At 64.1% G+C, this 52,909-nt stretch carries 61 protein-coding genes and 2 pseudogenes (2 of these 63 running past the window's edge); 29 read left to right on the forward strand and 34 right to left on the reverse strand.

The features are described from left to right. Nucleotides 1-1,048 carry the 3' portion of an MFS transporter gene (locus tag NKI19_RS05470; protein ID WP_352490033.1) on the forward strand. 176 nt of this gene lie to the left of the window's left edge, so only the last 1,048 of its 1,224 coding nucleotides appear in the window; its start codon lies off the left edge, out of view; the stop codon is at nt 1,046-1,048. 24 nt (nt 1,049-1,072) lie between these two features. Here NKI19_RS05470 and NKI19_RS05475 read toward each other — a convergent pair whose 3' ends face one another. Both NKI19_RS05475 and NKI19_RS05480 read right to left on the reverse strand, forming a co-directional pair. Next, nucleotides 1,073-1,297: a hypothetical protein gene (locus tag NKI19_RS05475; protein WP_352490035.1), complete on the reverse strand. Its 225-nt coding sequence runs from the start codon at nt 1,295-1,297 to the stop codon at nt 1,073-1,075. Nucleotides 1,298-1,528: 231 nt separating this feature from the next. After that, nucleotides 1,529-1,894 (reverse strand): VOC family protein, encoded by a 366-nt coding sequence (locus tag NKI19_RS05480; protein WP_352490037.1) that lies wholly within the window; start codon nt 1,892-1,894, stop codon nt 1,529-1,531. Here NKI19_RS05480 and NKI19_RS05485 point away from each other — a divergent pair. After that, nucleotides 1,889-2,350 carry a hypothetical protein gene (locus NKI19_RS05485; protein WP_352564198.1) on the forward strand — a complete coding sequence of 154 codons (462 nt, stop codon included), beginning with the start codon at nt 1,889-1,891 and terminating at the stop codon, nt 2,348-2,350. The two genes, NKI19_RS05480 and NKI19_RS05485, sit on opposite strands and share 6 nt — an antisense overlap. 8 nt (nt 2,351-2,358) lie before the next feature. Then, entirely contained in the window at nt 2,359-3,270 is a 912-nt protein-coding gene (locus NKI19_RS05490) for a sigma-70 family RNA polymerase sigma factor (RefSeq protein ID WP_352490041.1), read from the forward strand. Between the two features lie 13 nt (nt 3,271-3,283). On the opposite strand, the gene dinB is transcribed toward NKI19_RS05490, so the two are convergent. From dinB to NKI19_RS05515, 5 genes are all read right to left on the reverse strand, one after another. Then, entirely contained in the window at nt 3,284-4,525 is a 1,242-nt protein-coding gene (gene dinB, locus NKI19_RS05495) for a DNA polymerase IV (RefSeq protein ID WP_352490043.1), read from the reverse strand. Between the two features lie 127 nt (nt 4,526-4,652). Continuing rightward, on the reverse strand, nt 4,653-5,345 hold the full coding sequence (gene ybiA / locus NKI19_RS05500) for a riboflavin biosynthesis intermediates N-glycosidase (RefSeq protein WP_352564200.1): 693 nt from the start codon (nt 5,343-5,345) through the stop codon (nt 4,653-4,655). Further along, entirely contained in the window at nt 5,320-5,820 is a 501-nt protein-coding gene (locus NKI19_RS05505) for a hypothetical protein (RefSeq protein WP_352490047.1), read from the reverse strand. Before NKI19_RS05505 ends, ybiA begins: the two co-directional genes overlap by 26 nt. A 123-nt stretch (nt 5,821-5,943) precedes the next feature. Continuing rightward, complete coding sequence (locus tag NKI19_RS05510; RefSeq protein WP_352490049.1) at nt 5,944-6,402, reverse strand: GNAT family N-acetyltransferase; 459 nt, start codon at nt 6,400-6,402, stop codon at nt 5,944-5,946. Between the two features lie 67 nt (nt 6,403-6,469). Further along, complete coding sequence (locus NKI19_RS05515) at nt 6,470-6,826, reverse strand: hypothetical protein (protein WP_352490051.1); 357 nt, start codon at nt 6,824-6,826, stop codon at nt 6,470-6,472. A 181-nt stretch (nt 6,827-7,007) separates the two neighbouring features. Here NKI19_RS05515 and NKI19_RS05520 point away from each other — a divergent pair, with 181 nt between their 5' ends. Further along, nucleotides 7,008-7,304, forward strand: a complete 297-nt coding sequence (locus NKI19_RS05520; RefSeq protein WP_352490052.1) for a hypothetical protein — start codon at nt 7,008-7,010, stop codon at nt 7,302-7,304. A 219-nt stretch (nt 7,305-7,523) separates the two neighbouring features. On the opposite strand, the gene NKI19_RS05525 is transcribed toward NKI19_RS05520, so the two are convergent. Beyond that, nucleotides 7,524-8,219, reverse strand: coding sequence for an XRE family transcriptional regulator (locus NKI19_RS05525; protein ID WP_292663302.1), 696 nt, complete (start codon nt 8,217-8,219; stop codon nt 7,524-7,526). A gap of 82 nt (nt 8,220-8,301) precedes the next feature. On the opposite strand from NKI19_RS05525, the gene NKI19_RS05530 reads away from it, so the two are divergent. The 3 genes from NKI19_RS05530 (at nt 8,302) to NKI19_RS05540 (ending at nt 10,072) form a co-directional block, all read left to right on the forward strand. After that, complete coding sequence (locus NKI19_RS05530) at nt 8,302-8,700, forward strand: hypothetical protein (RefSeq protein ID WP_352490054.1); 399 nt, start codon at nt 8,302-8,304, stop codon at nt 8,698-8,700. Between the two features lie 69 nt (nt 8,701-8,769). Beyond that, a complete protein-coding gene (locus NKI19_RS05535) occupies nt 8,770-9,405 on the forward strand; it encodes a GcrA cell cycle regulator (RefSeq protein ID WP_352490056.1) in 636 nt (211 codons plus the stop codon). Between the two features lie 61 nt (nt 9,406-9,466). Then, the gene (locus tag NKI19_RS05540) at nt 9,467-10,072 is read left to right on the forward strand and encodes a DUF6456 domain-containing protein (RefSeq protein ID WP_352564202.1); all 606 of its coding nucleotides are present in this window, start codon (nt 9,467-9,469) and stop codon (nt 10,070-10,072) included. 43 nt (nt 10,073-10,115) lie between these two features. Here the strand turns inward: NKI19_RS05540 and NKI19_RS05545 are convergent, their stop codons facing one another. Together NKI19_RS05545 and NKI19_RS05550 are read right to left on the reverse strand one after the other, a co-directional pair. Then, nucleotides 10,116-10,424 carry a hypothetical protein gene (locus NKI19_RS05545; RefSeq protein ID WP_292664589.1) on the reverse strand — a complete coding sequence of 103 codons (309 nt, stop codon included), beginning with the start codon at nt 10,422-10,424 and terminating at the stop codon, nt 10,116-10,118. 223 nt (nt 10,425-10,647) lie between these two features. Then, nucleotides 10,648-10,911 (reverse strand): hypothetical protein, encoded by a 264-nt coding sequence (locus NKI19_RS05550; protein WP_352490059.1) that lies wholly within the window; start codon nt 10,909-10,911, stop codon nt 10,648-10,650. A gap of 271 nt (nt 10,912-11,182) precedes the next feature. Here NKI19_RS05550 and NKI19_RS05555 point away from each other — a divergent pair, with 271 nt between their 5' ends. Next, complete coding sequence (locus tag NKI19_RS05555; protein WP_352490061.1) at nt 11,183-11,461, forward strand: DUF2285 domain-containing protein; 279 nt, start codon at nt 11,183-11,185, stop codon at nt 11,459-11,461. Between the two features lie 243 nt (nt 11,462-11,704). Here the strand turns inward: NKI19_RS05555 and NKI19_RS05560 are convergent, their stop codons facing one another. The 3 genes and pseudogenes from NKI19_RS05560 to NKI19_RS05570 form a co-directional block, all read right to left on the reverse strand. After that, a complete protein-coding gene (locus NKI19_RS05560; protein ID WP_352564204.1) occupies nt 11,705-13,672 on the reverse strand; it encodes an acyltransferase family protein in 1,968 nt (655 codons plus the stop codon). Between the two features lie 200 nt (nt 13,673-13,872). After that, a pseudogene (locus tag NKI19_RS05565) lies at nt 13,873-14,093 on the reverse strand (alkylphosphonate utilization protein). 276 nt (nt 14,094-14,369) lie between these two features. Continuing rightward, nucleotides 14,370-14,657, reverse strand: coding sequence for a hypothetical protein (locus NKI19_RS05570; protein WP_352490065.1), 288 nt, complete (start codon nt 14,655-14,657; stop codon nt 14,370-14,372). A 232-nt stretch (nt 14,658-14,889) separates the two neighbouring features. Between NKI19_RS05570 and NKI19_RS05575 the strand changes: the two genes are divergently transcribed. Then, nucleotides 14,890-16,914 carry an AI-2E family transporter gene (locus NKI19_RS05575; protein WP_352709854.1) on the forward strand — a complete coding sequence of 675 codons (2,025 nt, stop codon included), beginning with the start codon at nt 14,890-14,892 and terminating at the stop codon, nt 16,912-16,914. Nucleotides 16,915-17,046: 132 nt separating this feature from the next. Here NKI19_RS05575 and NKI19_RS05580 read toward each other — a convergent pair whose 3' ends face one another. From NKI19_RS05580 to NKI19_RS05620, 9 genes are all read right to left on the reverse strand, one after another. Next, the gene (locus NKI19_RS05580; protein ID WP_352490113.1) at nt 17,047-17,982 is read right to left on the reverse strand and encodes a phosphatidate cytidylyltransferase; all 936 of its coding nucleotides are present in this window, start codon (nt 17,980-17,982) and stop codon (nt 17,047-17,049) included. A 21-nt stretch (nt 17,983-18,003) separates the two neighbouring features. Then, a complete protein-coding gene (locus NKI19_RS05585) occupies nt 18,004-18,666 on the reverse strand; it encodes a lysophospholipid acyltransferase family protein (protein WP_352564206.1) in 663 nt (220 codons plus the stop codon). Nucleotides 18,667-18,674: 8 nt separating this feature from the next. After that, complete coding sequence (locus tag NKI19_RS05590; RefSeq protein WP_352490069.1) at nt 18,675-19,091, reverse strand: hypothetical protein; 417 nt, start codon at nt 19,089-19,091, stop codon at nt 18,675-18,677. Beyond that, entirely contained in the window at nt 19,088-20,431 is a 1,344-nt protein-coding gene (locus tag NKI19_RS05595; RefSeq protein WP_352490071.1) for a phosphatase PAP2/dual specificity phosphatase family protein, read from the reverse strand. The genes NKI19_RS05590 and NKI19_RS05595 overlap by 4 nt, the downstream gene beginning before the upstream one ends. Before the next feature lie 2 nt (nt 20,432-20,433). Then, complete coding sequence (locus tag NKI19_RS05600; protein ID WP_352490073.1) at nt 20,434-22,221, reverse strand: bifunctional alpha/beta hydrolase/class I SAM-dependent methyltransferase; 1,788 nt, start codon at nt 22,219-22,221, stop codon at nt 20,434-20,436. A 26-nt stretch (nt 22,222-22,247) separates the two neighbouring features. Then, nucleotides 22,248-22,850: a CDP-alcohol phosphatidyltransferase family protein gene (locus NKI19_RS05605; protein WP_352490075.1), complete on the reverse strand. Its 603-nt coding sequence runs from the start codon at nt 22,848-22,850 to the stop codon at nt 22,248-22,250. Between the two features lie 109 nt (nt 22,851-22,959). Continuing rightward, complete coding sequence (locus tag NKI19_RS05610) at nt 22,960-23,283, reverse strand: hypothetical protein (protein WP_352490076.1); 324 nt, start codon at nt 23,281-23,283, stop codon at nt 22,960-22,962. 64 nt (nt 23,284-23,347) lie between these two features. Continuing rightward, a complete protein-coding gene (locus NKI19_RS05615) occupies nt 23,348-23,869 on the reverse strand; it encodes an Hsp20/alpha crystallin family protein (RefSeq protein WP_352951097.1) in 522 nt (173 codons plus the stop codon). Nucleotides 23,870-23,898: 29 nt separating this feature from the next. Further along, nucleotides 23,899-24,366, reverse strand: coding sequence for an Hsp20 family protein (locus tag NKI19_RS05620; RefSeq protein WP_352490079.1), 468 nt, complete (start codon nt 24,364-24,366; stop codon nt 23,899-23,901). A 351-nt stretch (nt 24,367-24,717) separates the two neighbouring features. Between NKI19_RS05620 and NKI19_RS05625 the strand changes: the two genes are divergently transcribed. Together NKI19_RS05625 and NKI19_RS05630 are read left to right on the forward strand one after the other, a co-directional pair. Beyond that, a complete protein-coding gene (locus tag NKI19_RS05625; protein WP_352490081.1) occupies nt 24,718-24,930 on the forward strand; it encodes a hypothetical protein in 213 nt (70 codons plus the stop codon). Nucleotides 24,931-25,087: 157 nt separating this feature from the next. Beyond that, complete coding sequence (locus NKI19_RS05630) at nt 25,088-25,357, forward strand: DUF982 domain-containing protein (protein ID WP_352490083.1); 270 nt, start codon at nt 25,088-25,090, stop codon at nt 25,355-25,357. A 108-nt stretch (nt 25,358-25,465) separates the two neighbouring features. Here the strand turns inward: NKI19_RS05630 and NKI19_RS05635 are convergent, their stop codons facing one another. Beyond that, on the reverse strand, nt 25,466-25,735 hold the full coding sequence (locus NKI19_RS05635; RefSeq protein WP_023718102.1) for an usg protein: 270 nt from the start codon (nt 25,733-25,735) through the stop codon (nt 25,466-25,468). Between the two features lie 363 nt (nt 25,736-26,098). Here NKI19_RS05635 and NKI19_RS05640 point away from each other — a divergent pair, with 363 nt between their 5' ends. The 4 genes from NKI19_RS05640 (at nt 26,099) to NKI19_RS05655 (ending at nt 29,051) form a co-directional block, all read left to right on the forward strand. Next, nucleotides 26,099-26,413, forward strand: coding sequence for a co-chaperone GroES (locus tag NKI19_RS05640; RefSeq protein WP_023718103.1), 315 nt, complete (start codon nt 26,099-26,101; stop codon nt 26,411-26,413). Between the two features lie 58 nt (nt 26,414-26,471). Beyond that, nucleotides 26,472-28,103, forward strand: coding sequence for a chaperonin GroEL (gene groL / locus NKI19_RS05645; RefSeq protein ID WP_352564210.1), 1,632 nt, complete (start codon nt 26,472-26,474; stop codon nt 28,101-28,103). Between the two features lie 103 nt (nt 28,104-28,206). Then, on the forward strand, nt 28,207-28,422 hold the full coding sequence (locus NKI19_RS05650; protein WP_352564212.1) for a hypothetical protein: 216 nt from the start codon (nt 28,207-28,209) through the stop codon (nt 28,420-28,422). Beyond that, nucleotides 28,419-29,051, forward strand: a complete 633-nt coding sequence (locus NKI19_RS05655; protein ID WP_352564214.1) for a DUF982 domain-containing protein — start codon at nt 28,419-28,421, stop codon at nt 29,049-29,051. Before NKI19_RS05650 ends, NKI19_RS05655 begins: the two co-directional genes overlap by 4 nt. A 202-nt stretch (nt 29,052-29,253) precedes the next feature. Here the strand turns inward: NKI19_RS05655 and NKI19_RS05660 are convergent, their stop codons facing one another. The 5 genes from NKI19_RS05660 to NKI19_RS05680 all read right to left on the reverse strand — a co-directional run bounded on the left by NKI19_RS05660 (nt 29,254) and on the right by NKI19_RS05680 (nt 34,837). Beyond that, the gene (locus tag NKI19_RS05660; protein ID WP_352564216.1) at nt 29,254-29,733 is read right to left on the reverse strand and encodes a GNAT family N-acetyltransferase; all 480 of its coding nucleotides are present in this window, start codon (nt 29,731-29,733) and stop codon (nt 29,254-29,256) included. 115 nt (nt 29,734-29,848) lie between these two features. Next, a complete protein-coding gene (locus NKI19_RS05665) occupies nt 29,849-30,865 on the reverse strand; it encodes an ABC transporter permease (RefSeq protein ID WP_352564218.1) in 1,017 nt (338 codons plus the stop codon). Next, nucleotides 30,862-32,433 (reverse strand): sugar ABC transporter ATP-binding protein, encoded by a 1,572-nt coding sequence (locus tag NKI19_RS05670; protein ID WP_352564220.1) that lies wholly within the window; start codon nt 32,431-32,433, stop codon nt 30,862-30,864. Before NKI19_RS05670 ends, NKI19_RS05665 begins: the two co-directional genes overlap by 4 nt. 216 nt (nt 32,434-32,649) lie before the next feature. Next, nucleotides 32,650-33,600: a substrate-binding domain-containing protein gene (locus NKI19_RS05675; protein ID WP_352564525.1), complete on the reverse strand. Its 951-nt coding sequence runs from the start codon at nt 33,598-33,600 to the stop codon at nt 32,650-32,652. Nucleotides 33,601-33,829: 229 nt separating this feature from the next. Then, nucleotides 33,830-34,837, reverse strand: a complete 1,008-nt coding sequence (locus NKI19_RS05680; RefSeq protein ID WP_352564222.1) for an aldo/keto reductase — start codon at nt 34,835-34,837, stop codon at nt 33,830-33,832. 186 nt (nt 34,838-35,023) lie between these two features. Here NKI19_RS05680 and NKI19_RS05685 point away from each other — a divergent pair, with 186 nt between their 5' ends. From NKI19_RS05685 to NKI19_RS05715, 7 genes are all read left to right on the forward strand, one after another. Further along, on the forward strand, nt 35,024-35,248 hold the full coding sequence (locus NKI19_RS05685; RefSeq protein ID WP_023675682.1) for a hypothetical protein: 225 nt from the start codon (nt 35,024-35,026) through the stop codon (nt 35,246-35,248). A gap of 155 nt (nt 35,249-35,403) precedes the next feature. Further along, complete coding sequence (gene ligD, locus NKI19_RS05690; RefSeq protein ID WP_352564223.1) at nt 35,404-37,902, forward strand: DNA ligase D; 2,499 nt, start codon at nt 35,404-35,406, stop codon at nt 37,900-37,902. Nucleotides 37,903-38,135: 233 nt separating this feature from the next. Beyond that, a complete protein-coding gene (gene ku, locus NKI19_RS05695) occupies nt 38,136-39,050 on the forward strand; it encodes a non-homologous end joining protein Ku (RefSeq protein WP_352564225.1) in 915 nt (304 codons plus the stop codon). Beyond that, a complete protein-coding gene (locus NKI19_RS05700) occupies nt 39,047-40,153 on the forward strand; it encodes a tetratricopeptide repeat protein (RefSeq protein ID WP_352564227.1) in 1,107 nt (368 codons plus the stop codon). The genes ku and NKI19_RS05700 overlap by 4 nt, the downstream gene beginning before the upstream one ends. A gap of 5 nt (nt 40,154-40,158) precedes the next feature. Continuing rightward, complete coding sequence (locus tag NKI19_RS05705; protein ID WP_352564229.1) at nt 40,159-40,839, forward strand: hypothetical protein; 681 nt, start codon at nt 40,159-40,161, stop codon at nt 40,837-40,839. Nucleotides 40,840-40,875: 36 nt separating this feature from the next. Then, a complete protein-coding gene (locus NKI19_RS05710; protein WP_352564230.1) occupies nt 40,876-41,523 on the forward strand; it encodes an alpha/beta hydrolase family protein in 648 nt (215 codons plus the stop codon). Nucleotides 41,524-41,532: 9 nt separating this feature from the next. Beyond that, nucleotides 41,533-42,303, forward strand: coding sequence for an exodeoxyribonuclease III (locus tag NKI19_RS05715; protein ID WP_352564232.1), 771 nt, complete (start codon nt 41,533-41,535; stop codon nt 42,301-42,303). A 37-nt stretch (nt 42,304-42,340) separates the two neighbouring features. Here the strand turns inward: NKI19_RS05715 and NKI19_RS05720 are convergent, their stop codons facing one another. From NKI19_RS05720 to NKI19_RS05730, 3 genes are all read right to left on the reverse strand, one after another. Then, nucleotides 42,341-42,805 carry a GFA family protein gene (locus NKI19_RS05720; protein WP_352564233.1) on the reverse strand — a complete coding sequence of 155 codons (465 nt, stop codon included), beginning with the start codon at nt 42,803-42,805 and terminating at the stop codon, nt 42,341-42,343. Between the two features lie 93 nt (nt 42,806-42,898). After that, the gene (locus NKI19_RS05725) at nt 42,899-43,102 is read right to left on the reverse strand and encodes a tautomerase family protein (protein ID WP_352564235.1); all 204 of its coding nucleotides are present in this window, start codon (nt 43,100-43,102) and stop codon (nt 42,899-42,901) included. A gap of 34 nt (nt 43,103-43,136) precedes the next feature. Then, a complete protein-coding gene (locus tag NKI19_RS05730) occupies nt 43,137-43,877 on the reverse strand; it encodes an SDR family oxidoreductase (protein WP_352564236.1) in 741 nt (246 codons plus the stop codon). 100 nt (nt 43,878-43,977) lie between these two features. Between NKI19_RS05730 and NKI19_RS05735 the strand changes: the two are divergent. From NKI19_RS05735 to NKI19_RS05745, 3 genes and pseudogenes are all read left to right on the forward strand, one after another. Beyond that, nucleotides 43,978-44,882, forward strand: a pseudogene (locus NKI19_RS05735) (LysR family transcriptional regulator). 210 nt (nt 44,883-45,092) lie between these two features. Then, nucleotides 45,093-45,515 (forward strand): hypothetical protein, encoded by a 423-nt coding sequence (locus NKI19_RS05740; protein WP_352564238.1) that lies wholly within the window; start codon nt 45,093-45,095, stop codon nt 45,513-45,515. Between the two features lie 105 nt (nt 45,516-45,620). Continuing rightward, nucleotides 45,621-47,243: an ABC-F family ATP-binding cassette domain-containing protein gene (locus tag NKI19_RS05745; protein ID WP_352564240.1), complete on the forward strand. Its 1,623-nt coding sequence runs from the start codon at nt 45,621-45,623 to the stop codon at nt 47,241-47,243. 61 nt (nt 47,244-47,304) lie between these two features. On the opposite strand, the gene NKI19_RS05750 is transcribed toward NKI19_RS05745, so the two are convergent. Further along, nucleotides 47,305-47,736 carry an SAM-dependent methyltransferase gene (locus tag NKI19_RS05750; RefSeq protein ID WP_352564242.1) on the reverse strand — a complete coding sequence of 144 codons (432 nt, stop codon included), beginning with the start codon at nt 47,734-47,736 and terminating at the stop codon, nt 47,305-47,307. 126 nt (nt 47,737-47,862) lie between these two features. Between NKI19_RS05750 and NKI19_RS05755 the strand changes: the two genes are divergently transcribed. From NKI19_RS05755 to NKI19_RS05765, 3 genes are all read left to right on the forward strand, one after another. Then, nucleotides 47,863-48,033 carry a hypothetical protein gene (locus tag NKI19_RS05755; protein ID WP_352564244.1) on the forward strand — a complete coding sequence of 57 codons (171 nt, stop codon included), beginning with the start codon at nt 47,863-47,865 and terminating at the stop codon, nt 48,031-48,033. Between the two features lie 213 nt (nt 48,034-48,246). Then, nucleotides 48,247-49,347 carry a KamA family radical SAM protein gene (locus NKI19_RS05760; RefSeq protein ID WP_352564527.1) on the forward strand — a complete coding sequence of 367 codons (1,101 nt, stop codon included), beginning with the start codon at nt 48,247-48,249 and terminating at the stop codon, nt 49,345-49,347. A 356-nt stretch (nt 49,348-49,703) separates the two neighbouring features. Then, nucleotides 49,704-50,528 carry a hypothetical protein gene (locus NKI19_RS05765; RefSeq protein ID WP_352564246.1) on the forward strand — a complete coding sequence of 275 codons (825 nt, stop codon included), beginning with the start codon at nt 49,704-49,706 and terminating at the stop codon, nt 50,526-50,528. Here the strand turns inward: NKI19_RS05765 and yghU are convergent. After that, nucleotides 50,525-51,412: a glutathione-dependent disulfide-bond oxidoreductase gene (gene yghU, locus NKI19_RS05770; RefSeq protein WP_352564248.1), complete on the reverse strand. Its 888-nt coding sequence runs from the start codon at nt 51,410-51,412 to the stop codon at nt 50,525-50,527. The two genes, NKI19_RS05765 and yghU, sit on opposite strands and share 4 nt — an antisense overlap. A 229-nt stretch (nt 51,413-51,641) precedes the next feature. Between yghU and NKI19_RS05775 the strand changes: the two genes are divergently transcribed. After that, the gene (locus tag NKI19_RS05775) at nt 51,642-52,547 is read left to right on the forward strand and encodes a S1C family serine protease (protein ID WP_352564250.1); all 906 of its coding nucleotides are present in this window, start codon (nt 51,642-51,644) and stop codon (nt 52,545-52,547) included. 15 nt (nt 52,548-52,562) lie between these two features. Here the strand turns inward: NKI19_RS05775 and NKI19_RS05780 are convergent, their stop codons facing one another. Then, on the reverse strand, nt 52,563-52,909 hold the 3' portion of the coding sequence (locus tag NKI19_RS05780) for a hypothetical protein (RefSeq protein ID WP_352490957.1). Its footprint extends 265 nt past the window's final position; only the last 347 of its 612 coding nucleotides appear in the window; the start codon falls outside the window, past its right edge; the stop codon is at nt 52,563-52,565.

Below are 52,909 nucleotides of genomic sequence, written 5' to 3' on the forward strand. Positions count from 1 at the left end.
TCTCGGCTTGCTCGTGGCGGGATTGATCTCTCCGCGAGTCGGGTCGTCGATCGAGCGGCATGGCGGCCGCAATGTCCTGGCGTTCAGCGCCGGATGCATCGGGGTCGGCCAGGTTGGGCTGGCCGTTGCCCCCAACCTTGCGGCCTATATCGCTGCCTGGCTGGTCATCGGCCTGGGCATGGGGGCAGGGCTCTACGATGCCGCGTTTGCAACGCTTGGCCGCCGCTACGGCCATGGCGCGCGCTCCGCCATCACCGCGCTGACGCTGTTCGGCGGTTTTGCCAGCACGATCTGCTGGCCGATCTCGGCCTTGCTGCTACAGGAGGTCGGCTGGCGCGGCACCTGCCTGGTGTACGCGGCTGTTCAGTTGGTGATTGCGCTGCCGCTCTATCTCGTGATCCTGCCCCGCGAGGCGCCGAAACCGGCAATCAAACCGGGATTGAACCAGGTGACGCCGATCCTCGAAAACAATATCGATCCGTCGATCGTGATCGTGTTAGCCGCGACACTTACGCTTGCGGCGGTGATCTCCTCGACGCTGTCGGTGCATCTGCTCACAATCCTGCAAGGCAGCGGCATGGCGCTTGCTGCAGCCGTCGGGCTCGGCGCGCTGGTCGGCCCGTCCCAGGTGGCGGCGCGTGCGATCGAGATGACCATCGCACGCTACCACCATCCGATCCTGACCAAGTTCGCCTCGGTTACCTTCGTCGCGATCGGCGTTTCGGCGCTCTGGGCCGGTATGCCGATCATCCCGCTGGCGCTCGGCTTCTATGGCGCGGGCATCGGCCTGGAATCCATCGCGCGGGGGACGTTGCCGCTCGCGCTGTTCGGCTCGAACGGCTACGCGAAGCTGATGGGCCGCCTCGCCATGCCGAGCCTGATTGCCCAGGCGGCGGCACCCTCGGCCGGCGCATTGCTGCTGGAGCGCTTCGGCGCGCACGGGACGTTGGCCGCGCTTTCCGGCCTTGCGCTGGCCAACGTCATCCTCGCATGCGGCCTGGGGTGGCGGATGCTCCGCTGGCGGCAATCGCAGGTTCAAACTCGGTAGGATTTCGACCTGCGTTCAGCGCCGTCAACTGGAGAGCGGGAGATCGTCCAACGGATCGACAAGGAAGGACGCGGCAATCAGATCGTCCGCGTCGAGGCGCAGTGAACCTTTGGCGCCGCCCATGATGGCGGCAACCTTTTGAAACGTCTTGATCTCGTGCTCGGTAATCTGGGCACTCTGCATTCTGGATTTGAGGTCGGCAACGCGCAGCCCCAAACTGTGGGACATTCCGATTTTACGGTTCGACATGGTAAGATGCTCCTCCCCGGCCCATGTTTGTTTTGCCACCCGCCCTTATTCGCATTTCCTCCGCCTGCCTAAATATGAGGCATCGCGAATACAGCGCCCGAACGCCCGATGCAAGGGAAGGTTCCGGCGCGCAGAGGTCACGAAATAATAACAAGAAGGAAGCACGGCCGATGGTCCGGCCGGGGATAGGACTTAGGTACGACGCCCCGCCAGACAGAGGGCTCCGGTGGCTTATCGGCTGGCCAGGACCATGCGGTTGCCTTCGCTGTCGCGAAACTCCGCCACCGTGCGCCCCGGCTGCCACGTCGCCTCATGCGGTTCGGTGACGATCTCGACGCCGCCCGCCTTCAGCGCCGCGATCATTGCTGCGACATTTTCGTCGACCAGCACCAATACGAGCTCCGCGCCGGGGGTTTCGTCGGCGCGCCTGATGAAATGCAGGTTCGTCACGGCATGCGGAAACGCCAGCTCGATCCAGCGCCAGCCGTCATCGCCCATCTTCTGGTCGGCCATGACCTGACAGGCGAGATGCCTGGTGTAGAACGCCTTGGCGCGGTCCTGGTCGAACACCGGTAGCTCGGCAAACTGGATATGCATGATCGTCGCTCCTGCTTGATGGCTGCCGCGCAGCCGCCCACGCGCGAAAGACGATGCGGGCAACCGAAAAGATTCTTCGGCAAGGAGAATCTTTTCAGCGCAGCCGGTCGTCCTTCGTTCATGCCAACCAGTCGGGAGACGACGATGAACTACGCGCTCATTCGATACGGTGTGAACCAAGCCGACCTGGAAGATAACCGCGCGCTGGTCGAAAAGGTGTTCGAGGCGCTTGGCGATGCGGCACCGCCGACGGTGCGCTACCTGGTGCTCGAGCTGGACGACGGCTCGTTCGTCCATATCGTCGGCCAGGACGGCGATTCGTCGGCGCTGACCGGGCTTGCCGCCTTCAAGGCATTTGCGGAAAACCACGCCGAACGCCGTTCGACCCCGGCAATGCGATCGCCTGTCAAAGTCATCGGCAACTACCGTATGCTGGCGGATCAGAAAGCCGGGTAGAGCCTGCCATGCCGCTCGCGCAGAAATGGGATGCTACGCCGAAAATGAACAGGGCGACTTTGGAGGCGATGCTCGTCGGGTTGCGGCCAAGGCTGCATCGCTACTGCGCGCGCATGGCCGGCTCGGTGATCGACGGCGAGGATATCGTCCAGGAGGTGCTGATCAAGGCGCTACAGGCGATCGATGGCGGCGCCATGGTCGAACGGCCGGAGCAATGGCTGTTTCGCATTGCCCACAATGCCGCGCAGGATCACCTGCGGCGGCGCAATCGGGAAAGGTCGCGCATGACCGAGGCCGACATGAGCGTGATCGAAGATCCCTCCGGCAGCGCCGACAGCCGGCTCGCCGCCCAGACCGGCCTGCGCTCCTTCATGCAGCTTTCGGTGTCGCAGCGCAGCGCCGTGATCCTGGTCGACGTGCTCGGCCTCAGCCTGCATGAGACCTGCGAAGTGACCGGCGCGACGCTCGCCGCCACCAAGGCCGCGCTGCATCGCGGGCGGGCGCAGCTCAAGCTGCTGGCGCTGCAGCCCGAGCAGGCGCTCGCCCCGAGACTCGATGCCGACGACGAGCGCCGGCTGCGGCACTATGTCGACCTGTTCAACGCGCGCGACTTCGACGCGGTCAGGGCACTGATCGCCGAGGACGTCCGGCTCGATGTCGTCAACCGCGTCCGCCTGCGCGGCAAGGCCCAGGCGTCGACCTATTTCGGCAATTACGACCGTTTCAGCGACTGGACATTGTCGCTCGGCTTCGTCGACGGCAGGCCGGCGATCCTCATCCGCGACCCGCAAGCGGCCGACGGCGCCGTGCGCGGCTTCATGCTGGTCGAATGGGCGGGCGATGAGGTCATCCAGATCCGCGACTTCCGCTATGCACCGTGGTGCCTGGTCGATGCGGAGATTGAAACGGTCGAAGGGTGAAAACCCGGCCCATTCACAACTCCTTTTCGGCCAGCTCGCGAAAGGCGTCGGGAACCGACCGCTGTAGTCCGAGCGCGACCGAGGCATAGCCGACCGCCTCCCAGCCGAAGCGGTCGCGGATCTTGTCGATGGCGCGATCCGCGGTCCAGCGCGCCGCGCCCTTCCGGGTACCGGGGCGGCGGCGGTCATCGTCGAGCCCGAGCGGCAGTTCCAGTTGCAGGCCGGCATGCTGCTCCAGATGCGATACGGCGATCGCCAGCAGCGAGATGGTCTTTTCGTGCGGATGGTCGATGAGCACCTTGCGCACCAGCGCCTCGGCGATCTCGGCCAGCATGGCGGTTGCCGATATCGGCTGATCGAGCGTGATCGAGCGCGTCACCGAGCGCAAATCGGCAAAGCGGACGCGAACCGTGACGGTGCGGCCGGGCCGGGATTTTGCCCGCAACCTCGTGGCGACCCTGTCGGCCAGATGCAGCAAAGCGGGTACGAAGACGTCCTCGTCGGCCGGTTTTCGGCCAAGCGCCGATTGCGCGCCGGCCGATCGCGCGCGGCGCTGCGTCTCGAGCTTGCGCGGATCGCGGTTCCACGCCAGCGCGTTGAGTTTTTCTCCGGCCGCCGGCCCGAGCAGGCGCTCAAGCGCGCCACTGTTGGTCTTGGCCAGCTCGCCGATGGTGTTGACGCCGATGCCGGCCAGCCGTTCCCTGGTGACCGGGCCGACACCCCACATCAGCTCGACCGGCAGGTGGTGCAGGAACTCCAGCTCGTGGCGCGGATCGACCACCACCAGCCCGTCGGGCTTTGCGACCTGTGACGCGATCTTGGCCAGATGCTTGGTGCGGGCTACGCCGACCGAGATCGGCAAGCCGAGTTCGGCCCGCACGCGGCGGCGGATCTTGCCGGCGATCTCGGCCGGCGAGCCGAACAAATGGGTGCAGCCGGCGACGTCGGCAAAGGCCTCGTCGATCGAAATCCGCTCGACCACCGGCGTGAAATCGCCGAGCACCTTGATCGCCGCATCGCCCAGCCGCTGATAATCCTTGAAATGGCCGCCGACGAAGATGAGTTGCGGGCAGAGTTCCCGCGCCCGCCGTCCCGGCATGCCGCCGCGCACGCCGAACGCCTTGGCTTCATAGGATGCGGCAAGCACGACCCCGCCGCCGACGGCAATCGGCTTGCCGCGCAAGGCCGGGTCGAGCAATTGTTCGACCGAAGCATAGAAGGCATCCAGATCCGCGTGGAGGATGTTGGCTTCCATCCGGCCCGTTCGCCCGCGGCGGCTCGAACGCCGCATTGTCTCGAGTTGTGATAGGAACATAAAGAGAACATTGCCGGCGGATTGTCAAGCAGCGGAAGCTGCCGCAGAGACGGGCGGTCGGCAAAGTTCAGCCGCGCAGCCGATCGCGGGCCTGCATCAGCGCGAATCCCAACAGGTTCTCGCCGCGCCACAGCAGCGGGTTCACCGCCCTCTCGTCATCCGCCGCAAGACCGATACCCCACACCCGGTCGACAGGGCTCGCCTCGACCAGCACCTGGTCATGGGTCGACAGCAGATATTCGCGCAGCGCCGCGTTCTGACGGAACTTCTGAAAGCTTCCCTCAGTCACGATGCGATATTTGTCGGCATCCCATTTGGTGCCATCGAAGCCGCTCACCTGCCGGCCAAGCTGCTTTGCCTGCTTGGGGCCCGTCGCCCTGAGGATTTGGGTTACCGTCTGAGCATCACCGAACAGGCGTGCCTTCTCGGCCATCATCCAGTGTTCGGCAGTCGGATAGCTCAGGCCCTCGACGGTAAAGGGCGCATGCCACCACTGGCTGAAGCACGACGTGGTCATGCGGCCGTCCTTGGACGGCTGATGGCCCCAGAAGAACAGGAATTTCTGCCGGGCCTTTGCGCGAAAGGTTTTTTCAAGCCAGGTTCGGTCGTAAATCATGGGCGGATGGAGCAGGGCGAAAGGCCGGCTTGTCAATGCTCGGCTGTGAACTCTTGCTCGCTGAGCCTGCGCATCACGCAGCCTATGTGTTTCGGTGCCGGGCCTAACGCCTGCAATGCTATACTGCGGTTCGGCAATCTGCATCGACGATGGATATTGTCTCCGCCCCACCCGGCCATGTGAAAACGTACTCGATACGCTTGATCCGGCGGCTGGCGAGCCATTTGCCCAGCGTCTTGCACTGCTCCGTATAAGCGCCCGATTCCCGAAGGCCTTTGAAGAAGATTTCGTCCAGCGGTTGCGTCGAGGACAGGTGGTAAGTGAGAAAGCGGTGAGAGAACGATACGTTCTCCATCGTTACGCTGTCCGTTGTCTGCGGCAGCCCTGCATTCATCCGAGCCAGATCAGCCCCCGTAAGGGCCGGCGCCGGAAGCCGGCCGAAATTAACGGACAGCGAGAGGACGATAATGAACAAAAAGGCTACAATGCCTATCTTGAACCACCATTGCAGGACCGCACCGACGATCGCGGCAAACAGGATCTGCACACCAATCCACGGAAGCCAATCGAGCGGATTCCAGTAAAGTTCTCCCCAAATCTCGTGCAGCACGTCAAGCATTTACACCCGCCAGTGGTACGCTAAGGACTGTCAGCCTCCCAGTCCGCCGGATTCTCGTACAAGTTTCGGGAAATGGCGGCAACGTATCGAAAACGGACAGCCCGCAAAAGGCGGAAAACCGACCTACAACCCCATCTTGTAGCCGAGATGACTGGCGGTGAAACTGAGGCGTTCGTAGAAAGCGTGCGCCTCCAGTCGACCTTTGTCCGTGGTGAGTTGGACGAAGCTGCAATTGCGCGAACGGCACACTTCAATCGCCCATTCGATCATCAGCTTGCCGACGCCGCGAGAGCGCCATTGCCGGGCGACGCGAACGCCTTCGATCTGGCCGCGCCATGCGCCTTTCCTCGAAATGCCTGGAAGGAAGCTGAGCTGCAGCGTTCCGACCACTTGCCCGGCCTCGACGGCCACGGCCAGCAACTGGTTGGGATCGGCATCGATTGCGCTGAAGGCATCGAGATAGGATGGCGCAAGCGGCGTGGACGGGTCTTCCCGGTCTGCGCCGAGCACATCGTCGGCAAGCATTGCAACGATCGCCGGCAGGTCGGGCGCCTGGGCACGACGGAATTCGATCTCGCTCATCGCGCGGAGACATACGGCGCGACGTCGGCGATCGCAATATCCGTTTTGACTTGCAAGGGGGGCGCCTTCAGGCGGTCTCGAGCGCCCAGAGACGATGGCCGTAGAGGCGGAAGAACCGGGCGAAGAGGCGCTGCTGCCTGGCGCGGGCGAGGTCGGCGGCGCGCCTTTCCTGCCGCCAGCGCGGCATGTTGTGGAACATCGCCAGGAAGCGTGCGGCGTCCTCGAGTGCCTCCTCGGCTGACTGCGCCGGGCGGATCGCCACCAGGAACAGAGCGCGGCTCGGCTTCATCTGGTCAATCGCCGCCTTGCGCTGGCGATGACCCTGGCGTGCCTTGCGGATGCCGTCCTGGCGGATGGCCGCGAAAGCGGCAAGCATGGCCGGGCTGTCGCCGCTATAGCCGCAGGCATGGGCGAACTGGTCCATCGTCGTCCGGCCGGCTGCGGTTCTGTGGCTCGCGCGGATTCCAGTCCCGCACCAGATATAAGCATAACTCAAATAATTGAACAAGTGAAACTTTCACGGTGATGTAGCGGAACCGACTCGACTCCGCTCTGAAAACCGATAATTATATGTGAACAAAGCAGGAACAATGATGGGGATGGCCATGGCATTGGTAGGCAAGGAAGCGACGATCGCCGATGTTGTGTCGATTGCCGTCGAGTGCATCGATTGCGGCCGAAACAGGTGGTGGAAGCCGGCTGAGCTCAAGCGGCATGGGGTGATGCCGGAGACACCGCTGGCCGCACTTTCAGGGCGCCTGATCTGCAAGGCCTGCAGGGCGGACGGCCTGCCGGGCGCCGCCGTTTCGATCCAGGCCGCCTTCATCGACGACCGGCAACGGACCCGCGCCGAGGCGCGGATGCTCAACGGCCGAGAGCTGGAGCAGTCGAGGCGGGCTTGAGGGGAGGGCGTGCTGCTCTTCCCTTCTCCCCTTGTGGGAGAAGGTGGCCGAGCGAAGCTCGGTCGGATGAGGGGTGTTGGACGGATCGCTGCTATGAAGACGTAAGGCTCTAAAAATCGTTCCGTATTTTTGACGCCGAGTTTCTTCGAGCACCCCTCATCCGGCTCGGCGCTGTGCGCCGATCCACCTTCTCCCACAAGGGGAGAAGGGAAAGCCCCCTCAATACCCTAGCAATTCCTTGAGCGGGATGACGCGGAAGACGTTCTTGATGGCGTAGCGGTTGAAGGTCAGCGTCTTCGGCGGGTTGTACTGTTCGACGATCAGCTCAGCGGCGGTGCGCTTGACCAGCTTCTTGATGAAGGCCTTGCCGTTTTGCTCGTTCTCCTCGGGCAGCGTCTCGATCACCACATGGTCGCCGGGCACGGCGTCGCGGCCGCCGCAATAGATCATCTCGCCGGGCTCGTAGCGCGGCACCATCGAATCGCTCAGCACGTGCAGCGCAAACACATTGCGCAGATGCCGGATCCCCGGCGGCCGCTGGACATAGCCGGCCGGCTGGCCATTGAAGGTGAAGTCGCCATCGTCGCCGCCGACGGCGGTGCCGAGAAGCTGGATGTCCATCGGCCCGGCGGGCAGGGGGCCGGGATCGGTGACGATCTCGGCATCGGCGACCGGTCCGGCATCTTCGAGGAAAACGACCTCGCCCTTGCCGAGTGCCACCGGGTCGACGCGCAGGAAAGCGGCGGTCTTCAAAAGGTTCTCGGTCTTGGGCAGGTTGCGCCCGGTCTCCCAATTGCCGACGGCAGCGACATCGGTGTCGTTGTGCTCGGCAATGTGGCGCATCACCAGGCCGCGCTGCTTGCGCGCCCGGCGGATCGCCGCTCCGACCTTGATCGACAGTGCAGTTTTCGCCATGGCTCCATCTGAGACATAAGATTCGGTTTCGTCTATGCAAGAATCACTTGCATTATGACTTGAGTTATGCTCTTATGTGGGCATGCACAAGTCGCTTCACCAGCTTTCGGTCATCGAATCCGCCGTTCAGCGCGCCGGCAGCGCTCGCTTGGGGGTGGTACCGCAAACGATCGCCAAGGCCGTGCATGTGCCAACCCTTTCCCCTTCGTCGCGGCTGTCCTCCTCCCCGGCCGGGGCGATGCCCGAGGCTCGCGCCTCGGATCCGGCAGCGCAAGCGGCCGGAACGGCCGGAGCCGTTCCCCTCACGGCTCCGGCCACGAATTACCTGCCGGCCGGCAATCCGGATGCTGCGGTTTCCTGCATCCGCACCGAAGACGGCACGGTCATCGCCTTCGACAAGCGGACGGGCAAGGCAGCGTCCGGCGCAACGAGGCAGGCGGCCGAGATGAAGCTCGATCGCAGCGGACCACGCGAAGGCTGACCGGCTTTCACGCCTGAGGCCGGCGAAGCCGGCGCCGCACACAACCACCTTTGCAGGGAACAAAACATCATGGCCGCCCGCTATTCCGCCTCGGAACTGGAACAAATCGAGAACTGGCTGATGAGCGGATTGTCGGCCGCGAAGATCGCTGCCCGGCTCGGTGCGCAGCGTCGTAGCCCGGTCTCACGCGCGGCCATCATCGGCATCGTCCACCGCACCGCCCGTTTGCGCACCATCGGCCTTGCCAGATCCAAGGGCCGGTGCGGCGGACGCTCGGGCGGCCGGCTCGGAAATTCGGCGCCTGAGCCATCAAATGCCGCAAGCCAAGCGGAGGCCGCTCCGAAGGCCGAGCCACGCTGCCGCCCCGCCAGGCTGTCGGCCAGGCTGGCGCCGCCGGCCTGGCAGCCGGGTCCGGCTCGGATCACCGGGAGCGATGGCGCGCCACTCGAAATGCCGGCGCCGCGCCCGATCGCCGCCGGCGGCCGCCAGCCGCATTTCGCCGCCATGCGCTTCATCGATTGCCTGTTCGAGCGCTGCCGCGCGCCGCTCGACACGACGCTGCAGGAGGATGCGGAAAACGACTCGCCCGGCAGCCGCCCCGGTTTGGACATGCTGTGCTGCGGACTGCGCACGAAGCCATCGAAAAGCTACTGCGCTTATCACGCGGCGCGCTTCCTGCGCACGCTGCCGGCCGAAGCGATTTGAGCCCGCTGGATGACGGAAGTTCGCCAGAGCCCGACGACGGAAAACCAGGAGGACCGAACCGATGAGCAACAAAACCGTCCAGAAGATCAAAGCCAGGCCGCCGAGATTGCCGAAAGGCGAGGCCGAGCAGGTGCGCATCCGCAAGGAGATCGGCCATGATTTCGCACTGAAGGACGACCGGTTCGGCCGCAAGCGGCTGGCCAAGGGGACGCAGGAGGGAGCGCGCCTCTATGAGGTCTCCAATGACGGCCACACCGCGACCGGCGGCATCGTTCGGGTGCGCAATGTCGACCCGCTGAGCGGCCTCACCTCGCTGTCGCGCCAGCAGCGCGAGGCGGGCATGCGCTACCGCCAGGATTTTCGCGACTCGTCCGAGGCAACCGCCAGGCCGATGGCCTGGGCCGAGCGCGTCGACGGCGGCCGCACCGGCAGCGGCGTCGCCGAACACATCCTGTCCGCCGGCCGCGACCATACCGAGGCCACCAGGGCGCTTGCCCATTGGGAGATCGCCGGCATCGTGCAAAAGGTCTGCTGTGCCGACGCAACGGTGAAAAGCCTGGCCGAACAGGCTGGCGAGCCGCGCGACGTGGTGGTGAAACTACTCAAGATCGGGCTCGACATATTGGCCGTGCACTACGGCATGATGCTGATGCGCAAGCCGAGATGAGTAACCCGCCGATCCGGCCGGCACTACCGGCCGGATCGATCCGTCAACGACGGCAGACACGGATTCTTTCGATAATCCGATGGTGATGACGCCAGTGCCTGATGACTTCGGTGTGACAGCGCCGGTGGTACCGGTACCGGTAGCGCGGCGCGTAGTCCTCGTTGTAGACATCATAGCGGTAACGGGGGACGTACTCATCGTCGTAATCGGAATACCGATGGTGGCGATAGTAATAGTCGTCGTCATAGCCGTTGCCGATACCGATCGTGACGCTGCCGCCGGCATTCGCCGGGCCGATCACGGAAGCCGCCGAGGCGATGGCGATCACCGAGGCAAGCAGGAGCTTCTTCATAGCTACCTCCTTCTTTAACGTCCCTCTAATAGAAAAACCCGCGAGGGGCAGCCTCGTTCCATAGATTGGCAAGATGTAACGAACGGACGAGCCCAAAGTTTAGCGCCTGCCGGCGCGAAAATGCCGCTGGCTGCGGCGGAGTTGGATCGCAGACGCAGCGTGGCCGCTCCTCTCATCAAACAGCGGCAATCGCGCGTCAGTCCCGTCTTTTGCCGACGTCTGCCTAAAGAACATGGCCCAATTCCAGCAAAACGAAGGCGGTCGCACCCAGCACAGCGAGGGCGTAGGCCGCATAAAGAACAAGCAGCATCACCTCAAAGTCCCGGACGAAGCTTGCGGCAATCCTGGTCTCCTTGGGCTCCGCTTTCTCGACGCGGTCGGCTTCCAGCTGCTCCGTTGCCACGACGAGGCAGACGATCCTGTCGTTGTCGGCCGCCTGTAATATCCGTTCGGTCAAATCGACGGCAATCACCGGGTCGTCGGCCAACTGATCCCGCGGTAGCCGGCTTTCAGTGACGGTCTGGATTTCACGCTTTCTCACGCACGCATAATTGCGTCGACTAAATTAGGTTCCACTAAAATACATAGATTGCCTCGGACCCGATCGCCATGGGTGAGGCGTGAGCCCAGCTGGGCGGGGAACCCCCGCCCGAGGCCCGCATTTGTCGGCTGTCGAGGCGAATCTCGATCCGCATCCTCCGATCAAAGGGCGCGGGCTTCTTCATAGGCTGCTACGATGTGCCAGTGGGTAGATCGCAATGCTAAAGCTGCCAAACCTTCATATCGCGAACGCAGCGCCGACGTCTTCGGTACTGACCGGTTATGACGAAGATCGCATGCTTACTTATATCCGGCTGCTCGACGCTTCGGCGGAAGGAACCGATTGGCGCGAGGTCGCCCGCATCGTTCTGCATATGGATCCGGAGCGGGAGCCGGAGAGGGCTTTCCGGGCGTGGGCGACACATCTGGCGCGTGCACGATGGATGACCAGGAAGCGGAACGAACTGCGCCAATTGCATGATGAGTGGTGGGGATGAGCACCGTCTAAACGGAACTGCCGTCCCGGTCTGGCCGTTGAGGGAGAAGGCCAACATGGAAAAGCGACCAATGACTTCTTGGCCAGCCAATACTTTCGAGCTGTGCTGCCTTCTTGCAGTTCCGCTGTCGCTGATCCTTACGGTCTTCCTGGCTGGTCTTATCCTTAGCTGACGCCCGAGCTGACGCCCGGGATGGTTGCTTGCCGGGGGCCGGTGGGTCGGATCCGACAAGATCCGGAACTGTTACTTTACTGCCGCCATCACATCCGAAAACAGCGCCCGCTCCACTGCCGGCTCCAGCGTTTCGGCGAAGGGCGTCGCCAGGTGGTGGCGGTCGCGGAAGGCGAGTTTGCCGTCGATGAAGACATGGCAGGTGGTCTGGTCGCAAAAGCGGTCGGTCATGTCGATGTAAGCAGCGTTCGGTGTCGAGCGCACGATATCGCGCTCGACGGTGGCGATGTCGTCGTTTGCCGCCATGATCCTCGGCGTGTCGCATGTCGCGGGCGTCTGGCCCCGCCACAGCGCCCGCGCCACGCATTTGTCGGCGTAGCTTGCATTGTAGGGAACGTCCCTGATGACCGCGACCTTGATGCCGGCCTGGCTGAAGGCTTGAAGCGTCCAGGCGAGACCCGTCCGCCACTGCGCTTGCCAATCGGCGTGCTTCAACTCCTCGGGCGATTCCTTCATCACATTGCCGATCGAGAATTCCGAGATCACCACCAGTTGCGGGTGGAGCGCGATGATGTCCTTGACCGACTGCTCGCGCCATTGATCGCATTCGGTGTAGTCGCGCTTCAGCCGCCAGTTCCAGGTCGTCACCCGCGAAGCCCGGCAGGAGGATTTGAGAAAGGTGACGACGCGAAAATTGTTCTTCTCGGCCGCCTTGATCAGCGGCGTCGACCAATGGTCGGCATGCGAGTCGCCGAACAGCACGACCGAGCGCTGGGCATCCTTGCGGCCGAACATGCAGGGTTTTGGCTTGACGGTCTCGAAATCGAGCACGCAGCCGCCATTGGTCGCGCGCACGGTGGAGAGTTGGGCGGCACTGTCGGCGATGACGTGCTGTTCGGGGCTGAGATTGTGCTCGGCAAAGCGCGCATTGCCATAGGCTGCGACCACGCCAGCGCCAGTCAGCGCGACGGCGGGCACCAGCGCCCGCGCTGCTCCGGCCATCAGCCAGCCGTTGCGGCGGATCGGGTTCTCGATGAAATGATAGGTGAACATCGATAGAACCAGCGTCAGTGCCGCGCAGGCAAAGCGGCCGAGGATGGACAGGCTGGGAACCACCATCGCCGCATAGACAATGACCGGCCAGTGCCAGAGATAGAGCGAATAGGACAGCCGGCCCAACCATTGCATGGGGGCCAGCGCCAGCACGGCGCTCGGCAGATTGCGGCAGCCGCTGCCGCTGAGCAGCAGCAGCACTGTGCCGGCGACAGGCGCCAGCGCATTCACCCCGGGAAACGGCGAATCTTCGTCCAGCATCAGATAGGCCCAGGCGATCAGTGCCAGACCGAGGCATGCCTGGAGAGTGGCCAGTAATGGCCGGTCGCGCCAGATCTTTGCCGGCGCCATGGTCGCGAGGCCGCCGGCGGCGAATTCCCAGGCCCTGAGCGGCGAGAAATAGAAGGCCCAGGGCTGCGACACTTCCGTCAGCCAGGCGCAGGCGGCGAAGGAGGCCGCGCCGGCGACGCCGATGACGATGATAGCAGTGCGCTTGCCGGGGCGCAGCCATGCGGCGGCAAGCAGCAGCGCCGGCCATGCCAAATAGAACTGTTCCTCGACCGAGAGCGACCAGAAGTGGATGAACGGGTTGTTGGTGGCGTCGGCGGCGAAATAGTCGAACGACCAGCGGATCAGCCAGAGGTTGATCATGTAGGCGGAGGCGAACATGGCGCCTTTCGAATAGAGCGCCTGTTCCTCCGGCGACAGGATGAAGTAACCCGCGAACAGCGTGGCGAGGATGACGAACAGTGCCGCCGGCAACAGGCGCCGGGCGCGCCGGGCATAGAAACGCCAGAGGTTCAGCCGCCCGGTCTCGGTGATTTCCGTAACCAGGTGGCGGGTGATCAGATAGCCCGAGATGACGAAGAAGATGTCGACGCCGGCAAAGCCGCCGGGTAGGCCGGAGAGACCAAAATGGAAGGCGATGACACCCGCCACCGCCAGTGCGCGCAGCCCTTCGATGTCAGGCCGAAATGATGCCGACACAATCACCTCATGCAAGGAATACCCACCTCGCAAAGGCTCGACCCGATGCGCCGATATTGCAATGCAACAAATCTAACGCAGTGCAACATAGGGGGAGGGCGCAGCTCCTCCAGCTCCTCGCGCGGGGGCGATTCACTCACATGAGCGATTCAGTCATGAGGGCGATTGATATGGAAGCGAAGGGCAAGGTGCCGAGGCGATCACGCCTTTTTCAAAAACTCGGTCTTCAGCACCAGGCCCTTCACCTGCTTGGTGCTGCATTCGATCTCGCCGGGATGCCGGTGAGGCGAATATTCTTGACCAGCGTGCCGCGCTTGATCGTCTCCGACGTGCCTTTGACCTTGAGATCCTTGATCAGGGTCACGGAGTCGCCCTCGTGCAGCGCCGTGCCATTGCTGTCTCGCACTATCGCGTCGGTCATGTCGGGTCTTTCGTGGAGCTCCGGTGCGGAGGTGGTTGGCCTATCCCACGGCTGCCGGCGAGGTCAAGCGTGCTGGGGTCGAGCCCACTGGGTCAAGCGTGCCGGCAGCCAAACGTGCCCGGCCGGCAATGCTATGCGGACGGCTTTTATTACGCGGGTATTCCGGCACGAGTTCGAATAGCTGAGCGCCCGCCGGTGCAGACAGGAAGGTCGCACAATGGTGGAGCTGCCCGCCCTTTCGCTTGGTCCGTATTGCAATCGGCAAAAAGCCGGCGGTCACTTGTTGAGCTGCATGGCCATCTTGCAGAAGTCGGCATGCGTCTTGGCAATGCCTGCGTCGCTGCATTCCTTCAACATCATGGCCCGGTCGCTTGTGGACATGGCCATCCATGCCGCCTTGAATTCGGCTTCCGACTTCATGCTCTTCATGCCGGCGTCGGTGAAGAAGGGCGTCATTTTCTGCGGATCGTCGAGCGCCGAAGTGCCAGTGGCACCGGCGGCAAGCGCTGCGCCGGTCATCATCGAAAGCGCCATCGCGCCCATGCAAAGCATCTTGATGTTCATGATCATTCCTCCTGAGCTGCTGCTTTGAGGTTGTCCATCAGCGATCTACGAAGGAACGGCGTTTTGACCCAAAAGTTCCACGTTCTGGCGCAGGCATGGAACAGGATTGCCCGTGACGCCATTAATGCAGAAAATTCTACCATGACTGAATTTGCGGCGCTGCCGACCAGGGCAATCGGCGTCCAGCTGGGTGAGACGCTACGAGTTGCACGCCGGCTCAATATGCCCGATCATGGCGACGGCGGGGCGGAGGTATCAAGTGGCGGCAAATCGTCGAGACGGCGCGCACCTGTCGGAGCCCCGGCGGGCGGGCATTGTTTCCGCGGCCAGGGCGCTTCCGCGCACATCCTTGCCCAGCGTAGCGTCGGTCGTGACGGCCGTCGCGGCGCTCTATTTCGGGCGCGAGGTCTTTCTGCCGATCGCAATCGCGCTGCTGCTTACCTTTGCGCTCGTACCCATGGTTTCGGTACTCAAGCGAGCCGGCATTCCGCGTCTTCCTGCCGTAATCGCCAGCGTGCTCGGCGCATTCACGGTGCTGGCACTGTTCTCCTTCATCGTCGCCACGCAGGTCAGTGAACTGGCGCAGAACATTCCGCTTTACCAGGCGAATATCCTGACCAAGGTCCGGTCGCTCAAGGAAACCGGCGTCGGCGGCGGCATCGTTTCCAGATTGAGCCGGGTGATCGAACGCGTCGGCCAGGAGCTCGACAGACCCGAGCCCGCACAACCCGCCGCCGATCAGCCTCCGCGGGAACCGATCCCGGTCGAAATCGTCGCGCGCGAACGACCGCTCGAGGTCCTCCAGAATCTGATCGGCCCGCTGCTGAGCCCGCTGGCATCGGCCGGACTGATCGTCGTGGTCGTCATATTCATGCTGCTCGAGCGGGAGGACCTGCGCGATCGCTTCATACGCCTCGTCGGCTACGGCGACCTGCATCGAACCACCGAGGCGCTGCAGGATGCCGGCAAGCGCGTCGGCCGCTATCTGCTCATGCAATTGGTCGTGAACATCGTCTATGCCGTCCCGATTGCAATCGGACTTTGGGTGCTGGGCATACCCAATCCATTGCTGTGGGGTTTGCTGGCGCTGGCGCTGCGCTTCGTCCCCTATATCGGCCCGGTCATCGCGACGCTGTTGCCTCTGTTCCTGGCGCTGGCCGTGGCGCCCGGCTGGTCGCTCGTGCTATGGACCGCCGGGCTTTTCGTCGTGGTGGAACTGATCACCGGCAACGTGATCGAACCCTGGCTCTACGGCTCGCGCACCGGGCTGTCGCCATTGGCTATCATCGTTGCGGCGATCTTCTGGACCTGGCTCTGGGGGCCATTGGGCCTGGTTCTGTCGACGCCGCTTACGGTCTGCCTCGTCGTGCTCGGCCGCCATGTGCCGCAGTTCGAATTCCTCGACGTTCTGTTCGGCAACGAACCCGTGCTCGAACCGCACGCCCGGCTTTACCAGCGGCTGCTGGCCGGCGATCCCGAGGAAGCGACGGACCATGCCGAGGAGATGCTGGAGGAAAAATATCTGGTCGAGTTCTACGACGAGGTCGCGATTCCCGCACTTCTGCTCGGCGAGCAGGACCGAGTGCGTGGTGTGTTGAGCGATGAGCAAAGACAGCAGGTCGCGGGCAGCGCGCTGACGATGGTGGCGAACCTCGACGACAGCGCGCAGGAGGAGGCGGAAGCGGACGACACAACCGCGGCCGAGGACAACGGCTCACGCGAGGACAAGCACGTTCAGGGGGAGGTTCAGGGCGAGGACGACACCGAACTGCCGGATGGCACGGGCATGTCGGTGCTGTGCGCCGGAGGCCGCGGCGAACTCGACGACGCGGCTGCCGCCATGCTGGCGCAGGTGCTCGAAGTCCAGGGCGCCACCGTGTTGAGGGCGAGCTTCGCCGAGATGGAACCGGGGAGCATTCGCCGCCTTGAGCTCGACGCCGTCGATACCGTCGTCGCCGGATTTTTGAACCGGGATTCCGTCAAGCACGGGCGGTTCCTGGTCCGTCGGCTGAAGCGCGCCAAACCAAGGTTGCGAGTGGGCATCGTGTTGTGGTCGGAATCCGACAGCGACAACCAGGAGGCAGATGCCAGATTGGCCAATGAGATCAACGCCGATTTCGTCGCACACGGCATGGTCGGCGCGGTGCTCGGTGCGTTGTCCAGCGCTCCGCCGGTGGCGCTGAAGACCACCGCCAAACGCCGCATGCGCCGCCTGGCGCCGGCGCGCAAGAAGGAGCCGCTCGCCGCGGCAAAATGAGCGCGGCCAACGACCGCGGCAGGTGGGGCTATTACCGTTTTCGCGAAAACGGCAATAACGAGACGGATCAGGTGTCTTCGCAAGGGTCGGGCTTAACCGTCCGGACAGTGCCGCAGCAAAGGGGCGAACCCCTCACACAGTCCAGAAATAGCGCACCGTATGAAAGAAGACCGGGGCAGCGAAGACCAGGCTGTCGGCGCGGTCCATCATGCCGCCATGGCCTTCGATCAGATGGCCCCAGTCCTTGACGCCTTGATCGCGCTTGATGGCGGAGGCGACAAGCCCGCCAAGGAACCCCATCAGGCAGGCGATGAAGGCGACGCCGGCTGCCTGCAGCGGCGAAAACGGCGTCAGGAACGACAGCAGCGCGCCGAGCAGGCTCGACGCCGCCAGCCCGCCAACCAGCCCCTCCCAGGTCTTCGACGGCGAGACCGTCGGCGCCAGGAGATGCCGGCCGAACAGCTTGCCGAAGATATATTGCAGCACGTCGCTGCCTTGCACGGTGATGATCAGGAAAGCGATCAGCAACAGGTTGCGGCCTTCGAAGCCTGGCACCTCGAGCGTCAGCAGCGCCGGCACGTGGCTGACGCAGTAGACCGAAATCATGACCGCCCATTGCTGCGCCGAGATGCGCTCGAGAAAGCGCTCGGTGTCGCCGTGCAGCGCGGTGATCGCGGGCATCAGCAGGAAGCAGTAGACCGGGATGAAGATGGTGAACATGCCGTACCAGGTGGTCCATACCAGCCAGTACTGGAACGGGATGACGATGCCGAACATGCCGAGCAGCACCCAGTGGTCGCTGCGCCGGCTGTGCGTCAGCGTCACGAATTCGCGCAGGGCGGCGAAGGAAATCAGCGCGAACAGGATGGTCATGCCGGGGCGGCCGAAGAAGAAGGCAACGGTGATCGCCACCACCATCACCCACCAGGCATTGATGCGCTGGGTCAGGTTGACCAGCGTCGGCGACAACGGCTTCGGCGCCCGCCATGACAAGACGCCCGCGACGACGCTGGCGCTGATCAGTACCGCCAGCAGGCCGACAATCAGAATGAGGGTTTCGTGCATCATCGGCAGCATTTGCCTTGGTCCTCAATCGTCTCGCTGCGGCCGGGGGTTCAGCGCCAGCAGCGTTTCACGGGCGCGGTCAAGAAAGGCGCGGCGTTCCTCACCCGGTTGAATGGCGATCGGCGCGCCGAAGACGACGCGGCAAAGCAGCGGCACCGGCACGAATTGCCCCTTAGGCAGCACCCGCGACATGTTCTCGATCCAGCACGGGATGAGCTCGACATCGGGCCGCGCCATCGACAGGTTGTAGAGGCCGGAGCGAAACGGCAGCAGCGGTTCGTCGGTCATGTTGCGCGTGCCTTCGGGAAACAGGATCAGCGAATGGCCCTGGTCGAGCACCGACAGCATGATCGAGATCGGGTGTTGCGTTTCATCCGTCCACTGCCGGTGGATCAGCACGGACGACAGCATATCCTCGGCAATGAAACGGCGCAGCCGCGTCTTGCCCCAATAATCGGCGGCCGCCACGGCATGGGTACGGGCGCGTTCCTTCTCGCTGAGGCAGGCCGACAGCAGGATGAAATCGCCGTGGCTGGCATGGTTGGCGAAGTAGATGCGCTGCCGGTCCGATGGCTGGCTGCCGTTCCAGATCGGCCGTACGCCGGTGACCACCCAGGCCAGCGCCGACAGGCCGACCGAGGTCACCGTCTGCAGCAGGGTATAGGTGTTGACGCGAAGCTTTGTCATGGACGGGCTCAAAAGAATGCCGCGACGACCGAGGCGGCCGCGAACAGACTGAAGGCGATGCGCTGCCTGGCGAGCAGGCCGCGCGTGCCGGCCATCCGCTGGTCGAGCGAGCGGCCGCCGGCCGCCGTGGGTTTCAGCCGCATGCGCGCCAGCACGTCGTCGATCGCCGCACAGCCGCCTGCCTCGCTGGCGTGGCTGGCCATCAGCCGGAACAGCAGCGCGTCGAACAAAAGCAGGGCCGACAGAATAATTGTGGCTATGGCACCCGCGGCGGCGATCAGCCAGGCCGCTGCGGACAGCGACGCAGCCGCCAGGCCGATGACCGGCGCAGCCAGCAAGGCAGCAGCAATCAACAGCAGCGGCCATGCCACCTGCACCATCAGCCCGGCGGCGAACGCTTCGGCCTTGTCACGATAGGCGGTCATGTCGTCGCATCCACGCCAAGATGCACCGGCCGGCCCGCGGCGGCGAGCTTGCCTCGCGCCTGATCCGGCGTCGCGGCCCGGCCGCTGGCGACCAGCCATTCGGCGACGACGGCGGCGCTGCGCTGGAAGCCGAGCGCACAGCAGACCAGCACCGTGCCCTGGCTCTGCGCCGTCTCGATCGCCGCCACCGCTTGCGCACGCGCCTCGTGAGACGGCGGCAAAAGGTCGACCATGGGCAGGCTCACCCAGCGGATCGAGGCGCCACGCGGCCTTTCCAATTCGCCGGCAAGGTCGACCACCGTGCCGAAGGCGTCAGCCTCGGCGGCGGTCGGAAAACGGCCAAGGCAAACACCGTCGGCGATGACGATCTGGGCCGGAAACTTTCGCGTCCATGCCCAGACATTGGCCTTGGCGGCAACCCGGTAGGGCCACAGCAGAAGTCGGCTGGCCAGCGACACGCGGCCATCGGCTGTTTTCTGGAACACCTTGGCGCCGGCGCCGGCATAGGCGAAAGCGACTATGGCCAGCGCCAGTGCCGGCCACAACAGGATGAGCCACACCGCCGAGACCAATGCCCCGGCAGCGGCGCCGGCCAGCGCAAGGCTTGCGCCAAACGCATAGAACAGCGCCAGCCGCCGCGCGTTCGGATCAGCGCTCAGGCGGAAGCCGGCGAACGGCAGCTCGCCATCGCGCGGAAACAGCCACAGGGCGAAAAGGCCGAGTAGCGCGCCGGTTGGAATGTCGACGAAATGGTGCTGCCACGTCGTCAGCACCGAGGCGCCGATCAGGAAACACCAGACATGCCAGGCGAAGCCGGCGATGCCGGTCAATCTGTGACGCCAATGGTCCCAGATGATGACCAGCAGTGCGATGTGCAGTGACGGCGCCTGATTGAAGGGTTTGTCGAAGCCGCCAAGCACGGCGAACATGAAACCGGGCAGGCCGCTCGTCTGCGGGCGCACGAAGGTCGCCGTCAGCGGAAACAGGATGAAGCAGACGACGGCGACGAGCTGCGCCGTCAGATAGCGGCCGGCGAGGCGGTCGACGCCGCTCTTCGAATTGTTCAACAGCAGCGACAAGCCATAGAACAGGTTGATCGACCAGTAGGGCACGATCGTCCAGGCAAGGAACGGGATGCCGCGCTCCCAGCCGAAGACGATGCTGCCGACGTCGTCGCGCCGCGACGCCAACCAATTGGCGAAGCCGTAGGTGGCGTAGAAGAACGGCGCCAGAAATGCCAGCCACAGCGCGGCGCGCAGGACTATCCCGGGATACGGCTCGCGCGGCAAGGCCGGAAGGGCAGGGGCATTGCCAGGCAAGGCAGAGGCAGGCAAGTTCATGCTCAGACGCGCCGCGCGACCGAAACGGTGAAGATGCCCCACTGGTCGATGCGCTGGTCGAGTTTCTCGAAGCCGGCGGCCGCCACCAGCTGGTCCATCTCGGCCTGCGTGCGGCGGCGCATCACCCAGGCCTGGCCGCCGCGATGCGAGGTCAGGCTGCGCGCGATCATCTCGAGCTGCGGATGCCAGGGCTGGTTGGTGTAGACGAGCAGGCTTCCGGGCTGCATCGCGCTGGCCAGTCCACCGAGCGAGCGGCCGATCATGGCATTGTCGGAAAACAATTCGTAGAGCCCTGAGACGATGGCGAGATCCGGCGCCGGGTCGAGCCCGACCAGCATCGTGGCGTCGAAGGCGTCACCTTGATGGAACGAAACGGTCGCCGGCAGCCTGCGCTCGGCGATCAGCTTGCGGCCGAGCGAGACGTTGAGCTCGGAGAAATCCTGCAGCCGAACGCTTGCCGGTGGCTCGGCGCATTTCTGCACGGCATCGAGCACGTAGCGGCCATGGCCGGCTGCGATATCGACGATATGGACCGGCCGGCCGGCGGCCTTGAGCGAGGAGGCGGCGCTGCCGATCAGCTCTTCCAGATGCAGCTTGCGCTGGCGGATGCCGCGCCAGCCGATGGCGTCGAGAAAGGTGCGGTCGATCATGCGACCGATGGGGCTGATGCCGCGCGCCTCGTTCTCGTAGACATAGTCGAGCGTCGAGCCGGAATCGAAGCCGGTGGCAATCCCTGTCTTCATGCCGGACGACAGCCAGGCGCCCATGCGGATCGAGGCGCGGCTCATTGCCCAGTAGAGGCCCCTGGGCGACAGCAGCGGCAGCGGTGAGGCCAGCCGGTCGGCCTCGTCGCGTGTGTAGCCGGCGCGATCGGCCTCGATCAGGTCGACCGGCTTTTCCGGCGCCGCGAATTGCTTTTCGAGGAAAGGCCTGATCAGGTCGAGTGCCTTGTGGCGGTCGCGCTCGCCCAGCGTGTCGTGGAAGAAGCCGGGCAAAATATGCCGCTCCTTGGCTGGGCTCGCCAGATTGACGAAAAACTCGTGCTGCGGTCCATGCCGGACCACCCAGTCGCTGCCCGAGATCAGAATCTGTGTCGGCACGGTGATGGCGCGGGCGTCGGCGACGATGCGCGCGGCATGGTCGTAGAGCTCGACCAGGATGTTGGAGGCGATCGGCCGGGTGATCAGCGGGTCGGCGTCGAAGGAGGCGATGCGCTCGGGGTCATGTGTCAGGAATTTCGCCTTGACGTAGGAATTGACGAAGAAGCGGCCCTTCAGCTTCTGCCACAATGCAATGCCTTGCTTGGCAAAGGGCACGTAGAGCTTGACCGAGAAGGCCGGCGAGGCCAGCACCAGGGCGCGAATGTCGGGCGCATAATCATGCACCCAGGCGGCGGCAAGCACGGCGCCGAAGGATTGCGCGATCAGCGCGATGTCGCGCCGGGCAAAACCGTCGCTGCCGATCGCGCCCACGAAACAATCGATGTCGCGCACAAGTGCTGCAAACGACGGCGCATAGCCGCGCTCGCCGGCGGAGCGGCCATTGCCGCGCGCGTCCCAGGCATAGAAGGCGTGGTCGGGCATCTGGAGCTCGTCGACCAGATGCGCCATGCGACCGCCATGCTCGTGGCCGCGGTGGAACAGCAGGATGGCGCCCTTGCGGTTTTCCGACAGCGCCGGCCAATAGCGATAGAAGATCTCGGTGCCGTCATGGCTCTTGAAGCTGCGCTCCTGCGCCACTCGCTCGATGTTGACTGGAGCCACTGCGGCAACCGTCTGTTGGTGAAGCATGTTGTTCTCCCTGGCGAGACCGGAATTCAGCTGCCGCTCCCGTTAAGGCCGCTGCGTATCCGGTTGATGGCGGTCGCCAGCGAGAGTGTAGCCATGGCCGGAAACACGAGCGGCGTGAGCGCCGGGACCCACAGGCCGGACGCGATAAGCACGGCGAGGATGCCGAGCGCCAGCGCCCGGTCGCTCTTGCCGAACGGGCCGGCATAGTTGCGCCCGGTTCCTGCGGCGATGCCGAGCACGCCGGCGAACTCCGTGATCATCGCCGCGATCGCAAACGCAACGACGCCCCAGGCAGGAAAAAGGACGGCAAAGGCCAGGATCAAAGCGAGATCGGAGACAACGTCGCAGAGCTCGTTGAGATACATGCCGAGCGTCGAGGCCTGGCCATGTTCCCTTGCGAGCATGCCGTCGATCGCATTCAGCGCCATTCGCGTAAACAGCACGAGCGGCATCAGCAGAAAGACCACGCGGTGGCCGGCAAGGGCTGCCACCACAAAGCCGGTGGCGAGCGAGAGGGCCGCGGCCAGCAGCGTGATCTGGTTGGCGGTGACGCCGGCCCTAGCCAGGCCATCGGCAAGCGGCCGCAGCCTGGCCTGGAAGGCCGGTTTCAGCGCATAAAGCGTCGGCATATGCGAACCCCCCGGCCGCGGTGCAAATGATGTTGGCAAGGATGGTCAATTGGCGCGCAAGACGCAAGGGCGGCGCCCTGCCACTTTTCGACATCCGGTTGTGTCGGCGCTAGCTTTCGCTGTTGCCATTGTCGCCCAGGAACCGTGCGGGCAAGCTTTCTTCGGCCGCCGCCCAGGCGCGACTATGATAACGCCGCAGGACGAGAATGCAGGTCGCGAACAACACGAACGGCCTGCCCATTTGCGCGACGAAGGACAAGGCAATCGTTGCACTCGAGACCGAGGTCAGGAACAGATCGGCTCTCTGGTTCGCTTCCTGAATGGTCGCGGCGCGAGCGTTTTGCAGCACGAAATGCTCGGTAGTCAGGCACTGCCGGGCGTGCTGCGCCTGGTCAGGCGGAACCGGGGCGTCGGGAGAACGGGTCATCGACATTGCCCGCTTCTGCCCGCCGGAGACCGGCAGGGCAGAAGGGGGGGCGTCGTCCTGCTGCGAGCCATCAGGACTTGTCGCTGCCGCCCTTGATGGCGATACGCTTGGCCTTGTCCTGGGCGCGCCCCGTCTTCGGCAGCGTCACGCTGAGCACACCGTTCCGGAACGCGGCATTCACCTTGTCTTCGTCGACTTCGTAGCCGAGCGGGATCCGCCGCTCGAAACGGCCATAGAAACGTTCGGAGAACTGCCTGTCCTTATCCTCGGTCTCTTCGCGTTTCTCGCCGCGCAGCGTCAGCACGCCGTCATCGAGCAGCAGCTCGACATCCTTCTCATCCATGCCGGGGATCTCGGCGGTGACGCGGATTTCCTTTTCGCCATCGGAGATTTCGACACTCGGCCAGCTGGCGCGGGCAGAGGAGAAGCCACCGAGGGACGGCGGCCGCATGTCGAAGCCGCGGAACGCCTCGTCGAACAGGCGGTTCATTTCGCGATGCAGCGTCAGGAAGGGATCGCGATCGCCGTTGCGGAACAGGCTGGGGGCCTGATTGTTCTCCCGGCCCCAGGGAATGAGATCACGAATAGCCATTGCATAGTCTCCTTTCTCGACTGGTGCATTCAGGCAGCCTGCTTGTTTGCTTCGACCTTCGGCCCGGTCTTCGGCGAGGCGACATCGGTCGCGATGGCGATGCGCCGAGGCTTCATCTCCTCGGGCACCTCACGTACCAGATCGATGCTGAGCAGGCCGTTGTCGAGCGAGGCGCCTGCGACCTTGACGTGATCGGCAAGCTCGAAACGGCGGGTAAAGGGCCGTGCGGCGAGGCCACGATGCAGATACTCCGCGTTATCCGGCTCCTTGTGCTGGCCGGAGACAATCAGCAGGTTGGGTTCATGGGTGATTTCGAGGTCGTCCTCGGAAAAGCCGGCGACGGCGATAGTGACGCGGTAGTTATTCTCGCCGCTGCGCGCGATGTCATAGGGCGGCCAGGCGTCGAAAGCCTGCGGAGCATTTTCCAGCAGGTTGAAGACGCGGTCGAAGCCGATGCTCGACCGATAGAGCGGGGAAAAGTCGACTGCGGTTCTCATAGCTACATCCTCCATCGAGCAACATAGATACGAGGGGCGCCAAAGAGCTGGCGCTCCCTGGTTCCGCCGGCCCCATTTCGGCGACCGGTGCCTTCGATCTGGTTATTGTCCGCCGCAAGTCAAGACCCGGTGGCTTTCGCGTTGCCGGTTTTTTCGGGCCGGTTTCCGGTCGGTTCGGCGAGGCTGCCAATCTCCCTTTTTGCGGCGAGATGTCCGGCAGGAGATTGCCTGTTTCCCAGCTGGCCTCAGTCGCCAACGCTGACTTCCCCGGCGGTTATTGTCTGCTGCAGGTCAAGACCCAGATTCTTCTGTTGCCGGGCCCATTCCCGGCACTTGCAGATGGAGCTGACCATGACACGCGACGAGATCATTTCTGTGCTGGGCCCGGTCGACGAAGCCGTGATCGCCGACATTGCGGCGACGGACGGGACGGTCCAGGAATTGCGCGAGGCCCTGGCCTGGATCGCCGCCGACGAGGCTCTGGTGAACGAGGGCCGGCCGCTGCCGACGGCAAGGGTAGCGACGCTGATCGAACTGCTGCAAGGGCCGGACGAGGACGAATAACCGGCTGTAGCCGCGATGCTCTTGAACCGCGCCCCATGCTCTTGAACCGCGTAAAGAGGCGAACCATGTCCTTCAGCGGCGCCGGCCGGCCGCCGGCACCGCCAGCATAGCGTTGCTTGCTCAAACAAGAAGACGATCAGAAAACAAGGAGGAAGTGATGGACGACGTCCGCTTTGCCGAGCCGATCACGTTGAAATTCCAATCCAGCGAGCGCAAGGTCGCCAGCAGTTGGGAAGCCATCGAATGCATGCGCCAGCAGTGGCCGGACCGTGCACGCGGCCGGAGTTGGCGCGCCGCTTATCGGACCTGCCGGGACGCGCTCGACGGTTGGCGTACCGCGCGTGATGCGCGCAAAGCCTTCGTCAGGGCGGCGCGCAAGGCCGGATTGCTCGCAATGCCCCGCAAGCCTGTCGACCACGCCGGCTAGTCCAGACCCCCCTCCGATATTGTGAGGTCCAAAACAAGTGGGGAGAGGCAGCTGCCTTTCCCCGTTTCGGAGACTTTGTCCGCTGTCTAGCGGCAGTTCGGCTGCTCCTCAGTGGACGGTGATAATGCCGTTTACGGCCCGCCATTCGGAAGGCTGGATCAGGTGATGATGGGCGACGCGTACCGAATGCAGCGGGCCTTCGATCTCGCGCTCCCAGAAATCGAGGAAATGCTTCAGCGTCGGGAAATCGGGGGCAATATCGTATTCCTGCCAGATGTAGAGCTGCAGCAGACTCCGATGATCGGGCAGGCGGTAGTGGATCTCCGCCGTGGTGAGGCCAAACCCTTGCATCTGGAGCTGAAAGTCCCTGCTGGTCATGCGATCGTCCTTTCCGTTGAAATCTCGGTCCGTTGAAATCTCAGTCCGCAAAACGCCTCGCCTTCCACATAGGTTCCAGCCGCCACGAGCGGCCCCGGACGGGCGGGATTTTGAAAATATCCTGCCAGAATTTGAGCCGCATGTAGCTGAGAGCAGCTAATGTGCGAACGATTACAGCGTATTGGCACTCTCAGGTACCGAGTGCTAAAATTTTTGCCTGATCCTCTTGAAAGCTGAAAAAAGCGCGACTAGTTCGTATGCGCGCGATGCCTGATGAAGGGTCGCGCACCCCGTGCCGGGCCGATATTACCGGTCCGGTCAGGAGGATTTTCGAAAATTTGTTTGTCCCGAGAGGAGAACGACATGACGTTCCGTCCATTGCACGACCGTATCCTGGTCCGCCGCATCGAGGTCGACGAGAAGACCGCCGGCGGCATCATCATCCCCGACACCGCCAAGGAGAAGCCGCAGGAAGGCGAGGTCATTGCCGCCGGTCCGGGCGCGCGCGACGACAGCGGCCAGTTGCAGCCGCTCGACGTCAAGGTCGGCGACCGCATCCTGTTCGGCAAATGGTCCGGCACCGAGATCAAGCTCAATGGCGAGGATTTGCTCATCATGAAGGAGAGCGACGTGCTGGGCGTTATCGAGGGCGCCGGCGAGATGAAGAGGGCCGCCTGAGCGGGGCCTGAACAAGCATTCCGGTCAACGAAAGCTGCCTATTCGAAGGAGTGATCCAATGGCTGCCAAAGATGTGAAATTTCATACCGAAGCCCGCGAGAAAATGCTGCGCGGCGTCGATATTCTCGCCAATGCGGTGAAGGTAACGCTCGGTCCCAAGGGCCGCAATGTCGTCTTCGATAAGTCGTTCGGTGCGCCGCGCATCACCAAGGACGGCGTGACTGTCGCCAAAGAAATCGAGCTGGAGGACAAGTTCGAGAATATGGGCGCGCAGATGGTGCGCGAGGTCGCCTCGAAGACCAGCGACACCGCAGGCGATGGCACCACGACTGCGACGATTCTTGCTCAGGCCATTGTCAGGGAAGGGGCCAAGGCGGTCGCTGCCGGCATGAACCCTATGGATTTGAAGCGCGGCATCGACAAGGCGGTCGACGCCATCGTCGCCGACCTGAAATCCAATGCCCGCAAGGTGACCAGGAACGACGAAATCGCTCAGGTCGGCGCCATCTCTGCCAATGGTGATGCCGAGATCGGCCGCTTCCTCGCAGAGGCGATGGAAAGGGTTGGTAATGAGGGTGTCATCACTGTCGAGGAAGCCAAGACCGCTGAGACTGAGTTGGAAGTGGTCGAAGGCATGCAGTTCGACCGTGGCTACCTCTCGCCCTATTTCATCACCAACCAGGATAAGATGCGCGTCGAACTCGAAGAACCCTATGTGCTGATCCACGAGAAGAAGCTGTCCAACCTGCAGGCCATGCTTCCTGTGCTCGAAGCCGCCGTGCAATCCGGCAAGCCGCTGTTGATCATCGCCGAGGACGTCGAAGGCGAGGCGCTGGCGACGCTGGTCGTCAACAAATTGCGCGGCGGCCTGAAGGTTGCGGCCGTCAAGGCGCCGGGCTTCGGTGATCGCCGCAAGGCCATGCTCGAAGACATCGCCATCCTGACCGGCGGCACGGCGATCTCGGAAGACCTCGGCATCAAGCTCGAGAACGTCACACTGGAGATGCTCGGCCGCGCCAAGAAGGTGCTGATCGAGAAGGAGAACACCACTGTCGTCGACGGTGCCGGCCGCAAGGATGAAATCCAGGCACGCATCAGTCAGATCAAGGCGCAGATCGAGGAAACCACCTCCGACTACGACCGCGAGAAGCTGCAGGAGCGGTTGGCCAAACTCGCTGGCGGTGTCGCCGTCATCCGCGTCGGCGGCTCGACCGAGATCGAGGTCAAGGAGCGCAAGGATCGCGTCGACGACGCCATGCACGCCACACGCGCGGCGGTCGAGGAGGGTATCCTGCCCGGCGGCGGCGTGGCCCTGCTGAGGGCGGCGAAGGCGCTCGATAACGTCGTCGTCGACAATCCCGATCAGAAGACCGGTGTCGACATCGTGCGTCGCGCCATCGAAGCGCCGGTGCGCCAGATCGCCGAGAACGCCGGTGCGGAAGGTTCGATTATCGTCGGCAAGCTGCGCGAGACGACCGACTTCGGCTATGGCTGGAACGCCCAGACCAACGAGTTCGGCGACCTGTACGGGCAGGGCGTCATCGACCCGGCCAAGGTCGTACGCACGGCCCTGCAGGGTGCCGCCTCTGTTGCCGGCCTGCTGGTGACGACCGAGGCGATGGTGGCCGAGAAGCCGAAGAAGGAAGCTGCCGCGCCGGCGATGCCCGGCGGAGGCGGCATGGACTTCTAAGGCCAGGCTTCCAAGGCGCGACTTCGAAACGGCAGATGGGCCGTGTCCGCCAAAAGCGGGCACGGTCTTGCCGGTCCGGGACTAATGCTGAGCAGGTGTTGCCATGGATATGATGGACAGTTTTGGAAAGATCGCGGCGCCGACCCGCCCGAAGAACGATTTCAACTATGAGACCGATTGCAGGGCAGCGCTGGCGCCTTTGGTCGACGGCTTGCTGGATATGGCCGAGTCGGCCGGCTGGGACCGCCACAAGGCGGCCTACACGCTGATGTTTCTGTCGGCTCAACGCGTGGGAGCCGGCACGGAGGAGCGCATATGATCGCGGCGCGAATGCGCGAATGCCTGCGCCTGCTGCGGTGGTCGGAAAACGATTTCGCCGAAGAGGCGGGGTATCCCATAGCCAAGGCAAAGGCGTGGCTCTACGGGCGCGAACATCCGCCGCTGGGCGTGGCGGCCTGGCTGGAGGCGCTGGTCAAGGTGCATCGGCGGCTGCCGCGGCCGGGCACGCCGCAGGCCGTATTGCATTCACCGATCGACGCCGTCCTGCAGGCGGATCGAAGCGCCCGCGCGGTTGAGTTCCGAAGGGAGCCGATTGAGCCAGGAAAGGAGAGTGTCATGGATCGTGCTCCGTTCGACAAGCCGGTTACCATCCTCACCGGCCTCGGTACGCCGACGAAGATAGAAAGCGCGGCTGAGGCCCATGCGCTTTTGGCTGAGTGGCCGGCGACGAGCCGGACGGCCGCGCATGACATTGCCGCAAAAGCCTGCCGTGCCGCCATGGAAGGAGAGATCGACGCCGAAACCGCGCGCGCCACCGTCGTTGCCTTCGCCCGCCGCAACGACCTGCTTGCGCCGCAGACGAACGGGACGGTTGCCGGCGAGAGCGTTGTCGGCGCGACGGTTGCCGACTGGGCAACGCGCCCGCAGCGCGTCAACGCCCCGGCCTGAGCTGGCGCTGTCGGCAAAGCTGCCAATCTCCCCTCTCGAGGCAAGATGTTCGGCAGGACAGAGCGGGTCGCCGCGCGTGAAACGCCAACCTTCTCTCGCATTGCATCACGCCAGCCGAGGCGATCCCCTCTGTCGCCTGAGGCGTAATCTCCCCTCGAGGGCCCTCGAGGGGGGAGATTACGCGCTCAGCCGCTTTCGCCTGCTAAGCCATCGGCAGCAGCCGGCGCATGATCAGCGAGGCGTGGCCGCCCACGCCGTGTGCAGCCGGCCGGCGCTCGACGACCTCGAAGCCGTGCTTGCGATAGAAGGCGATAGCGCGGTCGTTGCCCTCGATCACCTCCAGGGCGATGCTGGGAATACCCGCATGCGCGGCAAGAACGGCATGCAGCAGGTCAGCGGCAAGGCCGGTGCCGTACTCGCTTTTGTCTATATGGAGCCGCTCGAGCATGACCTCGCCCTTGTCGTCCATCGCGGCCATCGCATAACCGGCGAGCGAGCCGTCAGCCCGCTCGGCGACGAAGGACATCTTGCTGTCGTCCCCGAGCTCGGCCGCCAGCCGCTCCGGCGCGTGCCTCTCGTCCGAAAGCCGTGCCGTGGTCTCGGCACCCAGAATCGGCGAATAGATGTGTCGCCAGGATTGGCCCAGCAGCCGCGACACCGCCGGAATTTCTTGTTCGGTCATGGTCCTTATTTGAGTCATTGGCACCTCGCCTCAGAAACCTGCCCCTTTGAGCGGAGATGTTCGGCAGGACAGAGAGGTGCTTGTCCCGCCGACCTGGATAGGTATGGCACCTGTATCACCGCCTTACCCGCGATTTCAGCCAGCGGTCGAAGGCCACGGCGAGGATGAGGATCAGGCCGATGACGATGCTTTGCGTGTAGGACGAGACGTTGTTGAACTGCAGCCCGTTCTGCAAGACGCCGATCAGTCCTGCACCGACCACCGTGCCGCCGACGCTGCCGATGCCGCCGAATAGCGAGGTGCCGCCGATGACGACCGCCGAGATCACCGTCAGCTCGTAGCCGATGCCGGCGACGGCTTCGGAGGAGTTGAGCCGCGCCGACAAAACGAAGGCGGCAAGGCCGGCGAAGAACCCGACAATGACGTAGACCGAGATCAGGATGCGGTCGACGCGCAGGCCTGAGAGGCGCGCGGCCTCGGCATTGCCGCCGACGGCGTAGACCGCGCGGCCGTAGCGCGTGTAGCGCAGCACGATGTGGCAAAGGATTGCGGCAATCGCGAAGATGATCGCCGGCACCGGAACCGGGCCGATCAGGCCGGTACCGAACCAGCGCATCGAGGCGTCGAAGCCGGAGATCGGGCCGCCATTGGAGATTGTCAAGGTCAGGCCGCGAAACACGGTGAGGCCGCCAAGCGTGACGACGAAGGGCGGAACTTTCAGCCTGGTGATGGCAAAGCCCTGGGCGCCGCCGGCCATGGCGCCGACGACGACGGCGGCGAGAAGGGCGGCGAACCAGCCATAGCCTTGCGTGCCCGTTGTCGACAGCGACAGCGTGTTGGCGGTGCCGCCTTTGGCTACCACCGCCGCGACCATGCCGCAGAAGGCGAGCAGCGAGCCCACCGACAGGTCGATACCGGCGGTCAGGATGACGAAGGTCATGCCGAGCGCGATCAGCCCGGTGATCGAGATCTGGCGCATGATGTTGAACAGGTTGATCGGGTCGATGAAGCTCGGCTTCAGCACGGTGAAAACGATGATCAGCAACGCCAGGAACATCAGTGGGCCGAAGCTCATCAGCAGGCGCGCAATATTGACGCCGCCGCGCTGGCTCCGTTCGGTCGTGCTGGTCATTGCGTTGCTTCCTGCTTCTGGTCGAGCGCCATCAGTTCCATCAGTTTCTCCTCGGTCGCCTCGATGCCGGGCATCTCGCCGGTAATGCGCCCGCGCCGCATGGTCATGATCCTGTCCGACACCGCAAGCACTTCGGGCAGCTCGGACGAGATCATCATGATGGCGATGCCGCGCGCCGCGAGCTCCACCAGGATCTGGTGCACCTCCGCCTTGGCGCCGACATCGACGCCGCGCGTCGGTTCATCGACGATCAGCACCTTGGGGTCGCGCGCCAGCCAGCGGGCAAGGATGACCTTCTGCTGGTTGCCACCGGACAGTCCCTCGATCGCCTGCTCGGGCGAGGCCATGCGGATCGACAGCGTCTTCCTGTAGTTCACCAACGCCTCGCGCTCGCGCCGCTCGGCCATGAAGCCGGCGGCATTGGAGTAGCGGTCGAGCGCGGCTACGGAAAAATTGGTGAGGATGGCGAGGGCCGCGAAGATCGCCTGGTGCTTGCGGTCTTCCGGAACCAGCCCGATGCCGAGCTCGATGGCGTCGGCGGGTGAGGCGGGCGCGATCGGCTTGCCGTCGAGCATGATGGTGCCGGCGGCAATGCGGTCGGCGCCGAAGATGGCGCGGGCGAGCTCGGTGCGGCCGGAGCCGACGAGCCCGGCGACGCCGAGGATTTCGCCCGCCTTGAGGTCGAGATCGACGCCTTCGAGCACGATCGCGTGCGGCGCCTGCGGATCGCGCACCGTGCGCAGGCCGCGCACCGAGAGCCGGACGTCGCCGGCGACATCGCGCTGCGTCGGCCTGGCATAGAGCTCGGAAGCGGCGCGGCCGACCATCTTCTCGATAATCTTCGGCAGTTTGATCGGCCCACCTTCGCGGTCTAGATGGCCGGCCAGCCTGCCGTCGCGCAGCACCGTCATGCGGTCGCAGATCGCCGATGCCTCTTCCAGCCGGTGGGTGACGAACATGATGGCGACGCCGTCCTTGCGCAGCCGGCCCATGATCGACATCAGCCTGTGCACTTCGGTTTCGGTCAGCGCCGAGGTCGGCTCGTCCATGATGATCAAGCGGCTCTTCAGCGACAGCGCACGGGCGATCTCGACCAGCTGCTGCTCGGCCACCGACAGCGCCGACACCGGCGTCGCCGGGTCGAGGTCGAGGCCGACGCGAGCGATGATCGCGCGCGAATCTTCCTCCATCTTCCGCCAGCTGACCAGCCCGAACCGGCCGAGCGGCGCGCGGCCGATGAAGATATTCTCCGCCACGGTCAGCGTCGGGATCAGGCTCAGTTCCTGGTAGATGGTGACGATGCCGTGGCGCTTGGCATCCTGCGGATTGTGCGGGCTGAATTCGACCCCATCGAAGACGATGCGGCCGCTGGACGGCGGCATCACGCCGGACAGGATCTTGAGCAGCGTCGATTTGCCGGCGCCATTCTCGCCGAGCAGGCCGAGTATCTCGCCGGGGCGGACTTCGAGCGAAACGTCGTTCAGCGCGGTGACGCCGGCAAAGCGCTTGGTCACGCCCTCGACGGTGAGCAGGGCGGGAGAGGGTGATGCGGCTTCAGCTGGCGGCAAGGATGGCTCCCTGAGACATTGAACGTTGGCGCTGCCCCTCACCCTTACCCTCTCCCCGTATAGAGACGGGGAGAGGGGGGCGCCAGCGTTGGAGCGCGTCCCTTCTCCCCGTCATTATACGGGGAGAAGGTGCCGGCAGGCGGATGAGGGGCGGCGCCAACTTCGGCGATCGATCTTGCTCGCGCGACTGTGCACCGTCAGCGCTGATCACAAACCTTACTTCGTCTCGCCCAGCCTCTCCGCCTTGTCGAGATTGTCCTTGCCGATGACGATCGGCGTCAAAAGCACCAGCTTTTCCTTCGGCTCGGTCTTGTCCCTGGCGTAGGCGACCGCGATCTGCACCGCGGTGCGCGACTGCTCGCCGGGGAATTGCTCGACCGTGCCGGCCAGCTTGCCGTCGCGCACGGCGACCAGCGCTTCGGGAAGCGCGTCGAAGCCGTAGATCTTGACGTCGGTGAAGTTGCGCGCCGCGCAGGCTTCAACCGCGCCAAGCGCCATGTCGTCATTGGCGCAGATGATCGCGTCGGGCTTGCCGTTGGCGGCAAGGCCGGCCTCGGTGACGGACAGCGCCTCGGCGCGGGCGAAGTTGGCGGTCTGCTCGAAGATGATCTGGTACTTGTCCTTCATCGGATCGAGGACGTTGTGTACACCCTTGTTGCGGTCGATCGCCGGGCCGGCGCCGGGCTGGCCCTGCAGATGGAAGATCTTGGCGCCGTTCGGGAACGCCGCCACCATGGCCTGTGCTTCGGCCTCGCCGCCCTTGACATTGTCGGCGCCGACATGGGCGAGGATGCCTTCGACGCCCTCGACGCGGCGGTCGATGGTGACGACGGGAACGCCGGCCTTCACCGCTTCCTCGATAGCTGGGGCCAGCGCGTTGACGTCGAGCGGCGAGATGACGATGGCGTTGACCTTTTGCACCAGTGCCGCTTCGATATCGGCGGTCTGCTTGGGCGCCGAGTTCTGGCCGTCGCTCTCGATCAGGTTGACGCCTTGCGCCTGGGCTTCCGCCTTGATCTGGTTCAGCATGTGCACGAAGAACGGAAAGCCGAGGCTCGGCACCGAACCAAGAATGGTCAGCTCGTCCTGGGCAATAGCCAATTGCGAAGCGGCCAGCGCCAAGGCGCCCATCGCCGCGGACGACAGCAGGAATTCACGTCTGTTGATCAATTTAGTCTCCTCCCAGATGAGCGCACGACCCCGGAACCGGAATGGGATTTCCGGAAGGTTCCTTGCGTCGATTCAAAAATGGAGTGTCCTTTGAGCGCCCAACTCGTGTTTGAAGGGACGCAACGGCGCTCCAGCCGGTCCACCGCGACGTTCTCCTCCGCTCGATGCCGGCCGGCGGATGCTAGCCAAGGCCGGAGCTTTGCGCAAGAACGGGAGAACGCAAGACCTACCGATCGATCATCACCATGGTGCGCTCGCCGTAGCGCGGACCGGCGACCTTTCCCGGCGCCAGCGCGTCGTCGAGCACCTGCATCTCGGCTGGGTCCAGCCTGATCGAAGCCGCGGCGACGTTCTCCTCGAGGTATTTTCTGCGCTTGGTGCCGGGGATCGGGACGATGTCGATGCCGAAGTCGCTCCCCTTGTGGAGCAGCCAGGCCAGCGCGATCTGACCTGGCTTGACGCGCTTCGCCGCGGCGATGTCGAGTACCGTGGCCGCCGCCTGCATGTTGGCGTCATAGTTGGCGCCCTGGTAGCGCGGATCGCCGCGCCGGTAATCGCCCTCCGCATAGTCTTCGGCGCGCCTGACGTCGCCGGTGAGAAAGCCGCGGCCGAGCGGCGAGAACGGCACCAGGCCGATGCCGAGTTCCTTCAGCAGCGGAATGATTTCCGGCTCCAGATTGCGCTCCCACAGCGAGTATTCGCTCTGCACTGCCGACACCGGATGCAGGGCATGCGCCCGGCGGATGTTGGCGGCGCCGGCTTCAGAGAGGCCGAAGAAGCGGACCTTGCCCTGAGCGATCAGCTCGCCGACAGCGCCCGCCACATCCTCGATCGGCACCGCCGGATCAACACGGTGCTGATAGAGGAGGTCGACGTGGTCGGTGGCGAGCCTCCTCAGCGAACCTTCCAAAGCCTCGCGGATATGTTCGGGCCGGCTGTCGCGCTCGGTGCCGACTTGCTTGCCGTTTTCAATGCGGAAGCCGAATTTCGTCGCGATCGTCACCTCATCGCGCCGGCCCTTCAGCGCGCGGCCGAGCAGTTCCTCGTTGGTGAACGGCCCGTACACTTCCGCGGTGTCGAGGAAGGTGCAGCCGAGTTCGATGGCGCGGTGCAGCGTGGCGGTCGATTCCGCCTCGTCGGCCGGGCCATAGGACTGGCTCATGCCCATGCAGCCGAGACCGATTGCCGAGACTTGCAGCCCCTGGCTGCCGAGTTTGCGCATCGTCAATGTCATGTGAAGTTCTCCGGATCAGCATCGCTTTCCAAGCCGCCAGGTTCAATATAGCGCACCGGCTCGGTTTCCACAGAGCGGGAGGCGCCACCGCGCGAGGGCTCGCAGCGGCCGCCAAATTGACAGCCGACCCGCTCTCGGCCATCCTTAAGGCATGCCGCCTTGCGGCTTTGTGCGTGAGCAACCAGCATGGCCAGTTCCGTCGCCAGTCAGAAATCCAAGCGCGCCGCGGTGCGCAACGCGCTCGACCGCCACAAGGTCTACATCACCGCGCAGCGTTTTTCGGCCGGCAGCTACAGCGCGCGGGTGCTGGTCGACGGCGAGGCCTATTGGGTCGACGAATTCCGGCTCAGCCAGCTGCAGCAGGGCCTGTCGCCGGCCGAGCTCGAATTGACGCCGGCCACCGACGATTGAGCGGCGTGACCTCCCATCCTTCGTCATCCCAGGGCGGAGCAGGAGCGAAGCGACGTCGCGGAGAGCCTGGGATCCATGCCGTGACATTGGAGCGCCGCTGCGATGGGATTTTGATGCCGCGCTCGTTGCTTTTACCCATCACCCGCGCCTAGTCCATGCCAGCTCCTTCGAAGCTCAAGGCCTATCGCGCCAAGCGCGAGTTCACGAGGACGCCGGAACCAGCCGGCGGTCTGGTTGCCGGTGAAGGCAATCGTTTCGTCGTCCACAAGCATCACGCCACCGCCGATCACTACGATCTGCGCCTGCAGGTCGGCGACGTGCTGAAGAGCTGGGCGGTGCCGCGCGGCCCGTCGCTCAATCCCGCCGACAAAAGGCTGGCGGTCGAGACCGAGGACCATCCGCTCGAATATATCGACTTCGAAGGTGTCATTCCCGAAGGCGAATATGGCGGCGGGCCGATGATCGTCTGGGATACCGGCGTCTGGGCGCCGATGGACGATGTCGAAAAGAGTTTGCGCACCGGTTCCTTCAAGTTCAGGCTCGCCGGTGAGAAGCTGAATGGCGGCTGGATGCTGACGCGGCTGAAACCGAAGCCCGGCGAGGATGAGGGCAAGAAGAACTGGCTGCTGTTCAAGGAGCGTGATCTCGCCGCCGACGCCACACTCGACATATTGGAAGCCCGCCCGGAAAGCGTCAAATCCGGACGCCGCATCGAGGAGCTGGTGGCAGCGCCGAAGCCTGCCGCCAAACCTGCCAGGCCGATGGTGCTGAAACCCGGCGCTTTGCCGGGCGCCGTCAAGGCGGCGCCGCCTTCCCGGATCGAGCCGCAGTTGGCTACGCAGGTTCCGAAGCCGCCGGGCGGCGATGACCCCGCCGCCCGAACGGGCGAAGCCTGGCTGCACGAGATCAAGTTCGACGGCTACCGCACCATGGCGCATGTTTCCGACGGGAAGGTCAGGCTGATCACCCGCGCCGGCCTCGACTGGACGAAGCGCTATGGCGACCTGCCGCTTGCATTCGCCAGGCTGCCGTGCCGCGAGGCGATCATCGACGGCGAGGTCGTCGCGCTCGACGCCAAGGGCATCAGTCGCTTTGCGCTTTTGCAAGACGCGCTCGCCGAAGGCGCCGGCAACAAGCTCCACTTCTACGCCTTCGACCTTCTCTATCTCGACGGCTGGGACTTGAGACAAGCGCCGCTCCGCCGGCGCAAGGCGCTGCTTTCGCAACTGCTGTCCGGTCTCGGCGCCAATTCGGCCATCCAGCTCAGCGATCATGTCGAGCGCGACGGCCAGGCACTTTATGACCAGGCATCCGAGATGGGGCTCGAGGGTGTCGTCTCCAAGCGCGCCACGGCAATCTACCAGAGCGGCCGTACCAAGACCTGGACCAAGACCAAGGCGCTCCAGACCGGCGACTTCGTCATCGCCGGCTACACGATCTCCGCTGCGGCAGAGGGGTTGGCTGCACTTGGCCTCGGCGAATTCGAGGACGGCGAACTGCATTATCGCGGCAAGGTCGGCACCGGCTTCGATGCCGCGACCGCAGGCGAATTGCTGGCGCGGCTGGAGCCATTGCGGGCCGGTGCATCCGCGCCCGAAGGGGTTCCCCGCGAAATCATGCGCGAGATGAACTGGGTGCGGCCGCTGCTCTCGGCGCATATCCACTACGCCAACCGGACCACCGACAATGCGCTGCGCCATGCCGTGTTCCGCGGCCTGCGCGACGTCGGCCTGTCGACGCCGGTTTCGGCCAAGCGCAAGCGGCTGATCGCCGAGGCCGATCTCGCCACAATCTGGGTGACCAACCCGACGCGGCGGCTGTTCGGCAAGACCGGCCCGACCAAGCTCGACATCGCCGTCTATTACGCGCTGGTCGGCGATTTCATGCTGCCGCATATCCTTGGCCGGCCGGTATCGCTGGTGCGCTGCCCGACCGGCAAGCCGCAGGACTGTTTTTTCCAGCGCCATGCCTTCACCGGCATGCCGTCCTCGGTGGCGACCTTCGAGGCGACCAATTCGGAGGGCGAGACCAAATCCTACCTCTCGGTGGAAGACGCCAAGGGCTATCTGGCTCTGGCGCAGTTCGGCGTCGTCGAGTTCCACACCTGGGGCACCCATCGCACGCGGCTCGACAAGCCCGATTTGATCGTGTTCGACCTCGACCCGGGCGAGGGGATCGCCTGGCGCGAGGTGGTGGAGGCGGCGGTGCATATCAAGGGCGAGCTGGAAGCGCTAGGACTGGTGCCGTTCGCCAAGACCTCCGGCGGCCACGGCATCCACATCACCGTGCCGGTCACGCAAAAGCAGAACTGGAAGAAACTGCACCAGGCGACCAGCGCCATCTCCACGCATCTTGCCGCCACCGCGCCCGACACTTTCACCACCACCATGGGCAAGGACAACCGCAAGCGACGCATCTTCATCGATTATCATCGCAATGCGCGCGGCCACACTTCGGCGGCTCCCTATTCGCTGCGCGCGCGCACCAATTTGCCGGCCTCGACGCCGGTGAGCTGGAGCGATCTGGCGACCATCGACGCTCCGCAGGATCTGAATTACTCGTCGCTGCCGGGCCTGCTGGCGACGTCAGGCGATCCCTGGGCCGACATGGAAGATTTCGCCCGGGATTTGCCGGTGATAACCACCGCGAGGTAGTCCGGCGGGCGCCGCCCCAGACTCCGGCCCAGACTCCATCGACGCTCCGGAAAATTTGAATTATTCTTCGCCACGGACCTCTTGCCTGCAGGCGGCTCTCAGCGGAGGAAGATTTCGCTAGGGATTTGCCGGTATTGTAAGGGTCAATGTAGGATTTCGGCAGCCCCGTTCGTCCTCCGGACGAACGAATGCTGCGAACAGTTCGACAGCACAAGGCCGCGTAGGAGTATTTCATGGCGCCCAGGGCAAGTTGGAAAGGTTACCTCAAGCTCAGTCTGGTCAGCTGTCCGGTCCGGCTCTATCCGGCGACGAGCGCCAGCGAGCGCATCAGCTTCAACCAGCTGCACAAGAAGACGCACAACCGCATCAACATGAAGCCGGTCGACCCCGAGCTCGGGCTGGTCGAGCGTTCGGACCTGGTCAAGGGCTACGAATACGAGGACAAGCAGTACATCATCATCGAGGACTCCGATCTCGATGCGGTGCGCATCGAATCCAACCATACGATGAACATCGAGGCCTTTGTCGACGAGCATTCGGTCGACGTCATCTATCAGGATGCGCCCTATTACCTGGCGCCGGACGGCGCAATGGCCGAGGAGACCTTCGCCGTGCTGCGCGAAGCGATGCGCAAATCCGGCAAGCTGGCGATCGCCCGCCTGGTGCTGTCCAGCCGCGAGCGCGTGGTGACGATCGGCGCGCGCGAGAACGGCATGTTCGTCTGCACCTTGAGGAATCCGAACGAAGTGCGTGGCACGGCTGAATATTTCGGCAATATCCCGGCCGGAAATCCAGATCCTGAAATGCTGCAATTGGCCGAAGCGCTGATCAAGCAGAAGGAAACCACCTTCGATCCGAAGAATTACGAGGACCGCTACGAGATCGCGCTGATGGCGATGATCCGCGAGAAGCTCAAGGGCCACAAGCCGATCATCGCGGCGGCGCCTGAGCGCGGCAATGTCATCAATCTCATGGATGCGCTGAAGGCGAGCCTGTCGCAGTCGGCCAAGCCGCCGGCCAAGTCGAAGAGCAAGGCAGACGACGCGGCGAAGCCCGCAGCGAAATCCGCGAAGGCTGGCGCCGGCGCGGCTAAGGAAAATCCGCTCAAGGCCAATTTGCTCAAGGCCGTCGGCAAGAGCAAAGGGTGACAGCGCCTACCGGTATAACCTCCGGCACCATCTTCGGCATCGTCGGGGCGCTGGCGGCGTTTCCACTTCGGCTGGCCGCGCGCGAGGTTGAGCGCCAGCAGGGCCAGTTGCGGCGCGGCGTCAACAGGCGCACCACCCATGTCGTGTTCGGCCGCTTGCATCTCGCCAAGGCCGGGGATGCCGAGATCGAACGCCGTATCGCGGCCGAGCGCGCGGCCGGGCGTAAGCTGGTCAGCGAGAACGGATTTCTGCGCCTGCTCGGGCTGATGAAGGCGCCGGAGGCTTCGGCGCTCTCGCGGCAGTCGCTCATCGACCAGTCGCGGCTTGCCGCCGCCGATCTCGACCTCTTGTCGCTTTTCGATGCCTTCGAGCATGATGGCGAGCCCTATTCCTTCCGCGATTTGATCCTCGCCCGCAAATATGCCGGGCTGATTGCCGGCGGCGCTTCGTGGGGGGCGATCGCGCGCTCGGTGCACCGCTCCGGTCCGGTCGCCTCGCTCACCGCCAAGTCACTCAATGTCGGCTCGCAGCATGGGCGCGCCGATGCGATCTATCTCGAGGGCGGCCAGAGCGAACTCGACGGGCAATTGCTGTTCGACTTGGGATCGCCCGATGACGACACGCTGGAGGAACTCTTCGCCGACGCCGAGGCGGCGGAGGAGGCTGAACACCACGAGCAGGCGGCGGCGCTCTACCAACGCTGCCTGGCCATCGATCCGAGCGATGCGATTGCCGCCTTCAACCGCGCCAACTGCCTGCGCGCCTCCGGCCATGCGGCCGAGGCGGCGCACGACTATGCCCGCGCGATCAAGCTCGACCCCGGCTTTGTCGAGGCCTGGTTCAATCTGGCCGGGCTGATGACCGAGCAGGGCCGCGAGGCGTCGGCGCGGCGGCATCTGCAAAAGGCGATCGCGCTCGACCAAAACTATGCCGACGCTGTGTTCAACCTCGCCCGGCTGGAGTTCGACGCCGGCAAGCTTGCCGAGGCACGGCGGAACTGGTCGCGCTATCTCGAGCTCGACGCCAGCTCCGAATGGGCGCGGATGGCTGCCAAGGGTATCCAGTTCGTCGATTTGCAACTGGCGCAGAAATCGGCGTCCTGACCCAGATGCTGGATTCAAAGACCATTCGAAAAACAGTTTCAGAAGAACTTCACTCGCGCCTTGGGGCGAAATGGTTCAAGCCGGACAGCAGCAGGCTCGTGGTCTTTTCAGCGGACAATCTGACGGACTTCAGCGTTGCGTTCGATTGCCATGCTGACCGCCGGTACGGAGAATATGACTGCTCACTCTCTGCCGTGTTCAAATGGAAGAAATTCGCCAAGTCATACAGAGATTTTAGCGCCTGGTATGAGGTTAAAGATCCAAGTTCAGCGCAGTTCAAAACTAGAAGTTCTGAGCAATTGAACGCACAATTCCTCGGAGTTGCCTTCGATAGGATTGACGGAAATTTTTTATCTGGAGGTCGAGGCGCCTTCTGGGTTGCGAATGAACAGGACCTTGATGCGTTTATAGCCCAGTGCGTCGATGATTTGGATGGCAAGGTTGGCGAGTGGATCAAACGGTGGTTCACTTGGTCTTCGGCGCTGGATGTCATGAACGGTAACGAGCAGTTGTGCGGAACGTGGCGAGATCATGCTTACTTTTGCCTGCTGGAACAGGTTCATGGGCGTGAAGCGGCTTGCTCCTGGGTTGGCGGTCTCGATCGGGCAAACTGGCCCGAATATCAGACGGCCCAGATCGAGTATCTGCAGTCACAGATTTGTAACGTGAGTGCAGCGCGGCCATAGTCGTTGCGGGCCTACCTTTCTGGAGTTCGAAGCCCGATGCCAACCGCCTTCCTCTTCGACGGCGACGAACACGCCCCCGCCACCATCCTGCTCGCCCACGGCGCCGGGGCGCCGATGGACTCGGCTTCGATGACCGCCACGGCCAAGGCGCTCGCCACTGCGGGCTTTCGCGTTGCGCGCTTTGAATTCCACTACATGGCGGCCCGCCGCTATGGCCACCGCAAGCCGCCGCCGCGCGCCGAGACGGTTAACCCGGAATACGTCAAGGCGATCGCCGACCTCCGGGCGAAGGGCGTGACGGGTCCGCTGATCGTCGGCGGCAAGTCGATGGGCGGACGCGTCGCTTCGATGATCGCCGACGAGATGTTTTCGAAGGGCGAGATCTCGGGCCTGCTTTGCCTTGGCTACCCTTTCCATCCGCCGGGCAAACCGACGCAGCTTCGGACAAAACACCTCGCCGATCTCAAAACGCCGACATTGATCTTCCAAGGCACGCGCGACGAGTTCGGGACCAAAGACGAGGTCGCGACCTATGCTCTGTCCGACGCAATCGAGATTTTCTGGCTGGAAGACGGCGACCACGATCTGAAGCCGCGCAAAAACATCTCCGGTTTCTCCACCGCCGATCATCTGAAGACGCTCGCTGATGCGGTGAAAGCGTGGACCGAACGCATCGTGCGCTGAAGCAGGCCGATGAAGATCGCCACCTTCAACGTCAACAACATCAACAGCCGGCTGCCGAACCTGCTCGCATGGCTGGCCGCCGCCAAACCCGACATCGCCTGCCTGCAGGAGCTCAAGACCAGGCAGACGCAGTTTCCGCGCACCGCGCTGGCGGCCGCCGGCTACGGCGCGGTTTGGGTCGGGCAGCCGACCTGGAACGGCGTCGCCATCCTGTCGCGTGGCTCAGAACCCGTTCTGACCCGCGAGGCGCTGCCCGGCGACGATAGCGACCAGCAGGCGCGCTACATCGAAGCGGCGGTCAACGGTATCGTCGTCGCGTCGCTCTACGCGCCGAACGGCAACCCGCAGCCCGGCCCGAAGTTCCAGTACAAGCTGGCCTGGCACGAAAGGCTGGAGGCGCATGCGGCGCAGTTGCTCGACACCGGCCTGCCGGTGGTGCTGGCCGGCGACTACAACATCGTGCCCGAGCCGCGCGACATCTACCCGACCCGCTCCTATGACGACAACGCGCTGGTCCAGCCGGAAAGCCGCGCATCGTTCCAGCGGCTGCTCGACCAGGGCTGGCTTGACGCGCTGCGCAAGAAGCACCCGACGGAGACGCTCTACACATTCTGGGACTATCGCCGCAACCGCTGGCCGCGCGATGCCGGCCTGCGGCTCGACCATATCTTGCTCTCGAAGAAGCTGTCGCGCCGGCTGGTAACGGCGGGCATCGACCGCGACGTGCGTGGCGAGGTCGGCGCCAGCGACCACGCGCCTGTCTGGGTGGGGTTGCGGTGAGGCACGGAGGCTGGCGCTGCCTTCGGGCGGCAACCGGTCAGGTTGGCCGCGCCGCTTCGCGGGCGAACGCTTCAATCAAAGGGGCGTATCCCTCGAGGTCGGGCTGCGTAGCGAAACTGTGGCTAGCGGCGGTCGAAGCCCAGGGCAGCTTTTCCGACGTGAAGACTTCGACGAAAGGCACATACCAATGATGTTCGTCCAGCATGGTCGCACGAACGTTGACGAAAAAGTCCAGCCCATGCGGACGCGTGAACATCCAGTTCTTGCAATGCGGGCAATAGAGTTGCCGATGCGGGCCGTGCAGGCCGCCGACCACCGGCTTGCCTTGCGTTATGGCGAAACCGTCGCTGGGCACGGCGATGGTCAGGGAATACGCGCTGGCGCTCAGCTTCTGGCAGCCGGTGCAGTGACACGCCGTCGTCAGCAAAGGCGGGGCGCTGATGCGAAAGCGTATCCCGCCGCACAGGCAACCGCCGTCCCAAGGTAGTTTCCAATCGTCCATCGCTGGCCTCGCCTTAGCCTCTGCCAGCGATCTAGCGCGCGACCGCCAAGCTGCAATCTCTCCCTTGATGGTCCCAGAAGGGCATCGTCAGCTTCACGTCCTTCCCCCAGGAATCCTGAACACCACGTCGGCACGGCCGTAGCCGCCATCGGCTACCTCCTCGATCAGCACCATCGTGTAGGGGCGCACGCCTTCGCCGAACATCTCGACGAACAGGGCTGTGGTCTTGTGGACGAGGTCCTCCTTCTGTCCGACGGACAGCGCGCGCTCAGGCACCTTGAAATTTGCAAACGGCATGATGTCGATTTCCTGTTGGTTGTTGGAGGTAAAGTCAGACCGTGCCGCCATTGGCGCGCAGCACCTGGCCGTTGACCCAGCCACTGTCCGGTCCGGCGAGGAACGACACCACGGCGGCGATGTCGGTAGGCTGGCCGAGCCGCCCGAGCGGGATCATCCTGGTGATCGTCTCGACCAGTGCCTCGGACTTGCCTCCGAGGAACAGATCGGTGGCCACCGGCCCCGGCGCCACGACATTGACGGTGATGCCGCGCGGCCCGAGTTCCTTGGCCAGCACATGGGTCATCGCCTCGACGCCGGCTTTGGTGGCAGCGTAAACGCCGTAGGTCGGCTGGTAGAGCCCGACCACGCTGGACGAGAAGCTGATGATGCGGCCGCCCTCGCGCAGCCTTCTTGCGGCCTCGCGCATGCCGCGGAAGACGCCACCGAGATTCACCGCGACCTGCTGCTCGAAACCGGTGTCGTCCATCTGCGCGATCGGCGCGAGCTTCATGATGCCGGCATTGTTGACCAGCACGTCGAGGCCGCCAAAGGCCTGCTCGGCTGCGTCGAACAGATGCGCCGCGCCCTTGGGATCGCCGACATCGGCCTGGACGGCGATCGCCGTGCCGCCTGCCGCCTCGATCCCGCGCACCACGCCTTCGGCGGCTTCAGCACCCCTGGCATAGTTGACGACGACCGAAAAGCCGTCGCGTGCCAGCCTTCTGGCAATTTCGGCGCCGATACCCTTCGAGGCGCCGGTTACCAACGCCACCTTTCCATTCCGCGTAGTCATGTCAGCTCTCCAATTCTTCTCGGCTGAAAATAGTCGACAAATCCTGCGGGATAATCGCTCGGGACTTGCCAACACCATTCGGATATGGCGAACAATGGCGATGGACAGTCTCGACCGGATGCGCCTCCTTGCCCGTGTGATCGAGCGCGGCAGCTTCACCGCGGCGGCCGCCGATCTGTCGATGTCGCGATCGACCGCCACCGAGGCGATCAAGGAACTGGAGGCGCGGCTGGGGTGAGGCTGCTCGAACGCACCACGCGCCATGTCAGGCCGACATTGGACGGCCAGGCCTATTACCAGCGCTGCCTCGCCATCCTTGCCGATGTCGAGGATGCCGAGGCCGGCTTTCAATCGGCGCAGCCGCAGGGCCTTTTGAGGATCGACGTGCACGGCTTCATGGCCCGCCATTTCATCCTGCCGCGGCTCTCCGAATTCCTCGACAGCTACCCCGGGATCGACCTGCATATCGGCGACGGCGACCGGCTGGTCGATCTGGTGCGCGAGGGTGTCGACTGTGTGCTGCGTTCCGGCGAACAGGCCGACAGCGGCATGATCGTGCGGCGGGTGGCAACATTGCGCGAAGTCACCTGCGCCAGCCCCGCCTATCTCGAAAAGCACGGCATGCCGGCAACCCCCGACGATCTCGAAGGCCATCTGATGGTCGGCTTCCGCTCGTCGCGGACCGGCGAGGTCATGCCGCTCGAATTCACCGTCGGCGGCGCGTTGCGCTATATCAGCCTGCCCAGCCGGGTGACGGTCAACGGCTCCGACACGATGGCGGAGCTGGCGCGTCTCGGCTTCGGCCTGGTGCAGGCGCCGCATTACCGCTTCGCCGGGGATTTCGCACGCGGCACGCTTGTCGAAGTGCTGCCGGATTACCCGCCGTCGCCGACACCGCTGTCGGCGCTCTACCCACAGAACCGCCAACTCGCGCCGCGGGTACGCGTGTTCATCGACTGGGTGACCGCGATTTTTGGCGAGGATGGGACATCGGGCCGGGTATGATCGTCCGGGCCGCCGGCTACTTTGCGAAGGGCGATCGGACGAGATAGATATCACGCTTGGGTTTAGTGACAAGATCGGGACCGGGCGGCGAGCCGGTGCGACTTGAGGGCGGGCGCGCCGCCGGCCCCATGAGGTGACCGGCCGGATCGGGTGATGGTCCTGCTGCAACCAACGTGTTGACCGAATGCAGTAGCCAATAGGGAAGCTCCAGTGAGAAGATTTCTTATAGTCGGCGCGATCATGCTCGCAACTTACGGCGCCTCGCACGCCCAGACGGTGGACGAAGGCATCCACCGCGACGCGCATGGGCCGTCGACGATGTGCGGTTTTCACGGTGCTGACGCACTGGATCTGGTTGAGCAAGTGAGGGCGTCTCCAGCGTTGCGTCGGGTTGCTGCCTCATCGCGCTTCGAATTGTTCGTTTCTGCTGACGGGCTGACGCAGTGGAGTTTCACAAGGCCCACCGAACAGGCGTATCCCGCCATAACCTGCAATCGCCTCAGCAGGGACCGGCAGGGCAGTTTGTATCAAACACGGACTATGCGATGCGAAGCGGGTCGCCGGGCATGCGATGGGCTCTTTGCCGAGTTCCAGCAGCTGGACGAGCGATTCCGGCGGGCGATGCGCAAGTAGGGTTCAGACAATTTGGCGCGGGGCGCCTCACCAATTGCGGCTTCCGCAAGCGCGACCTATCGCGTATTGGCGCGGGAACTCTCCTTTGGCCTTCCCCGGAAAACCATGATTCGTCTCGAAAGCATCAGCAAACAGAACGGCCGCCAGATTGTCTTCATCGAAGCCTCCGCCGCCTTGCAGAAGGGCGAGAAGGTCGGGCTGGTCGGGCCTAACGGCGCCGGCAAGACGACGCTGTTTCGCATGATCAACGGCGAGGAGCAACCCGACGAAGGCCAGGTCTCGGTCGATCGCGGCGTCACCATCGGCTATTTCAGCCAGGATGTCGGCGACATGTCCGGCCGCAGCGCCGTTGCCGAGGTGATGGACGGCGCCGGGCCGGTGAGCGAAGTGGCGGCCGAGATGCGCGAGCTCGAGCATGCCATGGGCGATCCCGATCGCGCCGGTGAAATGGACGAGATCATCGCCCGCTACGGCGAGGCGCAGCATCGCTTCGAGGAGCTCGACGGTTACGCGCTGGATGGGCGTGCTCGCGAGGTGCTGGACGGGCTCGGCTTCAGCCAGGAGATGATGGACGGCGACGTCGGGAAACTCTCCGGCGGCTGGAAGATGCGCGTCGCGCTGGCCAGGATCCTTTTGATGCGGCCCGACGCCATGCTGCTCGACGAACCGAGCAACCATCTCGACCTGGAAAGCCTGATCTGGCTGGAGCAGTTCCTGAAGAACTATGACGGCGCGTTGCTGATGACCTCGCACGACCGCGAGTTCATGAACCGCATCGTCAACAAGGTGGTCGAGATCGACGGCGGTTCCCTGACCGCTTACTCCGGCAACTACGAATTCTACCAGCAGCAGCGGGCGATTGCCGACCGGCAGCAGCAGGCGCAGTTCGAGCGCCAGCAGGCGATGCTGGCCAAGGAGATCGCCTTTATCGAGCGCTTCAAGGCGCGTGCCTCGCATGCCGCCCAGGTGCAGAGCCGGGTGAAAAAGCTGGACAAGATCGACCGTGTCGAGCCGCCCAAGCGGCGCCAGAAGGTGTCGTTCGATTTCCAGCCGGCGCCGCGCTGCGGCGAGGACGTGGTGACGCTGAAGAACGTGCACAAGGGCTATGGCAGCCGCTCGATCTACGAGGGATTGGATTTTCAGGTGCGCCGCCGCGAGCGCTGGTGCATCATGGGCGTCAACGGCGCCGGCAAGTCGACGCTGCTGAAGCTGGTGGCTGGCGCTTCCGAGCCGGACAATGGCACGGTGGCGCGCGGGCCTAGCGTCAAGATGGGCTATTTCGCCCAGCACGCCATGGAAGTGCTGGAGGGCGAGCGCACCGTGTTCCAGACACTGGAAGAAGCATTTCCGCAGGCCGGTCAGGCGCCGCTCAGGGCACTGGCCGGCTGCTTCGGCTTTTCCGGCGACGAGATCGAGAAGAAATGCCGCGTGCTGTCGGGCGGCGAGAAGGCGCGGCTGGTGATGGCGTTGATGCTGTTCGACCCGCCCAATTTGCTGGTGCTGGACGAGCCGACCAACCACCTCGACATCGCCACCAAGGAGATGCTGATCACGGCGCTGTCGCAGTACGAGGGGACCATGCTGTTCGTCTCGCACGACCGCCATTTCCTGGCAGCGCTGTCGAACCGGGTGCTGGAACTGACGCCCGAGGGCATCCACACCTATGGCGGCGGCTATACCGAATATGTCGAGCGCACCGGGCAGGAGGCGCCGGGGTTGAGGAGCTGAGGCCGGGTCTGCCGCTCACGGTCACGTAGACGCTCGATTCCGGAGGCCAAGCACGAGCTGCTCAGCCATGTATCGCAATTTCGCGCAGCGGATCGCCGCCGTCGATGAACAGCCGGCCTTGAGCGGTCAACGCGGCCTTGAGCCGTTGCAGGGCGATTTTTCCTGCTTCGGGATGACGCCCGTCCAGCGCGCCGACGCGCACCGCAACGGCAATGTCGAAGTGCTTCTCGTCCGCCTCCAACACGAAATCCTCGATGGCGACCTGGCGAAGGCTCAGCCGGCCTGCCGCAATCTCGGCGCGTGAGGCGGCTCCGGCCTGCGCGATGGCCTTGGCCGAGCGGTCGATCGCCAGCACGTGCCCGCCGCCGATCCGGCGCGCGATCTCGCGCGCTGCAGCACCCGGTCCACAGCCGATCTCCAGCACTCGCATGCCCTGCCGCAAGGGCAGCGCATCGACGATCGCCAAAAGCCTTGGCGACAAGTCGTTCGCCATACGCTCTTCTCCAGCATTTTCGCGATCCGAGATTAGCGACCACGCCCGGCGACGGGAAGGCCGAGAGACGCGGGGCATTGCCGATGGGTTCAGCTGGTGTTTTGGGTACTGGTTGAGGAGGGGGGAATGATCGACATCGAAGAGGTCGACGATCCGGTCTCGACCGCGGGCGACCGGGCGGACCCCGAGCGGCCCGGCGTCGTTGACCTGAGGGGTAGGGAGGGAACTGGCGCCGAGCCTAACCGGTTGGGGGGTAGATCACCGGCCGTTTATGCGTATACGCTCAAGCTAATATAAGAGCAAGCTAATGTTTTGCGTCAGCGATGTGGGCGATTGTTCTGATCAGTGGCCGGTTGTGGCTTCCTTCCGCGCCCTCCAACCCGGCCAAACACCGTTTATTGCCTTCATGTCCCGGCTCCGATGCTGTACCCCGGCCCGAAATTCAAGGAGCCTGCGATGACCTCACAACCCGACATCCCCGACGCCGGCATGGCGGTCGATGCGGCCGGCATGGCAGCCGATGACCGGTGCGCTCGCGAGGCGGATGCCGCATGGCAGGACGATGTTCGCGAGGGCGTGCGGCATATAGGCGATCTGGATTCGCTGCCGCTGTCGCCAGCCGAGCGGGCGGCGGCCGAAGCCGCGGCCACGCGCCACAAGGTTCGCATTCCCAAGTCCTATCTCGACCTGATCGACTGGAACGACCCCGCCGATCCGATACGGCTTCAGGTCATCCCGTCGCCCGACGAACTGGCGGAGCAGGAGGGCGAGCTCGACGATCCGATCGCCGACCACGCCTTCAGTCCCGTGCCGAGATTGACGCATCGACATGCCGACCGGGTTCTGTTGTTCCCGACCTATCAATGCGCGGTCTATTGCCGGTTCTGCTTCCGCAAGGAGCAGCTGACCTCGATCGGCCGCGGCTATACGCGCGAAGCTCTCGATGAAGCCTTCGCATATATCGCGGCCCATCCGGAAATCCGCGAGGTGATCCTGACCGGTGGCGACCCGCTGTCCTTGCCGGATAAGGCGCTGGCGGAAATCCGTGCCCGCGTCGAGGCGATCCAGCATGTGCGGCTGTTGCGCATCCACACTCGCGTGCCCGTCGCGCTGCCGTCGCGCGTCACCGGCGGGCTGGTTCAAGCCCTGCAAGGCCGGCTGATGGTCACCGTCGTCACCCATTTCAACCACCCACGCGAAATCACCGAGGCGACTGAGCGGGCCTGCCGCACGTTGCGGCAGGGCGGCTTCGTGCTGCTGAACCAGAGCGTTCTGCTGAAAGGCGTGAACGACACGGTGGAGGTGCTGGAAGAGCTGTGCCGCGAGCTGATGTATCGCCTTGGCGTCAAACCCTATTACCTGCACCACGGTGATCTCGTGCGCGGCATGGCGCACCGGCGCACCACGATCGCCGAGGGCCAGGCGCTGGTCAGCGCCTTGCGTGCGCGCCTGTCGGGCATCTGCAATCCCGTCTACGTGCTGGACCTGCCGGACGGCGGAGGGAAAGTGCCGCTCGGCCAGTCCTATCTCGAGGCCCGGGAGGGGGAGACGTGGCGGATACGTGGCCAGGATGGGGCGGTGCGGGCGTACGGGGAGATTGCTGGGGAGTAGGAGGACGCGCAGCCGCCGAACGGTCGAGGTCGCGTTCAGCTTATGTAGTAATGTCCCATATAGATATCATGGTCTAGACAGGACATGTTCGGTTCTGGGAATGTGCATTGGACGTTCCGCTAGTTTAGTCAACTAATATATATCGCCCAACTGATGTCGTCGTTTTTGGGCTAGTGGGAAAACCTGCCTGCTGCTTGTAAGACGGTGCCTAAGGCCACATTTTACAACCGGCTGGCAAGCTCGCTTTTGTTGATGTCAGCCTAAATCCGGCTGGTGTTTTCGATGGGGCGCTGAGGCTATAAAGCTGTTCAACCGTGCGGTATCGAGGTGCGCGTCGGCCGGTCGAAGAGGGGATGATGGCCATCGACGGAACGCCAAACGTGATCTTGCTGATCGGCAGCGCCCCCGATGTGGTGCGCTGCGCGGCCTGGCCCAAGCAGGCCTTCGGCAAGATCGTGGCCATCAACAACGCCTGGCGCGTGCGCCCTGACTGGGATTTCCTCGTCCATGCCGGCGATTTCCCGGCGGAGCGGATGCCGCAAGGCGATCCCCTGCAGCAGGCGCAGATCTTCAGCGCCTCGCATTACGTGCCGGCACAAAACAGCTTTGGCGGCTTCGTCTATGCCGGCGCCACCATGTCGATGACGGCGGCCTACTGGACGATCCACAGCCAGAAGCCGGACGTGCTGGCATTCCTTGGCTGCGACATGATCTACGACCAGCCCGGCAACACGCATTTTTACGGCGTCGGCCGCGCCGATCCGCTGCGCAACGACGTCACCCTGCGCAACCTCGAGGCGAAGTCGGCCCGCCTGCTCATCCATGCGCTCCGGCGCGGCTGCCTGTGCGTCAACCTATCCGACCTGCCGCGCAGCCGGCTGATCTTCCCGCGGCTGATGCTCGATGACCTCGGCGCGCTTTCTTCCTTGCAGCTTTCGGAAATGAAGGCGGAGATGCTTGCCGGGCTGCGGCTCGATCTGGCGGAGGAGGCCGACAGGATCGAGAAGGAACTCGGCTATTTCTTCGAGGACGGCATGTACTGGAAGCACCTCGACAAACTCGACGAGAAATTCCTGGCCAGCATCGACCGGCTGTGGATGGCGGCGGTGGAGACGGGCCAGCCGAAACTGCCAATCTCCCCCACGAGGGGGCGAGATCAGCAGTTTCAGTCGTCCGCTTAGCTTTTGGCCGCCGCGAGCTTGTCTTGCGTCTTCGTCTCGAAATCGCTGGCGTCATGGCGCTCGTGCAGTTGCATCGAAGGCTCGCCGAAGGTGCGGTTGACCATGCGGCCGCGCCTGACCGCCGGCCGCGCGTCGATGGCGTCGGCCCAGCGCTGCACGTTCTTGTACTGCTCCACCTGCAGGAACTCGCCGGAATCGTCATACATACGGCCCTTGGCCAGCCCGCCGTACCAGGGCCACACCGCAATGTCGGCAATCGTGTAGTCGCTGCCGCCGAGATACTCGCTTTCGGCGAGGCGCCGGTCGAGCACGTCCATCTGCCGCTTGGTTTCCATGGCGAAGCGGTCGATGGCATATTCGATCTTCGTCGGCGCATAGACGTAGAAATGGCCGAAGCCGCCGCCGAGATAGGGCGCGGAGCCCATTTGCCAGAACAGCCATGACAGGGTCTCGGCGCGAGCCGGCTGCTCCGTCGGCAGGAATTCGCCGAATTTTTCGGCGAGATAGAGCAGGATCGAACCGGATTCGAAGATGCGGACCGGCTTTTTCCCACTGCGGTCCATCATGGCCGGGATCTTCGAGTTGGGGTTGACCTCGACGAAGCCGCTGCCGAACTGGTCGCCGTCGTTGATCCTGATAAGCCAGGCGTCGTATTCGGCGCCGCTGTGGCCGAGCGCCAGAAGTTCCTCCAGCATGATCGTCACCTTGACGCCGTTCGGTGTCGCCAGCGAATAAAGCTGCAGCGGATGCTTGCCGACCGGCAGCTCCTTGTCATGCGTCGGGCCGGCGATCGGCCGGTTGATGCTGGCGAAGGCGCCGCCATTTGGCTTGTTCCAGGTCCAGACTTTTGGCGGCGTGTATTGGTCCGTTGCGTAGTCGTTCATTTGGGAGGCCTTTGGAAGGGTTGGGTTGGGAGGATATCAGAGCATCCACTTGGGTAATGGCGGAGGAACTTTGCATAGGGCAGCTTCGGATAGCCGTAGGTACAGATAGGGCTGCCGGCGCTGTTGCAAAACCCCGGCGCGAACGGCGCGGCGCCGGCCCCTTGCGCCTGATCACCTGCGCCATACCTATAGCCCATATCAGCCTGCGAACATTGCCAGGAACCAAAGCATGAATATCGAACCCCTTTTGCGATCCATCGTGGCCGTCCGCGCCACCGTGCCGGAGGACGCCTTCACGGCAAACGCACTTGGCACCCGCCGCGAGGGCAGCGGCGTGGTCATCCGCGGCGACGGGCTGGTGCTCACCATCGGCTATCTCATCACCGAAGCGGAGGAGGTCTGGCTGGCCGACCAGGACGGGCGCGTGGTTCCCGCCCATGCGCTCGCCTACGACCAGGAGTCGGGCTTCGGCCTGGTGCAGGCGCTGGCGCCGCTCGGGCTGCCCGCCATTGCACTCGGCGATGCGTCCAGGGCGAAGATCGGCGATCCCGTCGTGCTCGCCGACGGCGTCGGCCGCTCGGTGCGGGCGCGGATCGTCACCAAGCAGGAGTTCGCCGGCTATTGGGAATATCTGCTCGACGAGGCGATCTTCACGGCGCCGGCTCACCCCTCATGGGGCGGCGCCGGCCTGATCGGCGCGGATGGCAGGCTGCTCGGCATCGGTTCGCTGCGCCTGCAGATGAGCCGCAACGGCGAGGTCGCCGACATCAACATGGTTGTGCCGATCGATCTGCTGCCGCCCATCCTCGACGATCTGCTGACGCGCGGGCAGGTCGCCAGGCCGCCGCGGCCCTGGCTCGGCGCCTTCTCGGCCGAGAGCGACGGCAAGGTCGTGGTAATGAGCGTCGCCGAGGGCGGTCCGGCCGCCCAGGCGGGCCTTCGCCAAGGCGATGTCATCTCGGATGTCCGCGACACGGCGGTCGACGGGCTCGCCGATTTTTATCGCAAGCTTTGGAAGAGCGGCCCGGCGGGCGCCGAGATCCCGCTCCGGGTGCTGCGCGACGGCCGCGAAACCTGGCTGCGCGTCAAGTCCGCCGATCGCAACAGCCTGCTGTGGAAGCCGCCGCTGCAGTGAGGCAACCGAAACCTCTCACTCTCCGCACGCGCTGAAGCCAGTGCCCGGGGTCCATTCCGCAAATGGGATGACCTTGCCTTCGACCGATACGGTCGCTTGCCTGGTGGTGCCGTCCGCCAGTTTCTTGCTGCTTTTGCCCTTGCCGGTCAGCACATTGTAGTCGCAGTCGCCGGCAACATTGTCGTCCATGTAATCCCAATACTCGTAGGCGAAACCGGCGACGACGAACGTGCCATTGCGCCAGGCGAGCGTCAGCGTCTTGTTGGTCCGCTCGCTGCCGATCTCCATCGCCGGGATATAGAGCTTGATCGAGCCGTTGGGGAGCGCGGTGAGTTCTGGCTCGGTGTCGGATGTGGCGGGGC

The sequence above is a fragment of the Mesorhizobium sp. M0751 genome, assembly GCF_040320265.1.
Classification (GTDB): Bacteria; Pseudomonadota; Alphaproteobacteria; order Rhizobiales; family Rhizobiaceae; genus Mesorhizobium.

Bases quoted from the DNA above. Each gene is read 5' to 3' on its own strand.
- yghU (WP_352564248.1), bottom strand. From the start codon at position 51,412: ATGAACGACTACGCAACGGACCAATACACGCCGCCAAAAGTCTGGACC.
- ku (WP_352564225.1), top strand. From the start codon at position 38,136: ATGGCGCCCAGGGCAAGTTGGAAAGGTTACCTCAAGCTCAGTCTGGTC.
- NKI19_RS05580 (WP_352490113.1), bottom strand. From the start codon at position 17,982: ATGATGCACGAAACCCTCATTCTGATTGTCGGCCTGCTGGCGGTACTG.
- NKI19_RS05625 (WP_352490081.1), top strand. From the start codon at position 24,718: ATGACACGCGACGAGATCATTTCTGTGCTGGGCCCGGTCGACGAAGCC.
- NKI19_RS05710 (WP_352564230.1), top strand. From the start codon at position 40,876: ATGCCAACCGCCTTCCTCTTCGACGGCGACGAACACGCCCCCGCCACC.
- NKI19_RS05545 (WP_292664589.1), bottom strand. From the start codon at position 10,424: ATGAAGAAGCTCCTGCTTGCCTCGGTGATCGCCATCGCCTCGGCGGCT.
- NKI19_RS05720 (WP_352564233.1), bottom strand. From the start codon at position 42,805: ATGGACGATTGGAAACTACCTTGGGACGGCGGTTGCCTGTGCGGCGGG.
- NKI19_RS05525 (WP_292663302.1), bottom strand. From the start codon at position 8,219: ATGGCGAAAACTGCACTGTCGATCAAGGTCGGAGCGGCGATCCGCCGG.
- NKI19_RS05485 (WP_352564198.1), top strand. From the start codon at position 1,889: ATGCATGATCGTCGCTCCTGCTTGATGGCTGCCGCGCAGCCGCCCACG.
- NKI19_RS05585 (WP_352564206.1), bottom strand. From the start codon at position 18,666: ATGACAAAGCTTCGCGTCAACACCTATACCCTGCTGCAGACGGTGACC.
- NKI19_RS05635 (WP_023718102.1), bottom strand. From the start codon at position 25,735: ATGACCAGCAGGGACTTTCAGCTCCAGATGCAAGGGTTTGGCCTCACC.
- NKI19_RS05655 (WP_352564214.1), top strand. From the start codon at position 28,419: ATGATCGCGGCGCGAATGCGCGAATGCCTGCGCCTGCTGCGGTGGTCG.
- NKI19_RS05570 (WP_352490065.1), bottom strand. From the start codon at position 14,657: ATGAACATCAAGATGCTTTGCATGGGCGCGATGGCGCTTTCGATGATG.
- NKI19_RS05515 (WP_352490051.1), bottom strand. From the start codon at position 6,826: ATGGACCAGTTCGCCCATGCCTGCGGCTATAGCGGCGACAGCCCGGCC.
- NKI19_RS05595 (WP_352490071.1), bottom strand. From the start codon at position 20,431: ATGAACTTGCCTGCCTCTGCCTTGCCTGGCAATGCCCCTGCCCTTCCG.
- NKI19_RS05530 (WP_352490054.1), top strand. From the start codon at position 8,302: ATGCACAAGTCGCTTCACCAGCTTTCGGTCATCGAATCCGCCGTTCAG.
- NKI19_RS05535 (WP_352490056.1), top strand. From the start codon at position 8,770: ATGGCCGCCCGCTATTCCGCCTCGGAACTGGAACAAATCGAGAACTGG.
- NKI19_RS05610 (WP_352490076.1), bottom strand. From the start codon at position 23,283: ATGTCGATGACCCGTTCTCCCGACGCCCCGGTTCCGCCTGACCAGGCG.
- NKI19_RS05730 (WP_352564236.1), bottom strand. From the start codon at position 43,877: ATGACTACGCGGAATGGAAAGGTGGCGTTGGTAACCGGCGCCTCGAAG.
- NKI19_RS05640 (WP_023718103.1), top strand. From the start codon at position 26,099: ATGACGTTCCGTCCATTGCACGACCGTATCCTGGTCCGCCGCATCGAG.
- groL (WP_352564210.1), top strand. From the start codon at position 26,472: ATGGCTGCCAAAGATGTGAAATTTCATACCGAAGCCCGCGAGAAAATG.
- ybiA (WP_352564200.1), bottom strand. From the start codon at position 5,345: ATGCAGATTGCCGAACCGCAGTATAGCATTGCAGGCGTTAGGCCCGGC.
- NKI19_RS05685 (WP_023675682.1), top strand. From the start codon at position 35,024: ATGGCCAGTTCCGTCGCCAGTCAGAAATCCAAGCGCGCCGCGGTGCGC.
- NKI19_RS05715 (WP_352564232.1), top strand. From the start codon at position 41,533: ATGAAGATCGCCACCTTCAACGTCAACAACATCAACAGCCGGCTGCCG.
- NKI19_RS05520 (WP_352490052.1), top strand. From the start codon at position 7,008: ATGGCATTGGTAGGCAAGGAAGCGACGATCGCCGATGTTGTGTCGATT.
- NKI19_RS05510 (WP_352490049.1), bottom strand. From the start codon at position 6,402: ATGAGCGAGATCGAATTCCGTCGTGCCCAGGCGCCCGACCTGCCGGCG.
- NKI19_RS05660 (WP_352564216.1), bottom strand. From the start codon at position 29,733: ATGACCGAACAAGAAATTCCGGCGGTGTCGCGGCTGCTGGGCCAATCC.
- NKI19_RS05480 (WP_352490037.1), bottom strand. From the start codon at position 1,894: ATGCATATCCAGTTTGCCGAGCTACCGGTGTTCGACCAGGACCGCGCC.
- NKI19_RS05705 (WP_352564229.1), top strand. From the start codon at position 40,159: ATGCTGGATTCAAAGACCATTCGAAAAACAGTTTCAGAAGAACTTCAC.
- NKI19_RS05615 (WP_352951097.1), bottom strand. From the start codon at position 23,869: ATGGCTATTCGTGATCTCATTCCCTGGGGCCGGGAGAACAATCAGGCC.
- dinB (WP_352490043.1), bottom strand. From the start codon at position 4,525: ATGGAAGCCAACATCCTCCACGCGGATCTGGATGCCTTCTATGCTTCG.
- NKI19_RS05575 (WP_352709854.1), top strand. From the start codon at position 14,890: ATGGCGACGGCGGGGCGGAGGTATCAAGTGGCGGCAAATCGTCGAGAC.
- NKI19_RS05475 (WP_352490035.1), bottom strand. From the start codon at position 1,297: ATGTCGAACCGTAAAATCGGAATGTCCCACAGTTTGGGGCTGCGCGTT.
- NKI19_RS05765 (WP_352564246.1), top strand. From the start codon at position 49,704: ATGGCCATCGACGGAACGCCAAACGTGATCTTGCTGATCGGCAGCGCC.
- NKI19_RS05590 (WP_352490069.1), bottom strand. From the start codon at position 19,091: ATGACCGCCTATCGTGACAAGGCCGAAGCGTTCGCCGCCGGGCTGATG.
- NKI19_RS05490 (WP_352490041.1), top strand. From the start codon at position 2,359: ATGCCGCTCGCGCAGAAATGGGATGCTACGCCGAAAATGAACAGGGCG.
- NKI19_RS05605 (WP_352490075.1), bottom strand. From the start codon at position 22,850: ATGCCGACGCTTTATGCGCTGAAACCGGCCTTCCAGGCCAGGCTGCGG.
- NKI19_RS05650 (WP_352564212.1), top strand. From the start codon at position 28,207: ATGGATATGATGGACAGTTTTGGAAAGATCGCGGCGCCGACCCGCCCG.
- NKI19_RS05745 (WP_352564240.1), top strand. From the start codon at position 45,621: ATGATTCGTCTCGAAAGCATCAGCAAACAGAACGGCCGCCAGATTGTC.
- NKI19_RS05540 (WP_352564202.1), top strand. From the start codon at position 9,467: ATGAGCAACAAAACCGTCCAGAAGATCAAAGCCAGGCCGCCGAGATTG.
- NKI19_RS05630 (WP_352490083.1), top strand. From the start codon at position 25,088: ATGGACGACGTCCGCTTTGCCGAGCCGATCACGTTGAAATTCCAATCC.
- NKI19_RS05505 (WP_352490047.1), bottom strand. From the start codon at position 5,820: ATGCTTGACGTGCTGCACGAGATTTGGGGAGAACTTTACTGGAATCCG.
- NKI19_RS05750 (WP_352564242.1), bottom strand. From the start codon at position 47,736: ATGGCGAACGACTTGTCGCCAAGGCTTTTGGCGATCGTCGATGCGCTG.
- NKI19_RS05600 (WP_352490073.1), bottom strand. From the start codon at position 22,221: ATGCTTCACCAACAGACGGTTGCCGCAGTGGCTCCAGTCAACATCGAG.
- NKI19_RS05620 (WP_352490079.1), bottom strand. From the start codon at position 24,366: ATGAGAACCGCAGTCGACTTTTCCCCGCTCTATCGGTCGAGCATCGGC.
- NKI19_RS05755 (WP_352564244.1), top strand. From the start codon at position 47,863: ATGATCGACATCGAAGAGGTCGACGATCCGGTCTCGACCGCGGGCGAC.
- NKI19_RS05760 (WP_352564527.1), top strand. From the start codon at position 48,247: ATGGCAGCCGATGACCGGTGCGCTCGCGAGGCGGATGCCGCATGGCAG.
- NKI19_RS05680 (WP_352564222.1), bottom strand. From the start codon at position 34,837: ATGACATTGACGATGCGCAAACTCGGCAGCCAGGGGCTGCAAGTCTCG.
- NKI19_RS05665 (WP_352564218.1), bottom strand. From the start codon at position 30,865: ATGACCAGCACGACCGAACGGAGCCAGCGCGGCGGCGTCAATATTGCG.
- NKI19_RS05555 (WP_352490061.1), top strand. From the start codon at position 11,183: ATGCTAAAGCTGCCAAACCTTCATATCGCGAACGCAGCGCCGACGTCT.
- NKI19_RS05775 (WP_352564250.1), top strand. From the start codon at position 51,642: ATGAATATCGAACCCCTTTTGCGATCCATCGTGGCCGTCCGCGCCACC.
- ligD (WP_352564223.1), top strand. From the start codon at position 35,404: ATGCCAGCTCCTTCGAAGCTCAAGGCCTATCGCGCCAAGCGCGAGTTC.
- NKI19_RS05725 (WP_352564235.1), bottom strand. From the start codon at position 43,102: ATGCCGTTTGCAAATTTCAAGGTGCCTGAGCGCGCGCTGTCCGTCGGA.